Here is a 56,017-nt window from a genome sequence, read left to right as displayed (position 1 = left end):
CCCGGCCCGCGCCGCGCCCCTCACGCTCCGAAACTCCCGCCGAGCGCCGTCCGTACGCCGCTCTGGGTGCGGTCAGGTGGGAGGGCGGCGGAGGATGAGATGGGCCAATTGGGCGAGTTGCCGGTACGGGTCGACGGCACCGAGGCGCTCCTCGACCGCGAGCAGCGCCTGCCACTGGGCGGGGTCGGTGGGCGGTGCCGGGTCCAGCTCGGCCAGGTCGACCGCGACCCGCACCCCGTACCACTGCTCCAGTTCCAGCCCGGCCGTCGCGGCCTGCCCGACCAGGGTCTCGACGGTGTCCGCCCGGGCCTGGCTGCCGATCTCGTTGACGTACCGCAGGTCGCGCCCCTCGGCGCGGGCGGCGTCGTACTCGGCGAGGGCCTCCGCCGCGGCCAGCCAGTCCTGCCGGGCCGCCGGACGCCACACCGCCGAGGTCGCCGTACGGGCGGCAATCGCCAGGAAGCCGCCCGGAGCGACGCGGGCGGCAAGCTCGGCCAGCACGGGTTCACTGGCCGGCAGGTACATCAGCACGCCGAGCAGCAGCACGGCATCGAAGCGGCGGTCGTGGACCACCGGCTCGAGCCGGCCGACCGCGCCGTCCGCCAGGATCACCCGGTCGCGCACCGCGGCCGGTTCGGCGGCGAGCGCCGCGGTGAACGCCGCGCGCATCTCACCGTCGGGTTCGACGGCCAGTACCTGATGACCGGCCCGGGCCAGGCGGATCGACTGGGTACCCTGCCCGGCGCCGACGTCCAGGACCCGCTGCGGTGCGGCCGGCAGGTGCCGGTCGAGTTGCCGGCCGATCATCTCCTGCCGGACGAGATTGCGTACGTGGTCCCTGCTCTCGAGCCATTCGCTGCGCGCGGGGGCGAACGTTCCGTGCCGGTCGCCGGCCCCCGCCGAGGTCGGGATCGTCGTCACGATGCGCGACAGTACACGCCCGACGCCGGGCCGCCGCGACATCGTGGGCATCCGACACCGGACCCCCGCCACCGTCGCCGGTCCCCTTTTCCGGCCCGTACCCGTCAGGCCCGGTAGCCGGCCACCGCGCACGGACACCGCTCCAGGCGATCGGGAGGCCGCCCGCGCCGCCCGGCCCGCGGCACGCCGGGACCGGCCGGGTGGCCGCCGCCGGTACGGACGCCGACCGGCGACGGGGCCGACCCGTCCGGAGCCGGCGGCCCGTGGGAGCCGCGCCACGCGGTGCCGGCCGGGCCGTGCACCGCGGTGGAGCCAGCCCGTCGCGGCATCGGGGGGTTGGCCCCAGGGCGGGCACCGGCGCCGACTTTTACGGTGTAAAAGTGAACGAGACACGGACGACGATCGCGGCGGCAGCCCGCCGGATCCTGGAGGACGAGGGCGTCGCGGCGGTGAGCATGCGACGCATCGCCACCGAGTGCGGCGTGAGCGCGATGACGCCGTACTGGCACTTCCCGAACCGGCAGGCGCTGCTGGAGCAGGTCTGCCAGGAGGCGTTCGACGAGGTGGCGACCGACTGGCGGCAGCGCACCGCACACGACGATCCGCTGGTCGAGCTGCGCGCCGCCGCCGACCTGCTGATCGACTTCGCGCTGCACCGACCCCGGCTCTACGACTACCTGTTCACCGCGCCGCGGCCGGCTGCCCGCCGCTATCCGGACGACTTCACCGCCGGCGACTCCCCCACGCTCAACGTCCTCATCGAGGCGCTGACCAGCGGAATGCGCCGCGGTGTCCTGCGCGACGACGATCCGGTCGAGGTCGCGTTGACCCTGGCGGCGCAACTGCACGGGCTGATCGCACTGCACCACGGCGGCCGGATCGGGCTGTCCGACGACGAGTTCCGGGCACTGTGCCACCGCAACCTGGGGAGGATCCTCGATGGCATCACCGCGTGACTGGTCGAAGCCCCGAAGCGCCGCGGTGGCTCTCGCCGCGGCCGCGCTGTCGGGCGTACTCGGTTACTTCGGTACCGGACTGCATCCGGTCGCCGCGCTGACCTGGCTGGTACCGCTGCCGGTGGTGCTCGCCGCACCCCGGCTGCGGTGGCCGTGGGCGCTGGGTGCCGCCGCGACCGGCTGGATCCTCGCCCAGTCCAACCTGTGGACCTACTTCGCCCACGAGCTGGAGATGCCCCCCGGCGTGCTCGTCGCGGTGCTGGGGTTCTACCCGCTGCTCGCGGTGGCCGGTACCGCGCTGTTCCGCGCGCTGCTCGGCCGTGGCCGGCCGGTGTCCGCCGCGCTCGCCTTCCCCGCGGTGTGGGCCGCGGGCGAGTACCTGCTGTCGATCGCGCAGCCGCACGGGGCGTGGCTGAGCCTGGCCTACAGCCAGGCCGGACTGCGCCCCGTCGTCCAGCTCGCGTCGGTCACCGGGGTCTGGGGCGTCACGTTCCTGGTCGTCGGCGTACCAGCGGCGCTCGCCGCACTCGCCGCGCCGGCCGTGCCCCGGTTGCGGCTGGCAGTGGGCGCCGCGGTGGTGCTGCTGTGCGTCGGCGGGTACGCCACCTACCGGCTGGCGCCGGCGCCGGCCGGCGACCGGGTGCGGGTGGCGGTGCTGGGCGGGCCGGTCGACGGCGAGCTGGCGCCCGACTCAGCCGCCGGCCGCGCGCTGCTTTCCCGCTACACCAGGCAGATCGGCGCCGCCGCCGACGACGGCGCCCGGGTGGCGGTGCTGCCCGAGAAGGTCTTCGACACCACCGGCCGCACCTGGCCCCTGGTCGCCGATCCGCTCGCCCGGCTCGCCCGGCGGCGGCACGTCGACATCGTGGTCGGCGCCGTGGTCCGGCACGGCCGTACGGCCGGCAACGTCGCGGTCGCCTTCCCGGCCACCGGCGGGGCACCGGTCACCTACACCAAGCGCCACCTGATCCCGGGGCTGGAGACCGACGAGGTGTCGCCCGGCCACGGCCCGCTGCGACAGGTACCGGGTGACACCCGCTTCGGGCTCATCGTCTGCAAGGACCTGGACTTCCCGGAACTGGTGCGGGACAACCGCAACCACGGCAGCTCGGTACTGCTCGCGCCGGCCTGGGACATGGGCCGAGACGGGTGGCTGCACTCGCGGATGGCCGTCACCCGCGGTGTGGAGAGCGGGTCCTGGATCGTCCGGGCCGGCCGCTACGGTGACCTGACCGTCAGCGATCCCACCGGCCGGGTCGTCGCCGAGGCGAACGCCACCGCGCACCCGGACGCCGTCGTGGTCGCCGAGGTCTCCACCGCCACTGCACCCACCCTGTACGCCCGGGCCGGCAACTGGTTCGCCTGGCTGTGCGCGGCCGCGGCACTCGTCCTGCTCGCCGCCGCGTTGCGTCACCGCGCCAGGAACCGGTGGGACACCGCTCTCATGGTGGGTTCGACGCCGCGGCGGTGAAAACCTCGCGGACCGACCGGATCACCAGATCGGGGCGGTCGACGTGGATGTAGTGGCCCGAGTCCGGCACCACCGTATGGGTGGCGCCGGACTCGGCCGCCAACCGCTCCTGTGCCTCGATCACCGGGGTCGCGTACTCCGACGGTCGACCCTTGGTCGCGGTGAGCGTCACGACCGGAACCTTCGGCCAGACCGCGGTGCGGCGGCGGTGCGCGATCTCGTCGAGGCTGCCGAGGATCATCGGGAACTCGTCGACGTGCGTACGCAACTGCTGGTCGGTCGCCAGGTAGGAGCGCCCCGCGGCGATCAGCAGGGCACGGATGCGGGGCTCGTCGGTGGCGCGGTGCGCCACCTCACGGTCCAACTCCGCGGCGCCGTCGAGCATGTCGCCGCTGCGGGGGTCGGTCCGGGCCGGCACGGTGGGATCGGTGAACCTGGCCCACTCGCGCAGGGCGGCCGGGTCCGGTGGATCGAGCCACAACCGTTCCTGGGACGGATCGACCAGCACCAGCCCGGCGACCAGCTCGGGTCGCTGCCAGGCGACCAGTTGAGCCAGCAGCGCGCCCCAGCTGTGCCCGACCACCACGCACGGCGCCGGCCCCGCCGACTCCAGTACCGCGATGAGGTCGGCGAGTTGCCGCTCGAGGCTGGCGGTGGCGTGCTCGCTCGCGCCGTACCCGGCGCGGTCGTAGGCGATCACCCGGTGGTCGGGCGCGAGCGCCGCGAAGACCGCCGCCCAGGTGGTCGCCGGCGACGCGGCGCCGGCCTCGAAGACGATCGCGGGATCGCCGGCTCCCGCCTCCAACCAGCGCAGGAAGCGGCTGCCCCGGGCCAGTTCGCGGCGTTCGACCGGGACGCCGGCCAGGAGAGCGGCGAAGGCGACGAGCGCCGGGTCCGAGTCCGTCAACTGCGCCTCCTGCGTGGTGGGTGGGACAGCCGCTGCCGGGCCGGGTCGACCCAGCGCTCGCGAACCCGGCGACCCTAGCGCCGCGCAGCGGTCGTGTCGAGCACCCCGAACACCACCGGTGGCCGCGACGACCGGTGGCTCAGCGGTTGCGGTAGCGGGCGTAGATGAGTCCGCTGTCGAAGACGCGCTGCTCGACCAGGTCGAGATCCAGGCGGACACCGTCGGGGAAGAACCGCTTGCCGCCGCCGACCGCGCTGGTGGTGACGAACAGGTGGTACTCGTCCACCAGGCCGGCGGCGATCGCCTGGGCGGCGAGGTTCGGGCCGTCGACGGTGAGGTCGCGGTCGGCCTCGGCCTTGAGCCTGCGCACCGCGTCCGGGTCGAAACGTCGCTCGATCCGGGTCTTCGCACTCGACACCGACTCCAGGGTGGTGGAGTACACGACCTTCTCCGCGGCCCGCCAGTCCCGGGCGTACTGCCGGATGTGCGGCGGCAGGTCGGACGTGTCCGCCACGGTCTCCCAGTAGACCATCGTCTCGTACATCCGCCGGCCGTACAGGTACGTGCCGACGGGCCGGAACAGGTCGTTGACGAACGTGTGCACCTCCGGATCCTCGGCGCCGACGCCGAGGTCACCGTCCGCCGCCTCGGCGTAGCCGTCGAGCGAGGTGATCATCGAATAGATCAGCTTTGCCATGGCGCTCCTCCAGATCCGGGCGTGCCGGACCGTCGTCGGTCCTGCACATGGTGACGTACCCACGGCCCGCAACTCATCGCTCGCCCGACCTGCTGCGGCTGTCCACCCCACTTCGCCACCCGCCGTGGCCGCCCGGCGGTTCGGGCTCAGGCCTTGACGCGGTAGCCACCCAGGGACGGTTCGAGCAGGTCGAACGCGCGATCGGCGGACTCGGCGAGGGTCCGGCGGATCCGGTCTGCCGGCTGCCCGGCGAGGATGCGCTCGGCGCTGTCGGCGAACAGCACGCGGTGGACCGCGGCGAGCTGCGCGGCGACGATGCGCTGCTGCGGGTCGTCGACGCCGGTCTCGGCGGCGATGGCATCGCCGAGGGCCCGTTCGACCTGGTCGGCGAGCTGCCGCAGCCGAGCGGTGAGCGTCGGACTGTCGCGGACCAGCCGCGCGAAGGCGGCGGTGGGCGGACCGAGCACGACGTCGCCGGCGGCGATGCGCCGCGCGTAGTCGCGGCGGACCGCGGCGAGCAGGCTCTCGCCGGCATCCCGCGCGGACACCGCGTCGGCCAGGCTGCGTACCGACTCCTCGGCCCGGTCGAAGACGAGGTCCTCCTTGCGCGGGAAGTGGTTCGTCACGGTCATCTTCGAGACACCGGCAGCGGCGGCGACCTGGGAGATCGTGACGTTGTCGAACCCGCCGGCGACGAACAGCTCCATCGCGACCGCGGAGATGGCCCTCCTCGTCTCCTGCCGCCACCGCTCCCGGAGCCCGCCTGTCATGCCAGGTAGCCTACCAATCTCTTACTCGGACAACTTTCTATGCTTGACATAACAGATAGGTTCGACATAAGTTCTGCGGTGTGACCGAGCCGCGGCCACGTCGATCGGAGGCGTCCATGGGTGACCGATCCGCCGACCGTGCGGCGATCCTCGATCTGGCCGGGGCGATGGAGGAGGCCTGGCGGCGCGGCGACGCCGCCGGGTTCGCCGCACCGTTCACCGACGACGCCAGCTTCGTCGCGTGGAACGGCGCGCACGGGTACGGCCGGCAGGCGATCGAGGACGCGCACCGGTCACTGTTCGCCGGGCCGCTGGCCGGATCCCGGATGGAGCTGGTCGGCCAGGACACCGGCAGCCGGACGCCGGCGTCGCTGCGGTTCGTCCGCCCGGACGTGGCGATCATGGTCACCGTGGGCGCGGTGACGCTCGCCGGCCAGCACGACGCGGACCACCAGGCCGTGCAGACCTTCGTACTCACCAGCGACCACCAGCGGTGGCAGGTCGCCGCGTTCCACAACACCCGCCGGCAGCCCGAGTAATGACCCGGTAGCCGCCCACGAAACGTCGGCGTCTCGGCCCGCTCGATGACGTGGTCACGAACGCTTCCCGGATCTGCCCTCCCGCCGCGCGGCCGCGTCGAAGTACCCGGCGAACTGCCGCGGCTTCGACGGCACGGTGATGGACCGCTGGACGCGGCTGCTCAGGCTGGGGTGAGGCGCCAGTAACCAAGCGGGTCGTGGCAGAAGTCGTCGGCGTCGTGCCGATCGTCCCGGTGGTGGCGGGGCAGCAGTCGATCGAGAGCAGCAGGCACGGGGGGCCGTACCCACCGACCGCCGGCGCCGGGTGCGGCCGGCGGTGGCGCCGTGTCCGGCGGCCGGCCGGCACCGTGTCCAGCCGGTGGCCGGAGCGCGGCGTGAATTCGATGGTGGTACACGCTTTCCGGTGTGATCCTGGCGTAGACAGCGCCGGCCGACGACGGGGCGACACGGTGACCACACACGACGACGCGGGCGTACCTCCGTCGACGCGGGCGTGGGTTCGCCGGCACCTGGCGGCCGGGGAACGCATCGTCGGCACCGAGGTGCTGCACGGCGGCATCACCGCCGACATGCGAAGGCTGACCATCGGTACGCGGTCACGGCACACCCGCGACCTGGTGCTGCGCAGCGTCGTCGACCCGCGCGCCGCGGACCGTGCCGAGGACTGGCTGACCCGGGAGGCAGCCGCGCTGTCGGTACTCGCCGGGTCCGACGTGCCGGCCCCCGAGCTGGTTGCGGTCGACCCGACCGCCGCGCACTGCGCGCACCCGTCACTGCTGATGACGTGGCTGCCGGGCCGCCCGGTACTCGACGGCGAGGGGCTGGCGGAGCGCGTCGGGCTGCTGGCCCGGCAGCTCGTGGCCATCCACGCGCTGCGGCCCACCCCGCGGCCCCGCGCGTACGTGGCGCTGACGACCGCCGACACCGTCGTCGTCCCGGACGGCGCCGACCCGGCCGTCTGGGCGGCGGCGATCGAGATCATCCGCAGGCCGGCACCCCGGTGCGAAGGCCGGTTCCTGCACCGGGACTTCCAGCCCGGCAACGTGCTGTTCGACGCACCCCCGGCCGGACCGATCGACCGGGCTCCGGAGTGGCCGGACCATGCCCGCAACGAGGCGGTGCCGACCCGCACCCGGATCACCGGAGTCGTCGACTGGGCGGGCGCCTGCTGGGGCCCCACGGATCTCGACGTGGCGCACTGCTCCACCAATCTCGCGCTGCTGCACGGCCCGGAGTGGGGTCTGCGGTTCCCGGCGGCCTACCAGCAGGCCGGCGGCGAGCTCGCCGCGACCGTACGCGACCGTCGGTACTGGGCGGTGCGCGACGCGATGGCGTGCTCCGAGGGGGTGACGCTGATCGGCGCGCCGTGGCGGCAGGCGGGAAGGACCGAGCTGACGACCAGCGCCGTGCAGCAACGGCTGGACGCCTACGTCACCGCTCTGCTGAACCCGTCGGGCTGAACCGCTGCGCGGGCTGGTCCGGCCAGGCCACCCGGTATCCGGGATCGCGGTCCGTGCCGATGCGCGCGTACCGCAGCAGTTCCCGCACGATGCCGGCGCTGCCCATCGCCCAGCCGGTACGGGGTTCCAGGATGCTCGGCGTCACGCGGTGTTCGACGTTGGACCAGCGGCATCCCGCCGCGCCCCGGGTCGCCCGGTCGGCGAGATCGGCCACGAGCACGTCGGCGAAGTCGACACCGGCACCGTCGTCGGCGGAGCCGGCATCGGGAATGTCGTCGGCAGAACCGGCACCGGGAATGTCGGCGGCGGAGCCGGCACCGGGAGCGTCGGCGGCAAGCAGATCGCAGGCGAGCGCCAGCACCCCGGCGGTACCGCAGCAGTGTCCGTTGTTGTCCCAGAATCCTGGGCGCAGCCGTCGGGGCAGGCCGCAGTGGGTCACGGTGTACCAGCAGCGGTCGACCAACCGGGCAAACCGCGGCTCGCCGAATTCGCGCTGCAGCAGGCGGAAGACCTGGGCGTCGCCGGCCGGTCCCTGACACCAGCCGAAGTTGTACCGGTCGATGAGCTCGGGCCGGTCGGGTGGGTCGGAGTGCGGGACGAGGAAACCGTCCGGTCCGGCCTCGTCGCGGGACACGACGTCGTCGGCCCCGGCCAGTGCCAGCTCGAGCAGGTCGGTGCGGTCGGTGGCTCGTCCGACCGCGGCGAGCGCGGCGACCACCCCCAGCGTGCCGTGGGAGACGTGATGCTGCCGGGCGACGCGCCCCTGCCGCGTTTCCCACTGCACCCCGTGGCGGGTGGGTTCGGCGGTGGACAGGAACGGGGTGACCGCCATCAGGGCCAGCTCGGGATCGCCCACGGCGAGGGCGCCGAGAGCGATACCGGCGTTGCCGCCCAACAGATCCACCTGCGGCCCCCACCGATGGCCGTCGAAGCGGCGCCGTACCGTGTCGATCGCCCTGCGGGCCGCGGCGCCGGCCCGGGGGTCGCCGAGCTGCTCGTGGATCGCGTGCAACGCGACCGCGATCCCGGTCAGTCCGAAGTACAGCGAGCTGTTGTCCCACTCGTCGTCGACGACCGCCACCAGCCCGCGACCGGCCCGCAGGGCACGCTCGGCGTGACGTTCGTCGCCGAAGTGGCCGTACGCCTCCAGCAGGGTCAGCGCGATCCCGGCCGCACCGCTGTAGAGCATCGGGTCGTTCTCACCCTCGCTGGGCCGGTTCGGCCACACCAGCGCGGCACCGGCCGGCCGGCCCTGGTCGACCAGCCAGGACAGGGCCTCGACCGCCAACTGCTCGGCCCGGTTCTGGAGCGCACGCGACACCACACCCCCATCGTCCCAGCCCACCCGCGCCGGGCCCGCAACGCGTCGTAGGCTCGGGCATGTCGCACGCATCGGGTACAAAGGCGGCGATGAGCAGTGCTGTGTCCCTGTGGATCGAGTCCGGCGACGCGACGACCCTGGCGGTGGCACCGGCGTTGTTGGGACGCGCCGCCGCCGGCGACAGGAACCGCGCGCGGCGTCTCGGTGGTCTTGCCGCCGCGCTGACGACCCGGTACCAGCGGGGCGACGACCCCGGGTGCGACCGCTACCCCTCGCGGGTGCCGGCCGATCCGTTGGCGCCGCTGCCGCGGCGGGATCCGGCCGACCTCGCCGGGGCGGTCGCGGCGGGCCGGGCCGCGCTGGCGGCGCTGCCCGCGGCCGATCCGGACCGGCCGTGGGTGGCCACCACGCTCGCCGTCGCGCTGGCGTTGAGCTACGAGCGGTCCGGCGAGTTGCTGGAATTGGGCGAGGCGCTCGCGCTGGCCCGCGAGGCGTCCGGCGCCCGCCATCCCGCGGTGGACGCTGCCCGCGGCAGCCTGCTCGCGTGGGCCGCACACACGTACGCGTCTCCGCGGCCCGCGGGCACGCCCCGCCGTGAGCTGCGCGGCGCGGACCTGTCCGGGCACGACCTGCGCGACGCCGATCTCGGTGGCGCCGAACTGAGCGGAGCGCTGCTGGTCGAGGCGGATCTGACCGGCGCGAACCTGGCCGGTGCGCGGCTGGTCGGTGCCCGCCTCGACGGCGCCCGGCTGGTCGGCGCGGTGCTGTGCGCGGCCGATCTGACCGACGCCTGGCTGACCGGCGCGGATCTCACCGGCGCCCACCCTACCGCCACGACGCTGGACCGCGTGGTGCTCACCAAGGCGACGGTGGATGCCGATGCGCTGGCTACTGCCCGCATCCGGCGCGCGGTGGTGGCCCCGACCGCGCGACTCGAACGCCCGGTCTGCCGGCACCCGGACGCTCCCGCCACCGTTCTCGCGGTCACCGACGACCTGGTCGCCACCGGCCACGAGGACGCCACGATCCGGCTCTGGGACGCCGCCACCGGCATGCTGCTGCGCGAGTACGAGCTCGGTTGGGACTGGAGCCCGGTGCAGGGCTTCGAGTTCTGCGACGACGCCTGGGTGGAGGTGGCCGCGCTGGGCTTCTCCCCCGACGGCGCCCATCTGGCGTGCGTCGCGCGGATCGGCGGCAGCGACCACGACAGCGGTCACCTCACCGAGGTCCGGGTCTGGGATCTCGGTTCCCGCGGCCTCGAACCGGTGTGGACCGAGGAGATCCCGTCGTTCGGCACCACCTGCCTGCGGGTGCCACGCACGGTCGAGCTGTCCTTCGCACCGGGCGGTCGCTGGTTCGCGCTCGGCGCCCATCACCCGGCCGGTACCGATCGCGCCACCGATCACGATCTCTGCGTGCAGGAGGTGGCGGACGGGTACCAGCGATGGTCGCTGGGCACCGACACCGATCAGTGGCACCGGTGCATCGCCCACTCGCCGAACGGCCGGCTGATCGCGGCCGGTTGCGTCGATCCCGTTCTCGGGGAGTACCGGGTGGCGGCGCGGCACGCCGGCAGCGGTGCGCCGGTGGGTCGCTGGTCCACCGGCGGTGAGGCGCCGCTGGCCATCGCCTTCGCCGAGCCCGATCAGGTACGCGCCGTCAGCGGTGGCCGGCAGCGGTGGTCGACCTGGCAGTTCGGCCCGGACACCACCGACGACGGGGAGCTGTGGCATCGCGAAGGCACCCTCACCGCCGCCGCGTACGCACCGGGCGGCCACCGGCTCGCCGTTGCCACCGCCGATCGGCTCGCGGTGTACGGCGCCGTCAGCGGGGCCGAGTTCTGGTCGCTTCCGGTCGACGCCGTGCTCGGCCCCTGGCCCTGGTCGGTCCCCGGTCCGGCGATCACCGAGCTGCGCTTCGCCGCCGACGGTCGCCGGCTGGTCGCCGGCACCGAGCACGCCGTGCGCGTCTGCGACGCCGCGACCGGTACCGCGCAGCCGCACGCCACCCGGACGGTCGCCTTCACCCCGGACGGGTACTGGGCGATTCACCAGGACGGCTCGGTGTACCTTCACGACACCGCTGGCGCCGCGGTGCGCGACCTCGACCCGCACCGTGCGGGCAGAACCGGCTGGCGGGTCGCCGGGTTGCGCCTGCTGCGCTTCGACGAGCTCGATGGCTTCGACGAGCTCGACGGCTTCGGCGAGCTTGCCGAGGACCAACGGGGCGGCTGATGCCGCGACGTGCGTCCGCGCCTGAGGTCCAGCCGTTACCCGGACACGACGATGTCGGTCAGCTCGCTCAGGTTGCCGATGCGGTACCTCGCGGCGGAGAAGTCGTGCGTTGCGGTGAAGTCGTTGTGCACGATGGCGCAGTCGATGCCGGCCGCGACGGCCGACCGCAGGCCCCTGGCGGAGTCCTCCACCACCAAGGTCTCCTCCCTGGTCGCCCCGAGGCGCCGCAGACCGGTCAGGTACGGCTCGGGGTGCGGCTTGGCGTGCTCGTAGTCCTCGCGGGCGAGCACGAACTCCATGAACCCGGTGATCCGCCGCTTCTCGTGGATGACCTCGAAGTCCGCCCGTTTCGACGTGGTCACGATGGCCATCCGGACGTGGGTCGACAGGTCGGCGAGCGCGTCGAGCACGCCGTCGATCTCGATGGCTTCGGTGCGCAGGTACTCCTGGTAGTAGGCGTCGCGGACGACGCGTCGACGGCTGATGGTCGCCTCGTCGATGCCCGCCGCCCTGGCCTGCGCCCAGGTGGCCATGCCCTGCGTCATGTCCCGGAGGTACTGCTGCCGGTCCAGGGTGAAGCCGATCTCGGCCAGGGCGCGTTCGCCGGCCCTGTAGTACCAGAGCTCGGTGTCGACCAGCACCCCGTCGTGGTCGAAGAGTAGGTACTTCTTCATACTCTCGGCTCCTGCTGGCGTGCCGGGGAGACGTCACCGATCACGATAGTCGGGCCGTCCGCACATCCTCGACGCCCGTACGGATCCGCGTTCCGGGCACCGTGGCCCGCGGCCGGGAGACGACGTTCCCGAACCACTGCGGGCAAAGTCTTCGGTAGTGACTTCGGCGGCCGGCGCGGCTGCGGCTGGAATACTCGGCGGCCGGTGGAGCCCGCGGTCGTCGAGCAGTCGACCGGATGGATCCGGATCGATACTCGTCGATCCGACGCCGCCCAGTGCCGGCCCGAACCACAGGAGTTCTATGGCTACCGATGCGCCCGCCGCGACGCGCGGCGTCGCCGGAACCGACCCGGCAGCGGTCCTGCGCCAGGTACGTGGCCTGATCGACTCGGTGGTCGACACCCGTGACGCGTGCGCCTGTGGGACCGCCGGCGGTACGGACGTGCCCGACGCGATCGCGGACGGCCCGAGCGCGATCCTCGACCGGGTACGCCGGCTCTCCGGTGCGGCCGACCACGAGATCCTGTGCAGCGTGTCGCAGCAGAGCGCCGCGTTGCCGCTGTTGACCGCGATCGAGCGGATGGTGCGCCAGGATCCGAAGCCGACCAGGGCGAACGTGCGGCTGATGTGCACGCCGGATCTGCTGGACCACGCGTTCATCCGGTCGCTGGTCGCGGCGCAGGGCGCCGGCCGGTGTGGCGAGCTGACCATCCGGATGGTCACCCACAAGATGCCCGGCCTGCTCGTGGTGGACCGGCGGGACACGTTGATCGTCTCGGCCGCCGGCGGCGGCAGCCGCGCGCAGCTGTTCTCCTCGCCGATCCTCGCCGAGCTGCTGCAGTTGATCTTCGCCGAGCGCTGGACGGTGGCCGAACCGGCGCACACCGTGGCGTTGCTGCGCAGCGGTCGCGACGTCGTCCAGCTGCGGGAGATCCTGCTGTGCCTGGTGCAGGGGCTCAAGGACGACACCGCGGCCCGCCGCCTGGACATGTCGGTCCGCACCTACCGGCGCCACGTGGCCGGCATCCTGCGCGAGCTCAACGTCCGGTCCCGGGTACAGGCCGCGATCGCGGCGATCAACATGGGGCTGGTGCGCTCACCGGTGCCGGACCGGCAGGAGGGACCCGACAGCCGTGACAGTCACGACGGATCCGCCAGCACCACCGACGATCGACGCGGCGGGCGTGCGCGCCCTGCTTCCGCACCGGTACCCCATGTTGCTTGTCGACCGGGTCAGCGCCATCGTGCCGGGCGAGTCGATCGTCGCGCGCAAGGCGATCAGCTGGAACGAGCCGTGCTATGACGGGCTGCCCGACGGCGCGTCCGCCGCGTACCCGCGTCCGCTGCTGATGGAGTCCTGGGGCCAGGCCGGCGGGATCCTCGCCGCGCGGTACGCGGCGGGCCGCACGATGCTGTTCGTCAGCGTCGCCGAGGCCGAGTTCGGCCGACCGGTCTTCCCCGGTGACGTGATCGAACACCGGGTACGGCTGGCGCGGCACGTCGCCGACGCGCTGTTCTTCGAGGGCGAGAGCCGGTGTGACGGCGAGCTCGTCCTGACCGTGGCGAGCTCGGTGCTCGCCCTGCGAGACACCGATTCATCGACGCCGGTACCCGCCGGGCGGGCGCAGTGACGGAGGACGACGTGACAGCTGACGAGCCGCGGGTCGCCGTGGTCAGCGGTGGCTCCCGGGGGATCGGCCGGGCGGTCGTGCAGCGGCTGGCGCGGGACGGCTTCGACGTGGCCTTCTGCTACCGGTCCCGGGCGGACGAGGCGAAGCAGTTGCAGGAGCTCGCGGCCGAGTCCGGCTCGCGGGTGGTGGCCACGCAGGTCGACGTGACCGACGCGGCCGCGGTGCGGCGCTGGTGCGACGAGACCGAGGACTCGCTCGGCCCGATCGAGGCGGTGGTCACCTCGGCCGGGATCGTGCGGGACAACCCGCTGCTGCTGATGGCCGACGAGGACTGGTCCGACGTGCTGCGGGTCAACCTGGACGGGGTCTACAACGTCTGCCGCTCCGTGATCTTCGGGATGATGAAGCGCAAGCGCGGCTGCGTGGTCAACATCTCGTCCGCCGCCGGCGTCTACGGCAACCCGACCCAGTCGAACTACTCGGCCTCGAAGGCCGGGATCATCGGGTTCACCCGGTCGCTGGCCAAGGAGGTCGGCCGGTACGGGATCCGGGTGAACGCGGTGGCGCCCGGGTTCATCGAGACCGACATGACCGCCGAGCTGACCGAGCAGGTACGCAAGCGCATGCTCGGGATGATCGCGCTGAACCGGTTCGGCACCGTCGAGGAGGTCGCCGACTTGGTCGGGTACCTGGCGCAGCCGCGCGCGGCGTACATCACCGGTGCGGTGCTGCAGATCGACGGTGGCGTCACCATCTGAACTGGAGGCTCCGTGTCCCGTCCCCGGTGGTACTTCTCGCTGCGCAGCCCGTACTCCTGGCTGGCCTACCGGGATCTGCTCGACCGCCATCCGGAGGTGTTGGGCGAGGTCGAGTGGATCCCGTTCTGGGAGCCCGACGAGGACTTCACCCGGCTGCTGGCCGAGACCGACGACGAGCTGCCGTACGTGCCGATGTCGCGGGCCAAGAGCCTCTACATCCTGCAGGACGTACGGCGGCTGGCCGCCGAGCGTGCGCTGCGACCGGCGTGGCCGGTGGATCGCGCACCGCACTGGGAGGTCGCGCATCTGGCCTACCTGGTCGCCGCGGAGCGCGACGCCGGCCCTGCCTTCGTCGACGAGGCGTACCGGGCGCGCTGGGAACGCGGCGACGACCTCAGCGACCCCGGCACGGTCGCGGCGCTCGGCGACCGGATCGGGGTGGACGGGGCGCTGCTGGCCGGCGCGGTCCACGATCGACGGATCCGCCGGCGCGGGCTGGACTGTCTGCGCTCGGCCTGCGCCGACGGCGTGTTCGGTGTGCCCTACTTCGTCACCGGCCACGACCGGTACTGGGGCGTGGACCGGGTCCGCCCGTTCGTCGCGGCGCTGCACCCGTCGACGCCGGCCAAACCGGAAACGAGCCCCGAGCCGGCCACGAGGCCCGAGCAGGGCACGAGACCTGATCCGGACACCAAGCCCGAGCCGGACACCGGCGCGGCCGTCCTGGTCGCCGCCGCAGCGGGTCCGGACGCCGGGCACGCCGGCGGCTGCGGCTGACGCCGCCGGCGGGGCCGCTATGCCTTGCGGGACATGGTGATCACCAGCAGGGCCACCGCTGCCCCGAGCACGACGCACAGCGGTGAGTAGAGGACGAGGTTCCAGCGCACGAACTGCGGTACGGCGCCACGGTTGAGCAGTGGACCGGCGAAGCCGCGGACGAGCAGGACCAGCGCGACGACGCCGGCACCGATGCGGTAGAGCCAGTCCGGCGCCAGCACGGTCGGTGCGACACCGGCCGCGGTCAGGGTCAGGTAGCCGGCGGCGAGCAGCAGCACGCCGACCGCGACCGTCGCCGGCCACGGCGGTACCGCCATGTCCTCGCCGCCGCCCAGCACGTTGTCGACGAAGCCGCGTGCCGACCGGAACGGCCACGGGTTGAACGCCCAGTTGACGTGCAGCGCGCCGATCAGGGTGAGCACCGACGCCACGGTCACACCCAGCACCGTCTGCCACATGGTTGCCCTCCCGAGCCGTACCGTCATCTCTCTCCCTGTCCGGCCGGCGCCGTGTCCACCAGCCGCGCAGCCGGCCGTTGCGCCAGTACGACACTGTCCACGGTCATCGCGGTCTCGCCGCCCACCGTGGTGTCACCGGCGAAGATCATGGTGTCGCCGATCCGGCGCACCAGGCTCACCCGGTGTTCGAGCAGCTCGCCCGGCCGTACCGGGCGGGCGAACCGGATGCCGGTCGCGCTGCCCAGCATCATCACCAGCCCGCGGCGTACGTCGGTGTTCGGCCGCTCGGCGGTGGCCAGCACGGCGGCGGCCTGGTTCCACGACTCCAGCAGCAGCGCCGGTGGGTAGGCCAGGTCGTCGTCGGTCAGCGGGGTGCGGAGCCGTTGGTACCAGGGCTCGGCGAAGCTGACCGCCTTCACCGCCCGTACGTGCTGATCGGGTACCAGCTCCAGGACCCGGTCGATGAGCAGCATCCCGGCCCGGTGCGGGATCCGTGCCACGATCTGCGGAACCGACATCGTCACGGCGTGCCCCCCGGGTAGCGCAGCCGGATGCGGGCCGACTCGCCGCGCGGGGTACGGGCGGTGACCCGAACCTGCCAGTCGTCGCCGCCGCGCAGCTCGGCCTCGAACGTCAGCACGTCACCCGGGTAGGCCGGACCGGTGAACCGCGCCGACTCGACCGCCGCCAGCTGGCCGGCGCCGAGGTGGTCGCCGAACGCCGCCACGGCGCTGCGGTGCGCGCACTCGATCAGGCACACGCCGGGAAAGATGGGAAACCCCGGGTAGTGCCCCTGGAAGACGAGTTCGGCCGGATCGAGGGTCAGCTCGGTGACGGCGCGGGCGCGCGATCGCCCGTCACCGGCCGATACCGACCGTACGACGAGCTCGGCGGCCACCGCCCGGCTCGTGCCCTCGACGACGCCCGGGGTGCTCATGCCGTCGACATCTTCTCGGTCAGGATGCGGAACGCGGTGTCGAAGTTGTTGATGCGTTTGAACTCCGACTCGGCCAGCTTGAAGCCGTACTTCTTCTCCAGCCGCACCATGATCTCCAGCGCCATCAGCGAGTCCACGCCGAGGTCGTCGATGAAGTCCGCGGTGTCGGTCACGTCCTCGACGTCCACGTCGAGCGCGTCCGCGACCAGCGCGCGAACCTCTTCCCGGTCGAGCTGAGTGGTGGTAGCCATCTCGTCACCCTTCTTCGCATTCGGTCTGTCGAATCGCAGCACCAGTAGTTCCCTTGCCTGCCCGCCGTCGGTCACGCCCGGCCCTCCCGGTGTCGAAGCAGCGCGCAGCCGACCACGCCGTCGACGTCGACGGTGGTGACCAACGCGACCCGGGCCGCCGGATCCGCCGGTGGCGCCGCGAGCACCGCGGCCAGTTGCAGTGCCCCGGTCGCCGCCCCCGCGTCGCCGATCAGTTCGGTGGTACGGATGACCGCCGGCCCGTGCTCGCCGACCAGGTCGGCGAGCGCCGCCTCCTCCTGCTTGCCCGGTACCGAACCGGGTTGGCTCGGCGCGACCACGCCGATGTCGGCCGCGCGGATGCCGGCATCGGCCATCGCGCGGTGCAGGCAGGCGGCGAGCGCGGACCGCACGTCGCCGTCGTGGCAGACGCCCAGCCGGATCGCCAGCACGTCGGCCTGGCCACGCTCCGCGGTGTCCGGCGGCTCCAGCAACAGCACGGCGCAGCCCTCGCCGAGCCGGTGCGCGTCGCCGCCGGCGTAGCGGTCCAGCCGGGTGCGCCAGGGCGACGCCTCCTCGGTGGCGCCGCACAGCACCGCGCTGGCCCGCCCGGCCTGCTGCAGCCGGCGGGCGTAGCTCAGCGCCGACAGCGCCGAGGCACGGCCGCCGGCGATCGTGGTGTTCGGGCCGGTGAGCCGGTGCCAGATCGCGCACTGGCCGGCCGCGCAGTTCATCACCGTGTTCGGGAAGCGGGCCGGATCGACGAAGTACGGCCGCTCCTCGACCAGCGAGTCGCGGGTGAAGTCCATCATCGACTGCACGCTTCCGGTGGTGGTGCCGAGAACCAGGGCGGTGCCCGGGCCGAACGCGGTGCCGCGGCCGGCCCGCTCGTCGGCGAGTTGCCCGATCGCCGCGACGGCCAGCGCGGTGGTCCGGTCCATCGACCTGGTTCCCTTGCGCCCCAGCACCTCCCGCGCCGAGAAGCCGGGTACCACCACGCCGGGCAGGTCTGGTTCGCTCGCGCCGGCGGCGACCGCGCGCCCGGCCCGGATCCCCTCGACGAACGCGGTCCGGCCCACGCCGTACGGGGAGACCGCCGACCATGCGGACACCACCGGCATCGTCCGGGCGCTCACGACGCCGCCTCCGCCGACACCGGTACCGCCCGGCCGCGTTCCGCGCCGCCGGCGTCGATGCGGGTCAGCGTCACGTTGCCCTCCGCGGCGCAGCCGACCACCAGGCACGGGCCGGTGCCGGTCCGGAGCGCGTCGGCGACCGCGCGCACCGCGTCGAGGCAGCCGGCGCGGGTGGGCAAGCGGAGCACGGGGTCGTAGCCCAGCGCGGCGAGGCAGTCTGCCACCGCGTCGGCGACCGGCGAGGCCTCGGCGACGAGTCGTACCGGCAGCGGCTCCGCCGGGCCGGGTATCGACGCGGCGATGATTCGCCCGGCCCGCGCGGTGCCTCCGGTGAGCTCCGGCGACAGGTAGCAGCCGCGCACCGTGCATCGCCCGTACCAGCGGCCGCCCCGGTCGGCGACCGCGCCGGCCCGCTCGAAGTACAGCGCCACCGAGCCGTCCGCGGACCGCCGCGCCGCGGGCTCGGCCGGCGGCAGCGGCTCCTCGGTCGCGCCCGCGAGCAGCACGTCCGCCCGGCCGCGCGCCACCGCGCGCAGCCCGCACTGCATCGCCTCCAGGCCGGCCACCGTCGGGCTGTGCAGGGCGAGGCTGAAGCCCCGCGCGGCGTGTTCCATCGCGACCCGGCCGGCGACGAGGTTGACCGAGAAGTACGCGGCCGACGCCGGGCTGAGCAGGTCCGCGCCGTGTTCCAGCACGGTACGGTCGAACTCGTCCTGGATGCGGGCGGTGGCGTTGTTGCAGCCGATCGCGACGGCGCGCCGCTCCTCGGGCACGGTCGCCATGGTGGTGCCCGCGTCGGCCAGCGCGCGTTTCGCCGCGGCCAGCACGTACTGCCCGGACCGCGGCAGGTACTTGTAGCTGCGCCGGCCCAGCTCGACCCGGTGGTCGAACCAGGACTCGTCGGCGGCCTCCGCCGGCGGCAGCACCGCACCGATACCGGAGACCACGAGGTCGTTGTCGCGCAGTGGATCCATCACTCGCCCCCCGCCACGATCAGGGACATGTTGTTGCCGCCGAACGCGTACGCGTTGACCATGCCGGTGCGGCCGGGCAGCGGGGTGCGGTCGGCCGGCAGCAACACCGGGCAGTCCGGGTCCGGTTCGGCCACCGGAACGTTGGGCGGCAGCCAGCCCTGCTGGCAGAACAGCACCGCCGCGGCCACGGCCAGCGCCGCGGACGCGCCGCCGGTGTGCCCGATGAGCGCCTTCAGGCTGTACAGGGGGATCTTCGCCAGCCGGTCACCGAACACGGTGGCCATGGCGACGCTCTCGGTCGCGTCGTTGCGTTCGGTGCCGGTGCCGTGCGGGACGAGGAAGTCGATGTCGTCGGGCGTCGCGCCGGCGTCGTCGAGGGCGGCGCGCATCGCCCGGGCGATCTGGGTACCGGTCGGGTCGGGTGCGGTGGCGTGGTGGCCGTCGCAGCTCCAGCCGGAGCCGAGCAGCCGGGCCAGCACCGGCGCGCCCCGCCGGTGGGCGTGCTCGGCCGACTCCAGTACCAGGCAGCCGGCGCCCTCGGCGAGGATCGAGCCGGCGCGGTGCCGATCGAACGGCCGGATCCCGTTCGGGTCGAGCGCGCCCAGCCGGTTGAAGCAGGCCAGCGCGACCCGCGAGTACGTCTCCATGCCCCCGGCGACGACCACGTCGGTCTCGCCGGCGGCGATCATGTCGGCGCCGATCGCCAGCGCGTACCCGCTGCCCGAGCAGGCGTTGCTCAGGCTCACCGCCCCACCGTCGGCGCCGAGGTCGGCGGCGATCGCGGACGCGGCCGAGAACACCGGCACCCACCGCGACCGCTGCGGGTACCCGTCGGTACGCCACCGCTCGACCACGTGCACGTCGGCGACCGAGCTGCCGATCAGGACCGACACGCGGGTGTCCGGGTCCGGTACCAGGCGGGCCGACCGGGTCGCCTGCCGGGCGCTGTCGAGCGCCAGCAGGTTCGCCCGGCCGACCGGGAGGCCGAGGGCCTCGTCCGGTCCGGGCGGCAGCTGCTCGTCCGGGAGCCGGTAGAACAGCGGTACCGGCACGCGCGCGCCCGGATCCGCGATCGGCTCCGGGGGCGCGTACCGCACCTCGGCCATGCCCCGGGAGAGGGCGTCGACACCGATGCCCAGTCGGCTCGCCGCACCCAGGCCGGTGATCACCACGTCGACCATCGCATCCTCCTCACCGCCGGGTTTTCGGTCGGCGACCAACGATCCGCTCAGCGAGACCCGGGTCCGGCCAGCGCGCGGTGGACCCGGTCGTCGAAGTCGACCAGGCTCCAGTCCCGGCGGTTCCGGATCCGGGCGTACCCGTGGGTGATGGTGCCGGTGGCCATCCGGCGCAACGCACCGTCCCGCAGCACGTAGCAGTCCATCGTGGAGCGGTAGGTGAAGTCCTTGAACACCTCGTCGACCGTGTAGACGGTGTAGAGGTCCTCCTCCATCAGTGCCTCGCCGAGGATCCTGATCGCCGAGTGCGGTACCACCGGGATCCACTGCCGGTCGGTGAGCATGTCCCGGATCGAGATGCCGCGGTCGGCCAGGAACAGGTCGACGACCTCCTCCAGCTGCCGCAGGTACCCGGACAGCTGCAGCCGCTCGCTGAAGTGGCAGTAGAAGTAGGGGATCCGCCACTTCCAGCCGAACGCGTTGCGGTCCGCCAGCAGCGGCGCGAGAACCGGGTCGTCGGTGCCGCCGCGACCGTCGGCCAGCCGCGTCCCGCCGGGCGGCGGTACCGCGACGTCGACCGGTTCGCCGGCACCGAGGCTGTCGGCCACGTGGCCGGCCAGACCGCCCGGCACCGGCGGCGCGTCGGTGGCGTCGTCCGCCCGGCGCAGCCGTACCGCCACCTTGGAGCTCGCCGCCCTGATGGTGGCGCCGTCCCGCTGCTCGACCTCGATGCCGACCCGGAACCGCAGCGCACCACCACCGTCGCCGTCCACCGGCCGTACCGTGACCCGGGCGGGGTCGTCGGCGTGCAGCGCGGTCAGCACCCGGGTGTCCAGCTCGACCAGGTCCAGGCCGACCCCGTACTCCTCGTAGAGATCGCGGGCGGAGACGCCGGCGCTGCGGAAGTGCGCGAGCACCGCCTCCTCCACCAGGTAGTTGACGTGCTTGAAACCGATCCAGGTACAGATGTTCGTGCCCTCGTAGCGGGGCGTCAGCAGCACCGTGCTGTCGGTCTCGCGGACCGCCTTGCCGGCGATGTCGGTCGGGCTCGAGGTCATCGGCCGTGCTCCAGTCGGTGAGGTGAGGTGGTCGGGTCGCCGCCCCGGGCCGATGCGCACAGCAACCCGATCTGGGTCGCCAGCCGGTCCGGAGCCTCCAACATCGGAAAGTGGCCGCAGCCGTCGATCAGGTGCAGCGTGCCGGCGGGAAGCCCCGCGGCGAGCGCGGCGCAGCCGTCCGGCGGCGCCGCGAAGTCCCGGCCGCCGCCGACGACCAGGCACGGCACCGTGCACCGGTCGAGCGGCAGCAGCGGCATCCGCAGGAACGTCTCGAAGAACCGGACCCAGGCGTACGGCCCGATCCGGTCGCGCAGGTAGCGGGCCATGTCGGCCCGCGTCTCGGCGGTGGTGCGGTGGCCGGCCCGGACGCGGATGCCCTCGGCGAGGATCTGGTGGAAGTTGTCCAGGTAGTACGAGAGCACCGACCAGTCGAAGTCCGCCGGCCGGGGCCGGAAGAACGGCGCCACCAGCACCAGCCCGCCGATCCGGTACCGGGTGAACGGGTCGGCGCCCGCGGCCAGCCGCTGCCCGATCAGGTCCAGCAGCACGATCGCGGACAGCGAGTGCGCGACGACGACGCAGCCGTCCCCCGGTACGGCGTCGAGCGCGTCGGCGATCCAGCCGGTGAGGTCCCGGCGGTGGCTCCAGTCCGCGACCCCCTCGCCGCGCCAGGGCAGCCGTGCCGTCCACACCTGCTCGTCCGGGCCGAACTCGGGCAGCAGCGGCTCCCAGACCGCGTCGCTGTCGGCGAGGCCGTGCAGCAGCAGGATCGGTCGCCCGGACCGGTCGGTCGCGCCGCGCCGGCACACCACGCGTACCGGCGCGTCGTCGGCGGCCGGTGGCGCCGGCCTGGTGACGGGCGAGGTCATCCGGCCGCCGCCACGGTGTGCCCCGCCGGAGCGGTGCGGGCCGGCACCGCTCCGGCGGGTCGCAGTTCGAGTACCGCGGTGCCGGCGCCGTGCCGCGATCCCGCGACGGCACGCACGGTACCGGCGTCGGCCCGGACGGCCGCCACGACGCACTGGAGTACGCCGGTGGCGGCCGCGCTGTCGGGGATCCGCGTCACCGCACCGGTGAGCGGCTCGTCGGCCAGCCCGTCCGGCAGGCACCAGCTGGTCTCGGGCGGCTCCGGCCCCAGCTCGCGCAGGCACCCGGCCAGGTCGGCGGCACGGACGTACCGGCCGAGTTCGGCGCGCGCCGCGATCCCGCGCGCGGCGGCCGGCCCGGCCGCTTCGACCACCACGGCAGCGGCACCATCGAAGTGCGGCCCCGGCCCGAGCAGGCGGCGTACCACCTCGTTGTCGGTCTCGACGCCGACGACCACGGCGAGCTCGGCGCGACCGGCGGCGATCAGGCGGGTGGCCCAGCGCACCGCGTCCAGGCCGGACGGCGCCCCGTTGCAGACGGTCAGGTTCGGCCCGCGCAGGCCGAAGCGGATCGCCACCGACGAGGCGATGACGTTGCTGGAGGCGTTGGGCAGATCCATCGGGCTGGTTCCGGAGACGCCCTCGGCACCGATGGTGTCGGCGACCCGGCAGACCGTGTCCAGGTTGCCGAGGTTGGACGACACCACGACCGCGACCGACTCCGGGTCCACCGTCGGCCCGTCCTCGGTGAGTACCAGCGCGTCGGCCAGGGCGTCTCGCGCGGCGCACAGGGCCAACTGGGTCGCGCGGTCCTTGTACCGCAGGCCGCGCCGGCCGAGCCGGGCCGCCGGATCCACCGCAGGCGCGGTCGGTTGCCAGCCACCGGTGCGCAGGTCGGCCGGATCGTCGACCCCGGGTACGGCCAGGCCGACGCCGGTGATCGCCATGCCGGGCCGGGTCTGCGGCGCGGCGCTCATGGCCGCCGCTCCAGGATCGCGACGGCGTTGACCCCGCCGAACCCGAACGCGTTGACCTGAGCCACCGACATCGCGACCGGGCGTTGCGCCGCGCCGCCCGCGAACCGGAACGACAGTGCCGGCTCCGCCGGGTCGTCCAGCCCCGGTGTCGGCGGAACCAGACCGGAGCGCAGCGACTCGGTCGCCACCACGACGCCGAGCAGTCCGGACGCGCCGGAGGTGTGCCCGGTCATCGACTTGATCGCGGTCATCACCGGGGAGCCGACGTGCTCCCCGAAGGCGGCCGTCATGGCGGCGGACTCCGCGTCGTCGTTGAGCACGGTACCGGTGCCGTGCAACAGAACCAGGTCGACGTCGGCGGCCTTGAGACCGGCGGCCCGGTGCGCCTGCGTGATGGCGGCGGCGATTCCGCGCGGATCCGGTGCGGTGACGTGGGTGGCGTCGCAGTTGAGCCCGACCGCCCGCAGCCGGACGAGTGGCGCCGGTTCGTCGCCGTCCCGATCGCGGCGCAGCACGACCGCGGCGGCGCCGTCACCCATCAGTACGCCGCGGCGGTTGCGGTCGAACGGCCGCACCCGGTCCGGTGGCTCCTGGTTGAACCGGTCCAGCAACCCGAACATGCTCTCGGTCAGCACGTCGACGCCGGCCACGACGACGGTGTCCGCCTCGTCCGCGTCGATCAGGTCGGCGCCCAACGCGAGCGTGTGCAGCGACGCCGAGCAGGCGTTGGCGACCGTGTGCACGTCGGTCGCGCCGAACCGTTCCCGCAGCGCGGTACCGAAGTGCAGCCGGGTGGCATCGACCCCGAGGCCGTCCCGCCACCACAGTTCGACCGACCGGAGCTCGCGCAGCCCGGTACCGACCAGGACCGGCACCGCGGCGAGGTCGTCGCCGATGCCCGCCTGGCGTACCGCTTCCGCGATCGCCGTCTCCAGCAGGTGGGTGGCACGGTAGGGCAGATCGGTACCCGGGGCGCGGTCGGCGACCTCGTAGGCCGAGCGCGCCCGGTACCGGCTCGGGTCGAAGCCGACGAGCGGACGCAGCCCGCTGCGGCCGGCGCACAGCGCGTCGAAGGTCTCCGCGACGGTGCCACCGACGCTGCACACCGCGCCCATACCGGCGATCCGGGCGCTCATCGGACGCTCCCGAACACGACCACGGCGTTGTTGCCGCCGAACGCCAGCCCGTTGTTCTGCACCACCCGCAGCTCCGCGTCGATCGCCTCGTTCGGTACGCAGTCGAGGTCGCACTCCGGGTCGGTACGCACATGGTTGATGGTGGGCGGGATGAAGCCGTCCGCGATGGCGAGCGAGCAGCCGACGGCGGCCAGCGCGGACGCAGCGCCCATGGTGTGCCCGATCATCGACTTGATCGACACGGTCCGGGGCGGCGCCTCGCCGAACACCTGGTGGATGGCCCGGCTCTCGGTGACGTCGTTGGCCCGGGTACCGGTGCCGTGCGCCGAGATGAAGTCCACCTCGGCCGGTTCGATGCCGGCGTCGGCCAGCGCCAGCCGCATGCACCGCGCCACGCTGTCCAGGTTGGGCGCGACCTGGTGGTCGGCGTCGCAGTTGAGCCCGTACCCGAGGACCTCCGCGTAGATCCGGGCACCGCGGGAGCGGGCGGAGGCCAGCGACTCCAACAGCAGGATCCCGGCACCCTCACCGGTCAGGATGCCCTGCCGCTCGGCGTCGAACGGCTGGCAGCGCGCCGGCGCGATCGTACCCAGCCGGTAGAACCCGGCGAACGTCTTGCGGCACAACGCGTCCGCTCCGCCGCACAGCGCGAAGTCGACCTCGCCGCTGCGGATCGCGTCGCAGCCGTAGCCGATGGCGTAGTTGCCGGCGGCGCAGGCGGTGGCCAGCGTGACGGTCTCCGCGTCGACCAGCCCGAGCTCGTGCGCGATCGCCGTCGACAACCGGCTCGCCGGTATCCGCCGGGCGATCGTCGCGGTACCGGACGTGCCGCCGCCGGCGACCGTCAGCTCGGTGAGCCGGTCCAGGTCGCGGGACTCGCCGTCGGTGGTACCGACCGAGACCAGGAACCGTCGCCGGGTGTCCTCGTCGCGCAGGCCGGCGTCGACGACCGCCATCCGGGCACCGGCGGCGGCGAACTCGGTGGCCCGGCCGAGTTTACCGCCCCGGAACCTGGTCAGCCACGCCGCCGGGTCGAAACCGGTCACCTCGCAGCCCACCGAATGCGCGAACCCGGTGGTGTCGAAGGCGGAGATCGGTCTGGCTCCGCTGCGGCCCGCCCGCAGGCTGGCGCCGAACCGGTGGGCGCCGATGCCGACGCTCGACACCGCGCCCAGGCCGGTGACGACGACCCGACGGTCCGCGTTCCTGGTCGTCGCCATCGTCGCCACCTCGGTTCGTCGCTCGTCGGCCGGTCAGCAGGTCGGACGACCGGTCACCCGTTCGCGGCCTCGGTCAGTACCGCGTGGATGCCCTCGAGGTTGACCATCCGGGACAGCTCGGCCTGGTCGATGACGACCTTGAACCGCTTCTCCAGCGAGGCGAGGATCTCGATGGCGCGCAACGAGTCCGCGCCGTGGTCCTCCTTGAACAGGCTGGTCTCGGTGACCTCGTCGGGTTCGATCTCCAGGATGTCGCAGACCAGGTCCTTGATCGCGGTACGCGTTTCGGCATCCATCGTGAGTGTCGGCACGGCCAACGACCTCTCTGGTCTCCTGGCGGCGGCGCGTTCGCCCGCTCGCCAACGGATGAGGGATGGCTGACGGTAGGCAGCCCACGACACCGACCACAACGGTGCTGGCAACATGCTGCCGGCCGGGTGACCGCACGGTGACCGGCGCTCACGCTCCGGCGTCGAGGTGCGGAACCCGCGGTCACTTACTGCCAGCATCCGGGCCGCTACCCCTCGCGCCGGTACAGTCCGGCCGGGTACGGGCGTACCGCTGTCGACATTCCCCGGGAGCAGTTGATGACCTCGCCGCAGCTCACCCAGAACAAGTGGGACTTCTCGTCGTTCGCGCAGAGCGTCCGCTCCCTCGGGTTGGACGAACCGAGCATCGCGGACTCGCCGGTGGGGCCGACGATCGTGTCCCGGCAGGAGATCACGAACTTCGCCGCGGTCAACTTCCTCAACCTGCACAACCGCCCGGACGTGATGCAGGCCTTCTGCACCGGCGCCCAGCGGTACGGCCTGGCCATCGGCGGCTCGCGGTTCACCGCCGGGCAGGGCCTCACGTACGCCCACCAGGAGATGGAACGCGGGATCGCCGCGCTGGCCGGCCGGCAACGCGCGGTCAGCTTCGCCAGCGGACTGCTCGCGAACATCGGGTTCTGCCACGCGATGACGCACAGCCTCTCGGTGACCAAGGGCGTCGAGATCGACAACACCGACGTCGTGTTCGTCCTCGATCGCGACAGCCACTGGAGCCTGTGGAAGGGCCTGGAACACCTCACCTACGGCGACCGGCTGTTCTCGTTCAAGCACAACAACTGCGCCGACCTCGACCGGGTCCTGAGCGACCTGTCCGGCAAGCGCGTCGTCGTCGTGTTCGAGAGCGTGTACTCGGTGGACGGCTCGGTCGCGCCGATGAACCAGCTCATCGACGTCTGCGAACGGCACGGCGCGATGAGCTACGTCGACGACGCCAACGGCTGGCTGGTGTACGGCCCGTCGCACCGGCCGTTCGCCTTCGAGTACACCGGACTGAAGCGCGCGACGTTCGTCATGGTGTCGATGAAGAAGGCGGTCGGCCTCGAAGGCGGCGCCATCGTCGGCTCCGACGACGACATCCTGATGCTCGAGACCCACTCCGGCACCGCCGCGTTCACCGCCGCCATGCTTCCCCCGGCCGCCGCAGCCACCAGCTACATCATGAAGTTGCTGACCGTCGACGAGCCCGAGATCGTGGACACCTACCTGAGCAAGGTGGTCGACTTCCGCAAGAAGCTGATCGACGCCGGTCTGCCGATCAACGACACGCCGACCTTCTTCACCTCGATCCAGGTCGGCGACGAGCGGACCTCCATGGCGCTGCGCCGGGCCTGCTTCGCCCGCGGCTACCAGGTACCGTCGTTCAGCTACCCGGTGACCCGGCGCAACCAGGCGGTGCTGCGGCTCATCCTGAACAACGGGCACACCGACGAACACATCGACGGCCTGATCGAGACCCTCACCGATCTGCGCCGCGTCTACCCGTTCGGCACCGACCCGACCACCCCCGCCCCGGCCGTCGGCACCCGCCCGCGGTAGCCGCCCCCTTCCGCTCCGGCCGCGCCCGCCAGCCACCGCGGGCGTGATGCCAGCCGGCAACCCCCACTCCGTCAGCGGCAGGGTCGCGCCGGCATCGTGCGTACACGCGTCGAGCGCCCAGGCTCCAAGTCGGCTGTATTGTGTCAGGTGTATTGCAATGCGCCGTCGAGGGGAAGCGCGCATGCCGAAACAGGTGGACCAGCACGAGCGCCGGGACCGGATCGCCCGAGCGCTGTGGCGCGTCGTCGATCGGGACGGAATCCTGCAGCTGTCGCTGCGAGACGTCGCCGCCGAGGCCGGCATCTCGCTCGGACAGCTGCAGCACTACTTCCCCTCGCGGGCGGAACTGCTGAACTTCGCCGTGGACCTGGTCTCCGAGCAGACCGCCGGTCGGGTCACCCGGCGGCTGCACGAGCTCGGCGACGCCCCACATCCCCGCGACGTGCTGCGGGCCCTGCTGGTCGAGATGCTGCCGTTGGGGCCGGACGCCCGGACCGCGAGCCGGGTACAGGCGGCGTACGTGCTGACCGCGCTGCACGACGACGATGCCCGCAGCAGGGCGCGCGACGGCCTGCGGCACGGTCGTACCCAGGTCGCGAAGCTGGTCCGGCGAGCCATCGCCGACGGCCACATCACCGCCGACCGCGACCCGACCGTGGAGACGAACCTGCTGCTTGCCCTCACCGGCTTCACCCCGCTCCTCGAGATGGGCGTCCTCCGGCCCCGCGACGCCCTGACGGCGATCGACCAGTACCTGGACAGGCTGTTCGCCCCGTCACCGACACCCGGATGATCCGCCGGTCCGAGGGGCATTCGTCGAGCGGCGGCTCGGGTCGGCTGGAGAGTTCGGGACGAACCGCCGCGCGGTACGCGTGGGAAGCGGCAGTTTCACGCCGAGTGGCCGGCGACGAGCTGCCCGGAAACCCGCCGCGCGGCCCGCGGCAAACTCGTTTGCGTGGTGTGCCGGGGGCGTGGGCAGACTGGGCGCATGACAGGTCTGACCGCCGAGCTCGTGGTTGATGGTCGCGTACCGCAGGACCCGGCGCTCGCCCCGAACGGGCGGCTGCTGTGCTACGTTCTCGCGCCCGGCAGCCGGGCCGGTGACCACCTCGACACCGAGCTCTGGCTCACCGACCTCGACGGCGAGGTCAGGTGGCGTCGGGCGACCGCCGACACGGCGACGGAGTCCCGGCCGCGCTGGTCGGCGGACTCGGGCACGCTGTACTTCCTGTCCGATCGGGCCGAGCGCGGCGTTCCGCAGGTGCACCGGCTCACCCTCGCCGGCGGCGCCGTGACCGCGGTGACCGACTGGCCCACCGGCATCGTCGATCACCTGCCGCTGGGCGATCCCGAGCTGGTCGCGCTGCTGGCCGAGGACGAGCCCACCGAACAGGACGTCCGCCGTGCCCGGGACCGCGACGACGCGATCGTGGTCGGCGCGCGGGAGCCGCGAAGCCGGTTGCGGCTGCTGGACCTGGGTACCGGCCAGCTCACCACGCCGCCGGTGTTCGTCGACCGGCACGTCGTGGAGCTGCGGCAGCGACCCGACGGCGGCCCGCTCGCCGTACTCACTCAGGCGAGCGCCGACCTCGACTACGGTCCCCGCACCGGGCGGGTGTACCTGTTCGACCCCGCCACCGGCGCCGCGGAGGACCTCGGACCGGTCGAGGCCGACGCGCAGTCGCTCGCCTGGTGGCCGGACGAGGACGGTTGGCACCTCGGGTACCTCGCCCTCACCCCACCGCTGCTGGCGGCCGGTACCGCCGTGTTCGACCTGGCCGTGGGCGGTGGCGCGCGGCGCAACCGGACCGCCGGTCTGCCGATGTGCCCCACCGAGCTGGTGCAGACCGAGGCCGCCCCGCTGGTGGTGTTCGCCGACGGGCTGAACACCACCCTGGCCCGGCTCGACCGCGACGGTCCGACGCCGCTGTCGCAACACCCTGGGCACCTCGACTCGCTCACCGCCACCCCCGCGGGGACGACGGTCGCGGCGCTGACCGGCGCCCGGTACCGGCCGACGAACGTGTACGTCGGCTCGCCCGCCGGGCCGCTGCGCCAGGTCACCGACACCCGGCCGGAACTGGACGGTGTCGCGTTCGGTACCCAGCGGCCGCTCGCCTACCGCGCCGCCGACGGCCTGGACCTGGACGGTCTGCTGGTGCTGCCGGTCGGCCGGAGCGCCGCGGACGGACCGTTCCCGCTCGTCACCATCGTGCACGGCGGCCCGTACGGCCGGTACGCCGACAGCCTCCAGCTGTTCTGGCATCCGAGCGCGCAGTGGCTCGCCGACGCCGGGTACGCGGTGTTCCTGCCCAACCCGCGCGGCGGCCAGGGCCGCGGGCACGAGTTCGCGGCCCGGGTGGCGGGGCGGGTCGGCGGGGAGGAGTGGACCGACATCCTGGCCGGCATCGACCGGCTCGTCGCCGAGGGCATCGCCGATCCCGACCGGCTGGGCATCGCGGGCGGGAGCCACGGCGGCTTCATGGCCGCCTGGGCGGTCGGCCAGACCGAACGGTTCCGGGCCGCGCTGGTCAGCGCCGGCGTCACCGACTGGGGCATGCTCGCCGCGACCGGGGAGAACGGCCAGTTCGAGGCCGCGCTCGGCGGCAGTACCGGCTGGTCCGGCACCGGGCCGCACCCGCACGACGCGGTCAGCCCCATCTCCTTCGCCGGCCGCATCCGTACCCCGGTGCTCATCCTGCACGGCGCCGAGGACACCAACGTCCCGCTCGGGCAGGCCGTGTACCTGCACCGGGCGCTGCGGCACTTCGGCGTCGAGCACGAGTTCGTGGTCTACCCCCGGGAGGGCCACTCGATCGAGGAACGCAACCACCAGCTCGACTTCCTGCGCCGCACCCGCGCCTGGTTCGACCGCTGGCTCCAGGGCTGACCGGTCGGGCCCGGCACTCGTCGCCGCACGAGGCGATGCCTGGTCCGTGACTCCTCGACGCCGGCGCACGCCGCGGTCCAGCCAGCCGACCGGGCCGGCGAGGCACCACCGGCGTCCGCGCGTGATCGGGCGGGCCGTTGGTAGGTTGCGGCCGTGACGGATGCGACGCTGGCGATCGACCTGGGTACGTCGAACACCGTCGCCGCGCTGCGTCGGCCGGACGGACGGATCGAGCAGCTGTTGTTCGACGGTTCCCCGGTGCTGCCGTCGGCGGTGTTCGCGCAGGACGCCGGGACGCTGCTGGTCGGGCGGGACGCCCTGCACGCGGCCGGTGCCGCGCCGGAACGGTTGGAGCCGAACCCGAAGCTCCGCATCGACGACGGCAGCGTCCTGCTCGGCGCCGAGGTGGACGTGCCGGAGCTGTTCGCCGCGGTACTGCGCCGGGCCGCGGAGGACGCCGACCGGTCCACCCCCGGCGACGTCGGTACGGTCGTCCTCACCCATCCCGCCGCCTGGGGCACCCGGCGCCGGCAGGTGCTCGTGCACGCGGCGCAACGGGCCGGGCTGCCGGAGCCGCACCTGCTCGCCGAGCCGATCGCCGCCGCGCACCGGCACCGGCCGGACAGCGCCGCCGGCTCCGGCGTACCGCTGATCGTGTACGACCTGGGTGGAGGGACGCACGACGTGTCCGTCGTCCACGCCGATCGGGTCCTCGCCTCCGACGGGCTGCCGGACACCGGCGGACTCGACATCGACGCCGCCATCCTGGCCCACCTGGACGCCACCTACCGGCACCGGGACCCCGATGCCTGGACGCGCCTGCGTCAGCCGGCCAGCGCCGCCGACCAGCGGCACCAGCGCCAACTGCTCGATCAGGTACGCACCGCCAAGGAACTGCTGTCCCGATCCGCGCAGACCTTCGTGCACGTTCCGTTGTTGGACCTCGACGCGCCGCTCGGCCGCGAACAGCTCGACGCGATCGCGCAACCACTCATCGACCGTACGGTTCGCGCCACCCGGGCGGCCCTGGCCACCGCGGGGCTCGAGGTGCCCCCGCGCGCCGCGCTGTACCTGACCGGGGGCGCCAGCCGGATGCCGCTCGTCGCCAGTACCCTGCACCGGGCGCTGCGCATCCCGCCGATCGTCACCGAACAGCCGGAGTTCGCCGTTGCCCACGGCGCGCTCCTCGCGGTCCACGCCGGTGCCCCGCATCGCCGGCCGGCCGGCCGCCCAGCCACCGCGCGGCCGACGCCGGTCCCGGGCGAAGCGTCGGACCGGCCCACAGGCGCGCCCGCCCCGCAAGCCACGGCCGCTCCCGACTCGCCCTTCCACCCGCCGCCGCGGACCGACGGGCAGGACGACGGCCAGGACACCCGCCGCGACGATGCCGAGGGGCTCTCGGTACCGGTCGGCGTGCTGGTACTGGCCGGTGGGCTGTTTCTCACCTTCATGTTGGTCTACGCAGCCGACCTTGCCTGGTGGGCGACGATCCTGTGCTGCCTGTTCAACCTGCTCAGCGCCGGCATCGTCTGGATCGCCGCATGGGCCCTGATGCTGCGGTTCGGGCGCGACGAGGCCAGGTCGATGCGCCCGGCCGCCGTCGTCGCCGTCGGGTACTACGTCGTCACGACGATCGCCCTGCTGGTACGGGCCAGCTGAGAGGGCACGAGCCGGGCGCCGAGGCGTTTTGACAGGCGTCGGCGGCTATGCGGGGAAGGCTCTCCAGTGCCCTTCGGAGACGACCTCGACCGTGCCGTCGGCGACCGTGATGGCGGTCTGGTCGTCGATCGCGTACGCGGGTCCGCCGAGGTCGGCGGCCCACCGTTCCGCGTCGGCCATCGTGTTGTCCGGCAGCTGTTCGTGGTCCAGGTGCGGGTAGATCGAGAAGTCGACGACCCCGAGCGTGCGGTCGTCCGGCGCGGCGGCCCAGTTGACGAAGTCGCTCCCGATTCGCGGTGCCATCACCATGCTGCCGGCGCTGAGCCCGACCCAGACCGTCTCCGGTAGCGACGCGATGAGCCCGGACAGCCCGGACTCCCGCATCCAGTGGTACAGGAACGTCGCCTCGCCACCGTCGACCAGCAACGCGTCGGCCTCGCGGACCCAGGGCACCCACCGCTGCGCTCCGATACTGGGCAGCGCGGTGAGTTCCAGGACGCCCAGGGACGCCCAGCCCAGGCCGGTCATCGGGTGCCACGGGGGCTCGCCGACGACGAAGTTGCGCACCGAGACGGGCCCGAGCATCGGTTGACCCCACTGCGCCGTGGGGACGCAGAGCGCACGGGACGCGGCGATCGGCTTGCCCAGCAGATCGACCAGCGCATCCCGGATGCTCTCGTTGGTGACGCCGCCGGAGGTGAGAAGCAGCTTCACGACGCCTCCCGAGTCGGGTGCGACGGATTCGGGTCGCGCGAACACCGCGGACGTGTCATCGCCTGGCTCCTTGTCTCGCGTGTGGCGCCTCGATCGGCGCCGTTCACCTGTTCCACGAACGCAACGGTCCGGATCCGACCACCCGGCCGGAGATTCGACGGATCTCCGCCTGCCCGCACCGTCGCGGCACCGGGGGAGAAGAAGATCAGGACGGTCACGCGTTCCTCGCGCTCGGTCAGGACCTGCATGAGGCCGAATCGAGCCGCAGGCAGCCGTCCTGTCGGTGCCCGGACCTAGCATGCCGAGCATGACGCGATATGTGGACGAAGACCTGCACGGAGCGGAATTCCGCGAGTGCGATCTGACCGGGGCACGCCTGATCGGCGTCGTCATGCAGGATGCCGTCATCGACGGGCTGGTCACCAACCTCGTCGTGAACGGTGTCGAGGTCACCGAGTACGTCGAGGCCGAGCTCGACCGGCGCCATCCGGTGCGGGTGCTGATCCGCTCCGAGGAGCCTGCCGACCTGCGCGAGGCAGCGCGTCGGCTCCACGCCGGCTGGACCGCCACGATCGAGCGGATCCGCCGCACCCCGGGCATCGAGCGCCGCAGCGTGAACGACGAGTGGTCGGCGGTGCAGACGATGCGTCACCTGGTCTTCGTCCACGACTCGTGGTTCCGCCGCTGCTGCCTGGGCTCGACGGAGCTGTTCACGCCGATGGGCATCGGTCCCACCGTCGACCCCTACCGCGAAGCGCACGGGATCGACCTCTCGCTCGATCCCAGCCTCGACGAGATCGTCGGCGTGCGTGCGGCGCAGACCGCGGAGCTGCAGGCCTGGCTCGACCAGGTCAGCGCCGCGCAACTCGCGGCGCCGGCACCGGTGCCCGACGACGACGTCTGGCCGCCGTACGCCCGGGGCCGCTCGGTGCGGCAGTGCCTCGGCACCGTGCTCAACGAGACCTTCGAGCACCACGGCTTCTGCGTCCGCGACCTCGACCTGATCGAGGCGCAGGACGCCGGGTAGAGCCGGTCACGGGCCCGGGGCCGCTCGTGCTGGCGACGGGTCCGCTCGCCTCGTCGGCGTCGGGTGCGTTCCGCACGGTCGACACTCGGCCGGGAACGACGCGGGCACTCGGCCGGGAATGGCACGGCCCCGCCCAGCGGCACGAGCCCGCGTGCGTGAGCTTCGACCTGAGCGTACGAACCGGCCCAGTGACAGGAATCCTGGCGGGTTGGGTCCGGTGGCTGGCGTGTGAGGTCCTCCCTCGCGCGCTCCGCCTGGCTCTACGGTTCGGTTGCGGGCCTGGATTTCCCGGCCCGCAGTCGACCGGATCCAGCAAGTGAGGAACGCATGCCCGCGAGAATGAAGAACCCGGCCTTCGTGCTGCCCGATGGCATGAAGGGCATCGGCAGCATCTTCAAGGCCGTCAACCAGGGCGGCCTGTCGCCCGAACTGCAGGAGATCGTCGGGCTGCGAGCCAGCCAGATCAACGGGTGCAGCGCCTGCGTGCACGCCCACACCCAGAACCTGATCAAGGCCGGTACCAGCAGTGAGCGGATCGCGGGAGTCGCGGCGTGGCGGGAGGCGCCGTGGTTCTCCGACGCGGAACGGAGCGCGCTGCAGTTGGCCGAGTCGATGACGCGGCTGGCCGACCGGTCGTCCGAGGCGGTCAGCGACGAACTGTGGGGCCGGGCCGCCGACCACTTCGACGAGAAGCAGCTGGCGGCGCTGATCCTGGTCATCTCGGTGACCAACCTGTTCAACCGCCTCAACGCCACCATCCAGGAGCCGGCCGGGGCCGCCTGGGGCTGACCGGGTTCCCTAGCAGCGTTGAAGGACACGACTTTGAGCACTCTCGACATGACGGCGATGTACGCCATGCACGACGCGCTGCGCCGGGACATGACGCATCTGGCCCGGTTCGCCGGCCAGGCCGGTGACGAGCCCCGACGGGTTCTCGCCACGGCCGTGGGCTGGGACCTGTTCAAGACCTCCCTGCACATCCATCACACGGCCGAGGACGACGCGTTGTGGCCGGCGATGCGGCAGCGGCTGGTCGACCGACCGGACGAGTTGGCGCTGTTGGATGCGATGGAGGCCGAGCACGCCGCGATCGATCCGATCCTGCAGGACATCGAGGCGGCGCTGGGCGAGCCGGAGGCGCCGGTGGGTGACCTGCTCGACGCGTTGGTCACCGCCCTCAACGGTCACCTCGAACACGAGGAAGGCGCGGCGCTGCCGGTGATCGGGGCCTTCCTGACGCCCGAGCAGTGGGGGCACTTCGGTCAGGTGCATGCGCAGCGGATCGGGCCGAACGCGCCGCGGCTGCTGCCGTGGCTGTTGGACGGGGCCGACGAGCGGGTACGCGCCACGATGCTCTCGCCGCTGCCCGAGCCGGCGTACCAGGCGTACCTGACGCAGTGGCAGCCGGCGTACGAGGCGCTGGAGTTGTGGCGCCGCGCGTGAGTCGCCGGGTGACCGCCGCCGGCACCGGATCGGGACGGCGGCGGTCACCGCTGGTGCCAGGGCGCGATCAGGCTGCTCGGAGCGCGCTGGGCGAACGGCCGTGCCATCGGTGGACCGCGCGACGCAGGGTGCGTACGTCGCTGTAGCCGACGCGGGCGGCGATCGCGGCGACCGGCAGCGGGCTGTCGCGTAGCAGCGTGGTGGCCACGTCACGGCGGGCTGCCTCCACCTCCTCGCGCCAGGTGGTGTGGTGCTCGGCGAGCCGGCGTTGCAGGGTACGGGTGCTGATGCGCATCCGGCGCGCCACCGCATCGAGAGAGACCTCGCGGCCGTCGAAGCTGCGCCGCAACACGGTACGGAAGCCGGCGTGCCAGGATCGGACCGGCCGCGACGCGGTGAGCAGCATCTCGGCGTGCCTGCCCAACACCTCGCCCAGTCCCGGCCGGAACTGGGGGATCTCGAGCCGACCGTCGTCGCTGCGCAGCGTCAGCGAGTTGTACTCGGCGTCGAACTCGATGCGGTTCGTGCCCAGAGCACGGGCAAGGTTGCCGTGCCGGCGCGGCGCGCGTTGGGTGAAGCTGACCTGCGCCGGGGTCAGCATCCGGCCGGTCGCGTCGCGGGAGCGGGACAGGTACAGCAGCATGGCGAACTGTTCGATCACGGCCGCGACGTCCGGGTCACCGGGGACGCTGTTGGCGCGTTGCAACCTCAGCAGCCCGTCGGCTTCGATGAGTTCGAGTCGTTCGACGGAGGGGTCGGCCAGGTTGCCGATGTGTGCGGTGGCCAGCCGGATGGAGTCGGCGAGGTCGTGGCCGGCCGTGTAGAGGTAGTCCCAGACGCCGAACGCGCCCAGTGGCAGCGTGCCGGCGGGAAACAAGTCGATGAAGGTGTCGTCCGGCAGCAGGGTGAACTCGCGCCACAGCTGGATCGCGCTGGAGGTCGACGGGCGGGCGAGTTCGTCTGCCAGCACGTCGTCGGCCAACTCCGGCAGCCGGGCCCGGACGCCCTCTCCGAGCCCAGCGCGACGCAGCGCCCCCAGCAGCAGCCCGGCCTGCCGGCTCGGGACCGTTCCGTCGATCACGGCGGAATCGTAGCCCGACGGATGGCGGGATCCGGTCGAACGAAAGGACGACTCGGGTGGTGCGAGCAGGGGCTCCGACACGCCGCTCGCCGCGATCTCGGCGACCGGTCTCGACGCGGGAATCGGCGCAACCACACCGGATCGTGGCGATCTGCCCGACCAGCGTGTCCACTGTGGATGGCCATGGCCGTCGAGGCGAGGACAAGTGGGGCACCGGTCGTCGGGGCGGGCAAGCGTCGCACGGACACCCCGATCGACACGTACTCCCCCGCCCGTTGCCAGCCATCGACCCGTAGCTGCTCTTTCGCTGGCGACGGACAAGGTGAGGGATCGGGCAGCCGTCGCCTCAGCGAAGGCGTTCAGCGGGAGGGCGCTGTTCGGTCACTCGATGCCTTCGACGATGCGGAAGTCGCGTTCGACGCCGTCGGACAGCGCGACCAGCGCCTCCTGGTAGGCCTCGCTCTCTTGTGCCGCGACGGCCTGTTCGAAGCTGTCGAACTCGACCACGACCGCGCGCTCGGCGATCCCGGCGTCGCGCGCGACGACCCGGCCGCCACGGACGAGGGTCCGCCCGCCCGCAGCCCGGACGGCCGGACCGGCCAGGCTGTTGTAGGCGGCCAACTTCTCAGGGTCCGAAATGGTGCGGTACACGCTGACCCAGTAGCCCTTTGCCACAGAAACCTCCAGTGTCGGTCGGAACATATCCGACGTCGCGTTCACGATGCAGGTCGGCCGTGCCCCGGGCGCCGTCGGACTCCCCGCACACCCATCGTCGCGAACGGATCTCCAGGTCCGACCGGGCCGCGCGCCGCCTCTTGCCGGATTGCCGGACAATATGACAACCTACTGCGAACAGCGAACGTGGAGGGCATGGTCGTGCATCGATTCGCGGACAGCACCGACGTGCCTCGCCGGAGGGGCTGCTGACATGGCGAGCCCGATCTCCGGCCTGGGCGCGAACATCCAGCGCCGGAGCACCACCGAGCAGGCCACCGAGGCCATCCGGCAGGCCATCCTGTCCGGCCGGCTGCCGCCGGGCACCCCGCTGCGTGAAGCCGCCCTCGCCGGCGAGCTCGGTGTCTCCCGCAGCACCCTGCGCGAGGCCGCGCGGACGCTGGAAGGCGAGAGCCTGGTCCACTACCAGATGAACCGCGGCATCATCGTCGCGGACATCACCGGGCCCGACGTCGCCGACATCTATGCTGCCCGCGCCGCCGTGGAACTGGTCGCGGTCGACGCCCTCACCGAGCACCGCGATCCGGCGATCTACCAGAAGCTCTCCGACCTGGTCGACCGGATAGAACGCGCCTTCGAGCGGGACGACACCACCGATGCGCTCGAGGGTGACCGGCTCTTCCACGCCACCCTGGTCGCGGCCACCGGCAGCCCCCGGCTGCGCCGCTTCCACCGCCAGCTCCAGCAGGAACAGCGCCTCGCCCTGGCGTTGGCCGAACGCTCCCGCCGCGAGCTCGGCCGTACCACGGACGACCACCGCCAGCTCCTCGACGCGCTGCACGACGGCCCCGACCACGCCAGGGCCGAGCTCACCGCGCACCTGCACGCCGGCGCCGCCGAACTGCGACGGCTACTCGACCTGCTCGCGAACCGGAACGAAGGAGAGACAGCCGATGGCTGACCACGGCACCGACAGCGGCTGGGATCTGGTCGTCACACCCTGGCACCTCGACGAGTACCTCCCCGCGTTCCCGATCCCCGACACCGCCGCCCAGGCGCCCCGCCCGGCCCTTCCTGCCGGCTCCGTCGCCGCCCGGATGAGCCGGTTGCACCGGGCCGCCCTCGACACGGTGGCGTCGGCCGCCAGGCCGCTGGTGCTCTCCGGCGACTGCCCCACCACCCGCGCCGCGGTCGCCGCCCTGCAGCGCCGCCATCGCGACCTGGCCGTGCTGTGGCTGGACGCGCACGGCGACTTCAACACCCCCGCCATCTCGACCAGCGGGTACCTCGGCGGCATGGCACTGTCCATGCTGACCGGCCGAACACCCGACCTGTTCGACGACCCGCTCGACCTGCGACCCGTCCCGGACACCAACGTCGTGCTCGCCGGCGCCCGCGACCTCGACCCCGCCGAGCGTGACGCCCTCACCGGCAGCCACGTCCACCGGGTGCCCGCCGATCCCGCCGCAGTGGTCTCCGCGCTCGACGAGCTGGGCCCCGTCCCCGTCTACCTCCACCTCGACATCGACGTCATCGACGGCGCCGAACTGCCCGGCGCGCGCTTTCCCTCCGGGCCCGGGCCCTCCCTCGCCCAGATCGCGGACTGCCTGGCCGCCGCCTGCGCCACCGCCGACGTCACCGCCGCCTACCTCGCCTGCGCCTGGCTCCCCGAACACGTCGACGACCACGCCACCCGCCGGACCATCACCCGCCTCACCACGGCGCTCGGCGCCAGCCTGACCTGAACCCGTACCCGGCTCCGGACACCGCAAGGCACTCGACGCGGCGGCCGGCCGGCACCGGTTCCGGGAGTCCGGAACCCTGCCGTCCGGACCCGTCCCGGGCCACAGCCGGCTGCCCGTCGGGCCGGTACGGCCCGGTGCCGACGGGCACCCGCGGGCGTCGCCGCGCAGGGCACCGCCTCCTGGGCGACTCGTGCCTGACTCGGCGGGGCTGCCCGAATGGGCGGTCATCCCCGAAGATGGGTGCACACGGCGTGCGGGGAAGGTGACGCGGGATGGATGGTGGTACCACGCTGGTCGGCCGCGCCGCGGAACTCACCGCGCTCGACGCCGCCGTACGGTCGGGGCAGGGCGGCGGCACCGTGCTCGTCGAGCTGGCCGGCGACCCCGGCATGGGCAAGACCCGGCTGCTGACCGCGCTGTACGAGCGGGCCCGCGACGGCGGCCTGCACGCCGTGCACGCCGCGGGCGCCCGGATGACCACCGGCGTGCCGTACGCGGCGTTGACCCCGCTGCTGCGCACCCTCCGGATCGGCGTCGACGGCAACGGTGGCGGCACCGACCTGACCCGCTGGGAGCTGTACCGGGCGGTGCGCGCCGCGTTCGACCGCCCGACGCTGGTGTGCCTGGACGACGCGCACTGGGCCGACTCGGCATCGCTGGACCTGCTCGGTCGGCTGCTGCTGGACCCGCCCGAGATCGGTCTGGTCGCGGCGGTGGCGCATCGCCATCGGCAGGACCCGCCGGAGCTGGCCGAGGCGCTCGGGCGCAGTGCACCGACCGTCGAGCGTCAGCTGCTGTCGCTGCGCCCGCTGTCGGTCGACGACGTCGGTCGCCTGGTCGGCCTTCCGGCCGGGCCGCGACTCACCGAGACCCACGCCGCGTCCGGCGGCAATCCGTTGTACGCCTTGGCACTGCGCACCGGCGTCGATGGTGGCGAGCCCGCCGCGGGGCCGGCGGTCGGCGCCCTGCGCGCCGAGATCGGCGGCCTGGAAGCCGACCAGACCACGGTACTGGGGGTCGCGGCGGTCGCCGGCGACGGCAGCCCGCCGAGCCTGGTACTCGCCTGCAGCCTCGACGAGGCGGGCGGCGGCAGCAGCGACCGGTACGAGGCTGCGCTGGACCGGTTGCAGCACCGCGATCTGCTCCGACTCGACGGCGACGGCCGCCTCTGGTTCCGGCATCCGGTGCTGCAGAGCCTCGCCTACCGGCAGCTGCCCGGTTCGGTGCGCCGCCGGCTGCACCGCCGGCTCGCCGCCGAACTCGGCCGCCGCGGCAGCACCGCGCCGGTACGGGCGCTGCACGTGGTGCGCTCCGCCCAGCCCGGGGACGTACCGGCGGCGCGGCTGCTGCTCGACTGCGCGCACCAGATCGGTCCGCGCGCACCCGGCGTCGCGGTGGAGTACCTGACGGCGGCCCGGTCGCTGCTCGGCCCGGCCGAACCGGACCTGGTCGCCACCATCGAGGTCGAGACTGCACGCCAGTTGATCGCCACCGGCGACCTGGGCGGTGCCGCGGAGATCCTGCGCGCGCCGGCGCCGGGCACCGAACCGGCCCGGCACGCGCTCGTGCGCGCCCGACTGTCCCGGCTGCTCGGCCGGTACGCGGAGGCGGTCGCCACGCTGCGGGCCGAGCTGGCGGACGCGACCGACCCGCGCCAGGTGGTGCTGCTCGCGCTGGAGGGCGCGATGTGCGCGGCGTTCGGCGGTTCGGCGGCGGTGACCGAGTTCGTGGCGCTCGCGCAACGGGCGGTCGGCGAGGTCAGCGACCCGGCGTACCGGGCGGCGGTGCAGGTGGCGCGGGCGTTCCTGACCTCGATGACGGGCGGCCCGGTACCCACCGATCTGGCCGCGGCGGCCGAGGCCCTGGACGCGTTGAGCGACGGGCACCTGGTGCAGTTGCTCGACCCGTTCGGGATGCTCGGCTGGACCGAACTGGAGCTGGAGCGCGACGCGGCGGCGCTGCGCCACTTCGACCGGGCCATCGCGATCGCCGATCGGGCCGGGCACGCCGATCTGCTGCCGTACCTGCTGGTCGGCCGCTCGTACGCGAGCAGCCGGCTCGGCGCGTTCGACACCGCGCTGGATGCCGCCCGCGACGCCGTCGACGCGGCCCGCCGGCTGGGCGGCGCCAGCGTCGTCCTGGCGGTGGCGTTCCAGGCTTCGGCGCGGGTGCACGTGTCCGGCCCGGCCGAGGCTGCCACGGTGGTGCGCGACTCCGGCGGCCGACCGCTGGGTACCGAGCGGGACTGGTTCGCCGAGATCGCCGCCCGGGTCGGGGCCCGCATCGCCGTCGCGGCCGGGGACACCGGTGTCGACGCCGGCACGCTGCTGCGCGCCTGCGGTGGCGAGACGATGGCCTGGGTCGAGGTGTGCAACCGGCCGTACTGGTGCACCGTGCTCAGCGAGATGTTCCTCGCCCGCGGCGACCGGGACCGCGCGCGGCACTGGGTCGTCGAGGCCGCCCGCCATGCGGCGCCGCTGGGGTTGCGCGGCGCCGACGCGCACGTGGCGACGGCGCGCGCCCGGGTACTGGCCGAGGTCGACCTGAACGCGGCCCTCGACGCCGCCGAGGACGCCGTCGCCGGCTTCGGTGCGCTCGGCTGGGCCCCGGACGAGCTGTACGCGCGGCTGCTCACCGCCACGCTGTCCGCCCGAGCGGGCCGCTGGTCGGCGGTCACCGACCAGCTGGCGCGCGCCCACCGGCTCGCCACGTCGATGCCGGCACCGTGGCTGCGGCGGCTGGTCGCCGGCACGCAACGCCAGTTGCAGTCGGCCGCCGGCCGGCAACCGGCGCCGGGCGCCCGCGGCGAGTTGACCCGGCGGGAGCGGCAGATCGCCGAGCTGGTCGCGGCCGGCGCCACGAACGCCGACATCGCCGCCGCGCTGCACGTGACCGTCAAGACCGTGGAGGCGCACCTGTCCCGGACCTACCGGAAGCTCGGGGTACGGTCGCGCGCGATGCTGGTCGACGCCCTCCACAGCGCGCCCCGAACCTGACCGCTGCCCGCGCACACCCGCTCGCGGCGCGCACCGCCCCGGCCGCCGCACCGGCGATGCGGTGCGGCGGCGGGGCACGACGATCAGCCGTACGTGCGGCAACCGCGGTCGGTGTCGCAGCAGCCGAACGTGTTCCAACCCTCGGTGTTGAGCATGACGCCGCCGAACAGCGTCGTCAGCTCCGGGTTCCCGGCGGGGTTCGTCTCGGCTGGCACCTCGGGGTCCTTCCAGGACCGCAGAACGTCCTCGGTGTCCATCGGTTCTCTCCCTTCGTCCGTCGCTTCGTCCGGTGGTACGGCCGGCTCAGCAGGCGCTGAGGCAGCTCCAGTGCACGCCGGTCTGGTCGGGGCAGCAGCCCCAGGTCAGCGCACCCTCGGTCGCGATCTGCTGGCCGCCCGCGGGGTCCGCCAACTCCACCCGCCCGGCGGGGTGGTCCAGGATGCTGGGCAGGTCCGGGTCCTTCCAGGACCGGACGATGTCCTCGGTCATGAGCTCTCCGTTCGCTGTCGGCTGGGGTACGGGAAGAATCGGATCGGTGCGGCGCCGGTCAGCAGAAGTCGGTCGGGCACAGCCCGCAGGTCGACTCGTTGGTGAACCCGCCGCAGCAGCCCAGGGTCGACGCGTGCTCGGAGCTCGGCGCCAGCCCTCCGTGCCCGGTCAGTGCCAACTCGCCCGCCGGGTTGTCCGGGCGGGTCACGGCGTCGGTGTCCTTCCAGCCGCGGATCGTGTCGTGCTGACTCATCACGGTCCCCTCTCAGCAGCAGCCCACGGTGGCACTGACCATGCAGGTGCCCCTGCCGACGGTGGCGTTGCACGAGGCCGGGCACACGCTGCCCCAGCTGTCGGCGATCATCCCGCCGGCCTCGGTCGCGAGGTCGATCTCGCCGGCAGGGCTGGCCGCGGCGGGCGTCGAGTCCGGGTCCTTCCAGGACCGGATCAGTTCGCTCATCGGATGCTCCTTTCGGTGTCACGAGACGGCACGGCGCCGTCCCGGGTCTCGGAATCGGCCGTACCGAACAGCTGCCGGTACCGGCCATGGGCGGCCACCAGCTCGTCGTGGCCGCCGCGCTGCACGACCCGCCCCCGGTCCAGGACCAGGATCTGGTCGGCACCGCGGATCGCCGACAGCCGGTGCGAGATGACCACCCGGGTCACCGCCAACCGCGCCAGCGCGGCGTCGACCTCGCGCTCGGTCTGCGGATCCAGGTGGCTGGTGGCCTCGTCCAGCACCAGCAGCCGGGGCCGGTGCACCAGCGCACGGGCGAGCGCGATGCGTTGCCGCTGGCCGGCCGACAGCGCGGTGCCCCCCTCACCGACGAGGGTGTCGTAGCCCATCGGCAGCGCCAGCACGTCGTCGTGCAGGCCGGCGGCTCGGGCAGCGCCGATCACCTCGGCGTCGGTGGCGTCCGGCCGGCTCAGTACCAGGTTGTCCCGGATACTGCCGTTGAACAGGGTCAGTTCCTGCAGCACCGCGCCGCAGTGCGACCGCAGGTCGGGCACGTCCAGCTCGGCCACCGCGACCCCGTCGTGGCGTACCTCGCCTTCGGTGGGCCGCAGCAGGCCCAGCAGCAGCAGTCCCAGCGTGCTCTTGCCCGAGCCGGTACGGCCGACCACCCCGAGCTTGCCGCCGGGCGGCAGGTCGAACCCGACGTCGGTGAGGATCGGCGGCTGGCTGTCGTGGTAGCGGAAACCCAACCCCCGCACCGTGATCCGGGTCGGCTCGTCGGCCGGCAACCGGACCGTACCGCTCTGCTCGGCCGGCGTGTCGAGCACGTCGAACAGCCGCTCCACCTGGGCCCGCACCGCGTGGTACAGCTGGCCGACACCGGCGAAGGTCTCCAGCGGCGACAGGATCGACAGCGCGACGGCGTTGGCGGCGAGCATCGCGCCCAGGCTCAACCGGCCCGACAGGACCATGCCGGCACCGAACCACAGCAGCGCCAGCGGGCCCAGCGTGCCGACCGCCCGCTGCGCGGCGCCGAGTACCGCCGTGCCGCGGCCACGGCGTACCATCGCCCGCTGGTACCGGTCGAACAGTCGCCGCCAGTGCGCGACGGCCCGCTCCTCCACCCCGTTGGCCTTCAGCGGGATCACCGCCTCCAGCGTCTCCACCAGGTAGCTCTGCTCCTCCGAGCGGGCGGTCAGCTCCCGCTGCGCCAGCACCCGCAGCCGCCGGTAGGTCGCGGCCAGTACCAGCGCCTGCGCGACGGCCAGCGGCACCAGCGGCAGCAGGTACAGCGGGGACAGCAGCACGACCGCGATCAGGTAGCCGATCAGCAGGAACCCGTCGACGATCATCGTCAACAGCTGCTGGCTCAACGTCTCCCGGGTGGTGGACACGCTCGACAGGCGCATCAGCAGGTCGCCGCGGCCGCGGTCCAGGAAGAACCCGATCGGCAGCCGGAACAGGTGCTTGACGAACCCGTGCGTCAGCTCCCGGTCGCCCAGCGCGCGCAGGGTCAGCAACGCCAGTCCGCGGGCCAGCGTCAACGCGCCGTACGCGACGCCCACCGCGACGATGCCGGCGCCGACGGCGGGCAGCAGATCCGTTCGGTGCGCCGGTACCAGGGTGTCCACCACCAGCTTGGTCAGCAGCGGGATGCCCAGCCCCAGCGCCTGCAGTCCCGCGGCGAACAGCACGGTCAGCGCGATCAGCCGCCGCCCACCCGGTACCGAGGCGAACTGGTGCAGGTAGCGCACCATCGGCGCGTCCCGCCACCGGGTTCGCCGCCGCTCCAACCGATCGGTGGGAGACAGCCGCAGCAGCACCCCGCCGTACTGGTCGTCGAACTCGGCGCGGGACAGCCGCTGCCGCCCGACCCCCGGATCCACCAGCGACACCCTCCGGTCGTCGGCGCGGACCACGACGACGAAGTGGTGCCGGGCCAGGTAGGCGATCGCCAGGCCGGTCAGCGGCCCGGCCGGCAGCCGGTCGGAGCGCTCCACGCCGACCGCCAGCCCCGCCTGCTCCGCGGCCGCGGCGATCGCCGACACCGACACGCCGTCCCGGCCGGTACCCAGCAGCGCCCGGCACTCCGGTACCGAGGTGTCCCGCCCGTACCGGCTGAGCACCATCGCCAGGCACGCGGCGCCGCACTCGGTGCGGGTCAGCTGGAACCGCAGCGGTACCCGGGTCACGGCCGTACCGCCAGCAACAGCACCGGCGCGATCCGGTCCGGCGCCGCGAGGCGCAGCAGCCCGTGACCGATGCCGGACAGCCCGGTCATCAACCCGGGGGTCGGTACCGACGACGGGGTGCCACAGCGCGGGCCGACCCGGTCCAGATGGGCCAGTACGGCCGCGGCGAGGCTTTCCCGGTGCCCGGCCGCGGACGTCACGCCGGCGCGGGCGGCGACGCTGAACAGCTCCAGGTTGCCCAGGTCACCGTGGCAGATGCTGTGGTTGCCGAAGTGGCCGAACACGGCCGTGGAGCGCACCGCGCGGGCCAGGTCGGTGTCCGTGTCGATGTCCCGCTCGGCGGGCGGCAACGCCGCCCGCGCCAGGCCGATGCCGGGTGCGCCGTGGCACCACGCGTGCATGTGCGCCACCTCGACCGGTTCGCTGCGCCGGGCCCACGGGCGGTCCGGCAACTGCCGCAGGTCCGGCCAGTTGTCCAGCTCCGGGCGAAACAGCGTCCGCTCGTAGGCGAGCGCCGCCCGGCCGGCGGCACGCGCGGCGGCGTCGCCGGTGCGCGCCGCGTACCGCAGCAGGGCCCAGCCGATCCCCGCCGCCCCGTGCGAGAACCCGACCAGCGGGGCGCCGGAGTCCATGGTGTACCAACCGATGCCGCCGTCGACCGGCACCGAGGTGTCGATCAGCCGGGCCGCGCAGGCCGCGGCGAGCCGGGCCGCCACCGTCCCGCCGACACCGGCGTCCAGCAGCGATTCGGCCAGCGCCAGGCAACCGGCCGCGCCGCCGATGATGTCGAGCGTCTCGTCCCGCTCGACCAGCCCGGTGACCCAGTCGAGGATGCCGGGCACCGGCGCGGCCAGCTCGGCATCGTCCAGCAGCCGCGCCGCCGAGGCCAGCGCGTAGGCCACACCGGTCGGCCCCGAGTACGGGCCGAGCACGCCGCGCACGTCGCCGTCGCGATCGAGCAGCGGCCGGACGTGCTCGACCTGGGCCGGCAACGGGCGCAACGCCGCCCGGGCCAGCTCGGCGTACCGCTGCCGGCCGGTGAGGTGGGCCAGCCCGGCCAGGAAGACCGCGACCCCGGGATAGCCGTTGTACAGGTCGGCGCGCAGCTGGGTGACCGTCCACTGGGTGTCCTGGACCAGGTCCATGCCGAGCCAGCCGACCCGGTCCCCACGCCGGTACGCCGAGTCGGCCAGCCGGTCGCCGATCGCCCGGGCGTGCGCCAGCGCGCGCTCCTGCACGCTCGCCGCCGGGTCGACCGCGGTGCGGGCCGACCGGGACGGCGTACCGTGACCGGTCTCCGCGCGGGTCGCCAGCGTCGCCTCGATGACCCACTCCTGCTCGGCGAGATCCGCCTCGCCCAACCGGTCGAGCACCCGCCGGGCACGGGCCAGCCCGGACTCCGGGAGCACCTCGGCGATCCGGCCGCCGTCGACGCGGTACAGATCGGTCGATCCGGCCCGGGTACGAAACAGCGGTACGTCGCCGTGCCACAGGTCGGTCAGCTCCGCGCCGACCAGCCGCAGCCGCGCCGGATCCGACACCGACGCCGCCCACAGCAGCCCGAACACCCGCTCCCGGTCCAGCGCGTCCCGGCCGACGTCGGGATGGCTGGACTCGGTGAGGATCAGCATGTAGTTGCGGGTGGCCCGCACGATGCACCGGGTCTCGTCGGCCGCGCACCGCTCGATCAGCCCGGCCAGCTGGTCCCGGTGCGCGGCCAGCGCCCGGTACCCGGCGCGGAAGCCGGCCAGCAGCTCCGCCGCGAACTCCCGGACATCCAGGTCCCGACCGGCCAGGGTGGGCCGGTTCTGGCTGCCCGGGAACTCGCGGTAGTCGCGCACCAGCCGCATCTCGTCGGTACCGGCGGCGTCGAAGGTCACCGACTTGAACGGCAGCACGCCGCCCTTGTCGCCGCCCATCCCGCCGACGTCGAGCACCCCACCGTCCGGCCCGTACAGCACGGCCGGCAGCAGGCCGGTACGGCTGACCGAGTCGCGCAGCGCGGCCATCGCCGGATCCCCGTCGGTGAACGCCGCGCCGGTGGTGACCGGCAGGTCGCCGTGGAACACCGACTCCAGGTCGACCACGACCGGGTCGGCCCCGCAGGCGATCACGTTCTCGTAGTGGAAATCCACCGCGGCCAGCACGTACAGCAGCGCGAGCAGCGCGCCCTGCCGCCGGAAGTACCCGCGGGCCTCGCCGGGGTCGGCGCACTCGGCGACCGGGACGAACTCCGTCCAGCCGTACCCGTCCGCCGACAGCACCCGCACCCGGCGCAGCGCGGCGTCCGGCAGCCGCTGCGAGTACCAGGCCAGGATGTCGTTGACGTGCTGGTGCAGCGCCAACGGCCGCGGCTTGTACACCAGCCGGGCGCCGGAGGCGAACCGCAGTACGGCGACCGACCGGCCCCGCTCGTGCGAGTCGCCGCCGCCCATCGCCACCTCGACCAGGGTCCCCGGCTCGCCGTCGAGCAACCGCTCGACCAGCGCCGCGCGGTCGTGCGCGAACCGGCCCAGGAACTCCGCGTACGCCTCGACCGCCTGGTCGGCGAGCGTGACCAGGGTCCGGCCCAGCACCGCGTACTCGTCGAGCAGCGCGGCGAGTTCGGCCGGGTCCGCGAGCAGCTCGGCGAACGACCAGAACCGGGCGGCGGCGTCCGGCCCCGACAGCCGGTCGGCGAGCCGCATCACGTTGAGTTCCAGGACCAGGATCCGGCTCGCGGCGTCCACCAGCTGCCGGCCTAGCACGGCCCGGAACGTCGCCAGCAACGCCGCGCCGTCCACGTCCGGCGCCCCGGTGTACTCGACCCGCCCGGCGAGCCGATCGGCGGCGTCGGCGACGAACGGCGCCACGATGGCGGCGAACGCGTCACGCCAGTCGTCGGTGCGGTCCACGCCGTGGTACGCCATCGCGCCGACGACGCGCTCGACCCGGGCCGCCCAGGCCGGCTTGCCGGCCCGCGCGGCCAACTCGTCGGCCGGTTCGGCGAGCAGGTCGAGCAGGCGCTGCTCGTCGATCCCGTACCCGGCCAGTACCGGGGCGACGGCGTCGTCGGTGACCTCCGGGTACGCCGTACGCCACCGGCTCAGCCGGCGCGCGGCCCGGTCACCGTCCGGGCTGCCCGGTACCGCCGGGGACGGCGCACCGGGCGCGGCGATCCGTTCGGCCAGCGTCAGCGCGCGGGCCCACCAGGCTCCGGTCAACGCCGGCCGCTCGCCGCGTTCCCACGGCAGTCCCAGTACCGGCAGGGGATGCTTGTCGACGGGCACGATGACTCCTCACGTGCGACGAACGGGATGCCGCGAACACGGCGGAAGGTGTTGCCGGGCAACCGAAAGATGGTGCGGCCCGGGTCGGGCGAGCGGGTGGCCGGCGGGCGGGGCCCGCCGGCCGGTCGACTCAGCTGCAGGTGACCCCGCAGGTCACGCCGCTGAGGCAGCAGTCGTCGCTGAGCCAGTTCCAGTCGGTACGCGGGGTGGCGATCATGCCGCCGTGCGCCGAGTCGAGTTCGATCCGGCCGGCCGGGTTCGACCCCCCCGGGGCGTCGAGATCCTTCCAGCCACGAATGGTCTGCTCGTGATCCATGTCCTGCTCCCAACCGCCGGCGCGGGCCGCCGACGGGATCACATCCTCGCCACGACGCGACCCACCCACCATCCGGGTGAACCCGCTAATCGGCCCTACAACCGCGCGGCGGCAGGCGGACAACCCGGGACGGATACGGGCGATACGGTCCACCCGCGAACGGCACCCGGCAGCTGTCGATGCCCGCGCCGCCGGTCTTCGCGTCGTCGCCCGCACGACCCGGTCTGGACGCGACGCGGGGACGGACGAGGATCAGCCGACCCGCTGGGCGAGGGAGACGATGATGCCCTCGGGCCCACGCACGTAGGCCATCCGCCAGGCCTGCTCGTACTGGCCGACGCCTCCGACGAGGTGGTACCCGTCTGCGACGACCTGGTCGATGGCGGCATCGAGGTCGTCGACCTCGAAGGCCACGTTGCGAAGCCCGAGCGTGGTGGCCATCGCGTCCGGGACGCCCGGTTCGTGATCCGGCCGGACAAAGCTCGAAAGCTCCACCGTGGTCCCGCCGCCGGGCGCGCTCAGCATGACGATCTGGGTGCGCGAACCGGGGATGCCGATGACGGTGTCGAGAAACTCCCCCTCGACGGTCATCGGTGCCCCGTGCGACTCCAGGCCGAGGCGGACGAAGAACTCCGTCGCCCGGGCCAGATCAGCGACGGTGATTCCGACATGGTCGAAGGCACGGATGCGCGGCCCGGCAGGCGTTCCGCGGTCAGGCTCGGACCGGTCGGCGTTCAGGTCGTTCATCGTGCTCTCCTCATCCGGTGGCTCACCCTCGGCCGAGCCGTCCGGCAGGCGGCACGGCGTTCCGCGGGTACTGCCACGCATCGCTGGGGCGTTCTCTGGTCGAGCGCCGCGGGTGGCCCGCCTAGAGCCAGCCTTGCTCGTTCGCGATGATCACCGCGTCCGTCCGGTTCCGCGCACCGAGCTTGTCCGTCGCCGAGGCCAGGTAGTTGCGGACCGTCCCGTAGGACAGGAACAGTGCGTTCGCGATGTCACGGGGGTTCGCGCCGCTGGCATGGAGTCGCAGAACCTCGGTCTCCCGCGCGGTCAGGGGGCTCGGCCGGGTTTCGATCGCGGCGATCGCGGCATCCGGATCGACGACACGTCCCCCGGAGGCGACCGTACGGATGGCGGTGATCAGCTCCCGTGCCGAGGTGTCCTTGGCGAGAAACCCGGCGACGTGGGCGTCCAGGGCGGCCCGGAGGTTGGCGGGCCGGGCGTGCGCGGTCAGGATGAGTACCCGGCAGGCCGGCAGTGCGATGGCGAGGTGACCCGCGGCGGTCAGCCCGTCCGTGCCGGGAAGGTCGATGTCGAGGAGCGCGACGTCCGGCACCTGCTTGAGGGCCGCGGGAACGATCTCTGCGCCGGTGCCGACATCGGCGACGACGGTCAGTCCGTCCTCGAGGTCGAGGACGGCGACGAGGGTGTCGCGCAGGATGGCCGAGTCCTCGGCGACCAGGACGCGGATCATGCTCGCTCCCCCTTCCCAGCCGGCACGCTGGCGGCAACCTCGAATCGGCCCCCTTCGAGCCTGGTGCGCACCGATCCTCCCAGACGAGCGGCACGCGCGGCGATGTTGGCAAGCCCCCTCCCCTGCGTCACCTCACCCCCGCGTGCCGCGCCGTCGTTGGCCACCAGAAGGGACAGCTGCCCGTCCCGGCAGGCGAGCTCGATCCGGCACTCGCGCGCCGTGCTGTGCCGCAGGACGTTCGTCACGGCCTCGCGCAGGATCGACGCGATCTCCGATTCGACCGCGGCTTCGGCGGAGAGGTCCGCGCGGACGATCGTGGTCACCACGTCGGCGGTGGTGAGCACGTCCTCGGCGGTCGCCAGCTCCTCGTCCAGTGCCAGGTTCAACGTGCCGTCCACGAGAGCGGACGCGTCGGAGCTCACCGTACGGGCGACGTGCAGCATGTGGACGATTTCGCGCCGCGCCCGCCCTTCGTCCCGGTCGAGGAGGGTGTGGGCGAGGTCGCTCTTGAGCGCGATGGTCGACAGCCCGAGGCCCAGGGTGTCGTGGGCGTCCTGGGCGATCCGAAGTCGCTCCTGGGTGACGGCGGCCTCGGCCAGTTCTCGTCGGGCGAGATCCAGTTCGGCGGCGGTCCGGTGAAACCGGGACAGCCCGTACACCAACAGGCCTCCTGCCGCCAGCGTCGTGACGGCGTAGCAGGACCACCGGATCTGCAACGGCAGCCCGACGAGGTCGGAGGGACCGACCGCGGTGAGGATCGGGATGCAGATCGCGACGAGGCCGAACAGCACCCACCGGATGGGGCGCTCGATCAGCAGCAGGATGCTGCCGCTGAGGTATGCCACGAACACGATGCTCACCACCCCGAAGATCGGGTAGGCGACGAAGCAGAGCACAGCCTGCACTCCCAGCGTCCATGGCCACCCCGCCGGACGCTCGTCGTCGGGGCGGAACCGGGAGTGCCGCAACTGGAGCGCGACCATGACCGCCGCGACCGACACCGCGAGCACCGTGGTCGCCGGACGTGCGGTGGCACCGCCCTCCGCGGGGAAGACGAGGTTCAGCAGGTACTGGCCGGCGAACAGGAGCACGACCGCGGTGACGACCCGGCGCGCCAGGGCGGGGGTGACCCGCTCGATCCGGTCGATCGAAGCGAGGGCGGGCGAGGCAGGCAGGTCGATGACGATTCGCCGCGCCGATGCCGAAGCCGTACGGGCGGCATCTGCCGCCCGCCGCAGTGCTGTCCGGGTGGCATCCGATCTGCCGTCGAGTGCATGGCGGACCTGTGCGCGCACCTCGTTGAGGTGGTAAACGATCGCCCGGCGAACATCGGTCGCGGCAGCGAGTCGCTGCGCCGCCACCGCCGCGTCGGCGAGGGCGTCCTGAGTGGATTCCAGGCGCTCGACCAGTTCCAGCAGCCGGGTCAGGCCGAACACTCCCAGGCTGACGTTCCCGAAGACGATCAGCATCCATCCGGCCGCGTTCACGCTCGGCCGGTACGGCAGGCCCACCGTCAGCCACAGGGTGATCTCGGCGAGCGCGAGCGCGCCGAACAGCCACCGGCGCCACGGCGGGCGCACGAGCAGCAGCACCAGGGCACCCAGCAGGCCGGAGACGCCGCCGACCCAGGAGCCCTGGAAGACCGCGAACCCGAGGTACGTCACCGCGGCCTGCCCGAGCAGAAGCCACCAACGCCCCTTCCGCCAGGGCGCCCGTGCCCAGCCGCTCGCGTACCAGAACGGCAACACGAAGCACAGGGCGACGAACGGCAGGTACCGGAGGTCGGGATGGGGGTTGGCGTCGGCAAGCTTGCTGACCAGCAGGCAGCCGAGGTACGCCAGTACCAGGGTCCTCGCCGCCGCGGTGCCGTGGTGGTTGGCGCGTCGCGTGGCGGCCCGCGAGGAGCTTCCGCCGGCCCCGTCCTGCGCGATGCTCGACTGCACGGTCCAACTGTACGGCCGGCGCGAGGCCGGATCCGGTCCCGTCGGGCGGTTGTGCAAAGTGCACGGTCATCGGGTGCAGAACCCTCGGTGCACTCGTTCGCCGGGCCACTACCTCCGCCGGCCGCAGCGGCGCAGAGTGGTGCCATCGCAGGGCGACGGCCGACGGAATCGCTTCTCCGCACCGATCGCTTGTGCGACGACCGAACCACGAGGAAAGGCACAACGATGAGCAAGGTGATCTGCGGACTGTCGGTGTCCGTCGACGGCTACATCACCGGACGCGACGCGCGCCCCGGGCACGGCCTCGGCGACGGCGGGGAACTGTTCGACTGGTACGGCAGCGGGGAGGTGCCCAGCAGCGTTTTCGACGGGTTCACCCTGAGCGCGCAGAGCGCGCCGTTCTTCGACACGCTGGCGAGCCGGACCGGCGCGACCCTGGCCGGTCGGACCACCTACGACGACTCCGAACGCTTCGGCGATGTCGGCGGCCCGCATCCGACGGCGCCGCTGTTCGTGCTCAGCCACCGACCGGCACCGGCGATGGGTGGGCGCCAGACCCTGATCACGACCGGGATCGAGGACGCGGTCGAGGCCGCGAGCCGCGCCGCCGGAGACCGGGACGTGGCTCTGATGGGCGGGGTGATCGTCACCGAAGCGCTCCGGGCCGGCCTCGTCGACGAGCTGATCCTGCACCAGGTGCCCATCCTCCTCGGTGGCGGTCGACGCTTCTTCCACGAGCTGCCCGCGCACGTCACGCTGCGCGTCATCGATGTGGTCGCCGCTGCCGACGTGACCCACCTGCACTACGAGGTGCAGCGATGATCCTGGTTACCGGCGGCCTCGGCATGATCGGCGCCCACACCGCCCGCGCACTGGCCGACCTTGGCGAGCAGGTCGTCGTCACGTCCCACCGGCGCACGGATGTCCCGGCGTTCCTCGACGGGCGGGTCGTCGTCGAGACCCTCGACGTCACCGACCGCGACGCCGTACTGGAGCTGGGTCGCCGTCACCAGATCCGTGACATCGTGCACCTGGCCGGCACGATCCCGGGCGACGACCCGGTGGCGTTCTTCGGCAACGAGATGGCGGGGCTGTTCGCCGTGCTCGACGCCGCTCGCGCCTGGAAGGTACGCCGCCTCGCGGTGGCCAGCAGCCTCGGGGTGTATGCCGGTCGGCCGGAGGTGCCGTGGACCGAGGACCTCGCCCTGCCCACGGGACCGTCGCCACACCTGATCGTCGGGTTCAAGAAGGCCGCCGAGCCGGTCGTTCTGAACGGGCTGCTCGGCACCGGCATCCAACCCGTGCTGTTGCGGATCGGCAGCATCTGGGGGCCGCTGTTCGACCCGTTCTCGCCGTTCGAGGGCATCGTGACCTACCTCAGCGCGCTGCTGCGCGGCGAGCGGCCCGCGCCGCTGGATCCCCACGGCGGCGGCGACGTCTGCTACGCCCCGGACGCAGGCAGGGCGATCGCGCTGCTGACGACCGCACCCGAGCTGCGGCACGACGTCTACAACGTCTCCAGCGGGGCGACCTACCGGAACCGTGAACTCGTCGACGCGCTCCGCGGCATCGACCCGACGTGGCCGCTCGAACTGCGGACGGGTATCCGAGCGGAGCCAGAACCGATCCCCCATCTCGATGTCACCCGCCTCGGTGAGGAGACCGGATTCGCACCCGCCTACGACCTGCCCCACGCCATCGCGCACTACCTCACCTGGCGCCGCACCCATTCCCGGTGAAGGAGACACCATGCTCGATCCCGAAGTCCGCCGTGTCCTCGACAGCACATCCATCGCACACCTCGCCACCGTCCTGGCGGACGGGTCACCACACGCGGTTCCCGTCTTCGTCGGCACCGAAGGCGACCGGATCGCGATCTTCACCGGACCGGACTCGCTCAAGGCGAGGAACCTGCGCCGTGATCCGCGGGTGGCTCTGTCCATCGCCCCCGCGGACAATCCGTTCAGCCCCATAGCGATCCGCGGGCGCGTCGTCAGCTGGCTCGACGACGACCACGCGTGGCAGATCATCGACCGGATCGCGATGAAGTACACCGGGCAGCCCTACTCCCGCGAGCGGGAACGCGTGGTGGCCCTCATCGAGCCGGACAGGCAGGTCGTCGGCATCCGCTAGACGTCGTGGTTCGTCCGGTGGTCGGAGTGGGCCGAGGGCGCGACACATCCTCGCCGGCACACGGTCGTCCGAGCGCACGAACGCCGTCGTCGCCCTCGTTCCCGCCGACGATGACAGCGGCGGCTCGAACCCGGTCACAGCATGGCAATGAGCATCACCGTCATTCCGAGGCTCATCGCCCCATGACCACCGGTCTCCGCCAACGAGTACCACGGCCCGGCCGATCGCGGCCGGGTCCGAGGTGCGGTCCAGGTACGGGCCTGGTCGATGCATCGGGCGGTCCAGTGCAACGTGGCGGCCGCGAGGCCCAGCGCGGCGACGAGGCCGGTGGACAGGACTCCGGCGGGTAGCCCACCACCGGTGGCGGCAGTGGGCACCGACATCCCCGGCATGCCCGGCATCGGCGTGACACCAGCGGATCCGGTACCCATCGACAACGGCATCGCGATCACCATCCAGACCATCGCGAGCATCATCACCGCGTGCAGCGCCAGCGCCCGCCGGCCGTGACCGGCCGGCGGGCGTACCAGTTGCAGACCGAAGAACAGCGCCCCGGCACCGAACACGACGTTCTGTGGCAACGCAGGAACGTGCATGCCCCACGGCCAGAGCATCCCGACCATGCCCAGGGCCATGGCCGCGTGCCAGCAGTCGCCGACCCGGTGCACCACCGCGCGCGACGCGCCGATCCACGCCGGCACGACACAGCGCAGCAGGCAGAAGCCGGCAGTCGCGGCGAACACGACCGTCAACGTCCACACCAGCGGCGGCGACGACATCACGCCACCGCCCGCCGCCGGGCCCGCCGACCGAGGGCCACGTCGATCGCCACGAACACGGCGAGGCTGGCGCCCAGCTCCGGTACGAGCCAGCCCAGGACAACCGCGGCCACCAGCAGCGGCGCCAGCACCCGGGCCGAGACGCGGCGCCACGCACCGCGGTGCGGTCGCCTGCCCCAGCCGCGTCCCGGGCGGCGCAGCCACCACATCCGGTACCCGAGCACGACCAGGACGATCAGCACGACCGCCAACCCGGCCAGCACGATCTGGTTGGCCAACCCGAACAGCAGCCCCATGTGCGCATCCACGCCCCAGCGGGCGAGTTTCGCCGCCACCGGCCAGTCGTCGAAGCGCAGCACGGCGGTGACCCGGCCGGTCGCCGGATCGATCGCCGCCGAATCCTGCTTCTCCGGCCACGATCGCTGAACCTGGTGCACCACGTAGGCCTGCCCCGGCTCGGCAGGAAGATCGATCTGGACCGGCCCGCTGACGCCCCGGCTCGCCGCCGCCGCCAACGCCCGGTCCACGTCGACCTGCCCGCGCCGCGCCGCGGGCGGGGCCACCGCACTGGACACCGTGGGTGTCGCCCACCCCCACGCGCCGCGGAGCGCGGAGATGTTGTCACCGGCGAAGTGCGACCAGGTCAACCCGGTCGCGGACAGGAACAGGAAACCGGCGGCCGCCCACAGCCCCAGCACCCCGTGCCAGGACAGCACCCGGGATCGGCCGGCGGGCCGGACCCGCGGCAGGACCCGTCGCCGTACCGGCCCGGCGCGCCGGCGACCGCTCAACCACAGCACCAGCCCGCCGAGCACCACCACCCACAGCCAGCTGGCCGCCAGCTCGCTGTACATTCGGCCGACCGTGCCCCACTGCAGCGTGCGATGCAAGCTGTCGACCCAGGCCCGCACCGGCAGCCACTCCCCGACGGTGTTCTCCGCGCCCAGCACCCGTCCCGTGTAGGGATCGACGAACACCGTGCGGCTGGTGCCGTCGGCCAGTCCGGGCGCATCCATGATCACCCGGGTGCTGGCGGTCGCGGTCGCGGCGGGGCGGATCGCCGTGACCGTACCCTCCGGATGCGCCGCCCGCGCGGCCTCCACCTGCGCCGCCACCGACAGCCGTTGGCCACCCACCGGCACCGTCAGCTCGTGCCGGTACACGAGCCGCTCGACCTGGGGCATCGTGGTGTACGCCAGCCCGGTCAGCGCCGCGATCACCAGGAACGGCGCGACGAACACCCCGGCGTAGAAGTGGATCCGCAGCAGCAACGGCCGCACGGCACCCCAGCTGGCGGCGCCGGGCCCGGTCGGGGCGGCGGGGGTCGGATGCTCCGTGTCAGCAAGGACGCTGCCGACGGCCATGGGTGATTCCTTCCGACGCCCGGGACAACAGTGCGCGGCAACGGCGGTGGCCAGAGCGGCGACCACGCCGAGCCTGTCGTTGTCCCAGTCGTACGACATCCCTCGGCAGTTCCCGCGCGTTCCACGATCCGCCACCGGACGCGACGCGCCGACACAGCATCTGGTGTGAAGGCTCGACCATGCCGCCATATATAGTGGT

At 73.1% G+C, this 56,017-nt stretch carries 56 protein-coding genes and 1 riboswitch (1 of these 57 running past the window's edge); of the genes, 22 read left to right on the top strand and 34 right to left on the bottom strand.

Annotated elements, in window-relative coordinates; all coding sequences use genetic code 11:
- Positions 1–72: 72 nt before the first annotated feature.
- Entirely contained in the window at positions 73–921 is an 849-nt protein-coding gene (locus tag NUM_RS36265; RefSeq protein WP_207129455.1) for a class I SAM-dependent methyltransferase, read from the bottom strand.
- Between the two features lie 380 nt (positions 922–1,301).
- Between NUM_RS36265 and NUM_RS36260 the strand changes: the two genes are divergently transcribed.
- Together NUM_RS36260 and NUM_RS36255 are read left to right on the top strand one after the other, a co-directional pair.
- Entirely contained in the window at positions 1,302–1,877 is a 576-nt protein-coding gene (locus NUM_RS36260; RefSeq protein ID WP_207129454.1) for a TetR/AcrR family transcriptional regulator, read from the top strand.
- The gene (locus NUM_RS36255; RefSeq protein ID WP_207129453.1) at positions 1,861–3,348 is read left to right on the top strand and encodes a nitrilase-related carbon-nitrogen hydrolase; all 1,488 of its coding nucleotides are present in this window, start codon (positions 1,861–1,863) and stop codon (positions 3,346–3,348) included. Before NUM_RS36260 ends, NUM_RS36255 begins: the two co-directional genes overlap by 17 nt.
- Here NUM_RS36255 and NUM_RS36250 read toward each other — a convergent pair.
- The 3 genes from NUM_RS36250 to NUM_RS36240 all read right to left on the bottom strand — a co-directional run bounded on the left by NUM_RS36250 (position 3,320) and on the right by NUM_RS36240 (position 5,722).
- A complete protein-coding gene (locus NUM_RS36250; protein WP_207129452.1) occupies positions 3,320–4,255 on the bottom strand; it encodes an alpha/beta fold hydrolase in 936 nt (311 codons plus the stop codon). The genes NUM_RS36255 and NUM_RS36250 overlap by 29 nt on opposite strands.
- A gap of 139 nt (positions 4,256–4,394) precedes the next feature.
- Positions 4,395–4,952 carry a dihydrofolate reductase family protein gene (locus tag NUM_RS36245; protein WP_207129451.1) on the bottom strand — a complete coding sequence of 186 codons (558 nt, stop codon included), beginning with the start codon at positions 4,950–4,952 and terminating at the stop codon, positions 4,395–4,397.
- A 146-nt stretch (positions 4,953–5,098) separates the two neighbouring features.
- On the bottom strand, positions 5,099–5,722 hold the full coding sequence (locus NUM_RS36240) for a TetR/AcrR family transcriptional regulator (protein WP_207129450.1): 624 nt from the start codon (positions 5,720–5,722) through the stop codon (positions 5,099–5,101).
- 116 nt (positions 5,723–5,838) lie between these two features.
- Between NUM_RS36240 and NUM_RS36235 the strand changes: the two genes are divergently transcribed.
- Entirely contained in the window at positions 5,839–6,261 is a 423-nt protein-coding gene (locus NUM_RS36235; protein ID WP_207129449.1) for an SgcJ/EcaC family oxidoreductase, read from the top strand.
- A 449-nt stretch (positions 6,262–6,710) separates the two neighbouring features.
- Positions 6,711–7,721, top strand: coding sequence for a phosphotransferase family protein (locus NUM_RS36230; protein ID WP_207129448.1), 1,011 nt, complete (start codon positions 6,711–6,713; stop codon positions 7,719–7,721).
- Here NUM_RS36230 and NUM_RS36225 read toward each other — a convergent pair.
- A complete protein-coding gene (locus NUM_RS36225) occupies positions 7,693–9,042 on the bottom strand; it encodes a lanthionine synthetase LanC family protein (RefSeq protein ID WP_207129447.1) in 1,350 nt (449 codons plus the stop codon). The genes NUM_RS36230 and NUM_RS36225 overlap by 29 nt on opposite strands.
- Positions 9,043–9,131: 89 nt before the next feature.
- On the opposite strand from NUM_RS36225, the gene NUM_RS36220 reads away from it, so the two are divergent.
- Positions 9,132–11,276 carry a WD40 repeat domain-containing protein gene (locus NUM_RS36220; protein ID WP_207129446.1) on the top strand — a complete coding sequence of 715 codons (2,145 nt, stop codon included), beginning with the start codon at positions 9,132–9,134 and terminating at the stop codon, positions 11,274–11,276.
- A 35-nt stretch (positions 11,277–11,311) separates the two neighbouring features.
- Here the strand turns inward: NUM_RS36220 and NUM_RS36215 are convergent, their stop codons facing one another.
- Positions 11,312–11,950: an HAD family hydrolase gene (locus NUM_RS36215; RefSeq protein ID WP_207129445.1), complete on the bottom strand. Its 639-nt coding sequence runs from the start codon at positions 11,948–11,950 to the stop codon at positions 11,312–11,314.
- A gap of 301 nt (positions 11,951–12,251) precedes the next feature.
- On the opposite strand from NUM_RS36215, the gene NUM_RS36210 reads away from it, so the two are divergent.
- Genes NUM_RS36210 through NUM_RS36195 form a run of 4 tightly spaced genes read left to right on the top strand, consistent with a single transcriptional unit; the run spans position 12,252 to position 15,116 of the window.
- A complete protein-coding gene (locus tag NUM_RS36210) occupies positions 12,252–13,253 on the top strand; it encodes a helix-turn-helix transcriptional regulator (RefSeq protein WP_207129444.1) in 1,002 nt (333 codons plus the stop codon).
- Positions 13,165–13,581, top strand: a complete 417-nt coding sequence (locus NUM_RS36205; protein WP_207129443.1) for a 3-hydroxyacyl-ACP dehydratase FabZ family protein — start codon at positions 13,165–13,167, stop codon at positions 13,579–13,581. Before NUM_RS36210 ends, NUM_RS36205 begins: the two co-directional genes overlap by 89 nt.
- A gap of 11 nt (positions 13,582–13,592) precedes the next feature.
- Positions 13,593–14,339: a 3-oxoacyl-[acyl-carrier-protein] reductase gene (gene fabG, locus NUM_RS36200; RefSeq protein WP_207129442.1), complete on the top strand. Its 747-nt coding sequence runs from the start codon at positions 13,593–13,595 to the stop codon at positions 14,337–14,339.
- 12 nt (positions 14,340–14,351) lie between these two features.
- Positions 14,352–15,116 (top strand): 2-hydroxychromene-2-carboxylate isomerase, encoded by a 765-nt coding sequence (locus NUM_RS36195; protein ID WP_207129441.1) that lies wholly within the window; start codon positions 14,352–14,354, stop codon positions 15,114–15,116.
- A gap of 17 nt (positions 15,117–15,133) precedes the next feature.
- Here the strand turns inward: NUM_RS36195 and NUM_RS36190 are convergent, their stop codons facing one another.
- From NUM_RS36190 to NUM_RS36130, 13 genes are all read right to left on the bottom strand, one after another.
- Entirely contained in the window at positions 15,134–15,601 is a 468-nt protein-coding gene (locus tag NUM_RS36190; protein WP_207129440.1) for a DUF3995 domain-containing protein, read from the bottom strand.
- On the bottom strand, positions 15,598–16,092 hold the full coding sequence (locus tag NUM_RS36185) for a 3-hydroxyacyl-ACP dehydratase FabZ family protein (RefSeq protein ID WP_207129439.1): 495 nt from the start codon (positions 16,090–16,092) through the stop codon (positions 15,598–15,600). The genes NUM_RS36190 and NUM_RS36185 overlap by 4 nt, the downstream gene beginning before the upstream one ends.
- Positions 16,093–16,094: 2 nt before the next feature.
- On the bottom strand, positions 16,095–16,511 hold the full coding sequence (locus NUM_RS36180) for a 3-hydroxyacyl-ACP dehydratase FabZ family protein (protein WP_207129438.1): 417 nt from the start codon (positions 16,509–16,511) through the stop codon (positions 16,095–16,097).
- Positions 16,508–16,762, bottom strand: coding sequence for an acyl carrier protein (locus tag NUM_RS36175; protein WP_207129437.1), 255 nt, complete (start codon positions 16,760–16,762; stop codon positions 16,508–16,510). Before NUM_RS36175 ends, NUM_RS36180 begins: the two co-directional genes overlap by 4 nt.
- 71 nt (positions 16,763–16,833) lie before the next feature.
- Positions 16,834–17,895: a beta-ketoacyl synthase N-terminal-like domain-containing protein gene (locus NUM_RS36170; RefSeq protein ID WP_207129436.1), complete on the bottom strand. Its 1,062-nt coding sequence runs from the start codon at positions 17,893–17,895 to the stop codon at positions 16,834–16,836.
- Complete coding sequence (locus NUM_RS36165; RefSeq protein WP_207129435.1) at positions 17,892–18,869, bottom strand: beta-ketoacyl synthase N-terminal-like domain-containing protein; 978 nt, start codon at positions 18,867–18,869, stop codon at positions 17,892–17,894. Before NUM_RS36165 ends, NUM_RS36170 begins: the two co-directional genes overlap by 4 nt.
- On the bottom strand, positions 18,869–20,050 hold the full coding sequence (locus NUM_RS36160) for a beta-ketoacyl-[acyl-carrier-protein] synthase family protein (RefSeq protein WP_207129434.1): 1,182 nt from the start codon (positions 20,048–20,050) through the stop codon (positions 18,869–18,871). Before NUM_RS36160 ends, NUM_RS36165 begins: the two co-directional genes overlap by 1 nt.
- A gap of 47 nt (positions 20,051–20,097) precedes the next feature.
- Complete coding sequence (locus NUM_RS36155; protein ID WP_207129433.1) at positions 20,098–21,105, bottom strand: acyl-CoA thioesterase family protein; 1,008 nt, start codon at positions 21,103–21,105, stop codon at positions 20,098–20,100.
- Positions 21,102–21,974 (bottom strand): alpha/beta fold hydrolase, encoded by an 873-nt coding sequence (locus NUM_RS36150; protein WP_207129432.1) that lies wholly within the window; start codon positions 21,972–21,974, stop codon positions 21,102–21,104. Before NUM_RS36150 ends, NUM_RS36155 begins: the two co-directional genes overlap by 4 nt.
- Entirely contained in the window at positions 21,971–22,948 is a 978-nt protein-coding gene (locus NUM_RS36145) for a beta-ketoacyl synthase N-terminal-like domain-containing protein (RefSeq protein WP_207129431.1), read from the bottom strand. Before NUM_RS36145 ends, NUM_RS36150 begins: the two co-directional genes overlap by 4 nt.
- Positions 22,945–24,084 carry a beta-ketoacyl-[acyl-carrier-protein] synthase family protein gene (locus tag NUM_RS36140; protein WP_207129430.1) on the bottom strand — a complete coding sequence of 380 codons (1,140 nt, stop codon included), beginning with the start codon at positions 24,082–24,084 and terminating at the stop codon, positions 22,945–22,947. The genes NUM_RS36145 and NUM_RS36140 overlap by 4 nt, the downstream gene beginning before the upstream one ends.
- Positions 24,081–25,304 carry a beta-ketoacyl-[acyl-carrier-protein] synthase family protein gene (locus NUM_RS36135; RefSeq protein ID WP_207129429.1) on the bottom strand — a complete coding sequence of 408 codons (1,224 nt, stop codon included), beginning with the start codon at positions 25,302–25,304 and terminating at the stop codon, positions 24,081–24,083. Before NUM_RS36135 ends, NUM_RS36140 begins: the two co-directional genes overlap by 4 nt.
- A 53-nt stretch (positions 25,305–25,357) precedes the next feature.
- Positions 25,358–25,615, bottom strand: coding sequence for an acyl carrier protein (locus NUM_RS36130; protein WP_308440610.1), 258 nt, complete (start codon positions 25,613–25,615; stop codon positions 25,358–25,360).
- Positions 25,616–25,891: 276 nt separating this feature from the next.
- On the opposite strand from NUM_RS36130, the gene NUM_RS36125 reads away from it, so the two are divergent.
- From NUM_RS36125 to NUM_RS36110, 4 genes are all read left to right on the top strand, one after another.
- The gene (locus NUM_RS36125; protein WP_207129428.1) at positions 25,892–27,172 is read left to right on the top strand and encodes an aminotransferase class I/II-fold pyridoxal phosphate-dependent enzyme; all 1,281 of its coding nucleotides are present in this window, start codon (positions 25,892–25,894) and stop codon (positions 27,170–27,172) included.
- A 181-nt stretch (positions 27,173–27,353) separates the two neighbouring features.
- Entirely contained in the window at positions 27,354–27,965 is a 612-nt protein-coding gene (locus NUM_RS36120; RefSeq protein ID WP_207129427.1) for a TetR/AcrR family transcriptional regulator, read from the top strand.
- A 195-nt stretch (positions 27,966–28,160) separates the two neighbouring features.
- Positions 28,161–30,062, top strand: coding sequence for a S9 family peptidase (locus tag NUM_RS36115; RefSeq protein ID WP_207129426.1), 1,902 nt, complete (start codon positions 28,161–28,163; stop codon positions 30,060–30,062).
- A 153-nt stretch (positions 30,063–30,215) separates the two neighbouring features.
- On the top strand, positions 30,216–31,721 hold the full coding sequence (locus NUM_RS36110) for an Hsp70 family protein (protein WP_207129425.1): 1,506 nt from the start codon (positions 30,216–30,218) through the stop codon (positions 31,719–31,721).
- Positions 31,722–31,766: 45 nt separating this feature from the next.
- On the opposite strand, the gene NUM_RS36105 is transcribed toward NUM_RS36110, so the two are convergent.
- A complete protein-coding gene (locus tag NUM_RS36105; protein WP_207129424.1) occupies positions 31,767–32,435 on the bottom strand; it encodes a Type 1 glutamine amidotransferase-like domain-containing protein in 669 nt (222 codons plus the stop codon).
- Positions 32,436–32,742: 307 nt separating this feature from the next.
- Between NUM_RS36105 and NUM_RS36100 the strand changes: the two genes are divergently transcribed.
- The 3 genes from NUM_RS36100 to NUM_RS36090 all read left to right on the top strand — a co-directional run bounded on the left by NUM_RS36100 (position 32,743) and on the right by NUM_RS36090 (position 34,905).
- A complete protein-coding gene (locus NUM_RS36100) occupies positions 32,743–33,462 on the top strand; it encodes a DinB family protein (RefSeq protein ID WP_207129423.1) in 720 nt (239 codons plus the stop codon).
- A gap of 327 nt (positions 33,463–33,789) precedes the next feature.
- A complete protein-coding gene (locus NUM_RS36095) occupies positions 33,790–34,251 on the top strand; it encodes a carboxymuconolactone decarboxylase family protein (protein ID WP_207129422.1) in 462 nt (153 codons plus the stop codon).
- Positions 34,252–34,284: 33 nt separating this feature from the next.
- On the top strand, positions 34,285–34,905 hold the full coding sequence (locus NUM_RS36090) for a hemerythrin domain-containing protein (protein WP_225919071.1): 621 nt from the start codon (positions 34,285–34,287) through the stop codon (positions 34,903–34,905).
- Between the two features lie 67 nt (positions 34,906–34,972).
- Here NUM_RS36090 and NUM_RS36085 read toward each other — a convergent pair whose 3' ends face one another.
- Both NUM_RS36085 and NUM_RS36080 read right to left on the bottom strand, forming a co-directional pair.
- Positions 34,973–35,986, bottom strand: a complete 1,014-nt coding sequence (locus tag NUM_RS36085; RefSeq protein ID WP_207129421.1) for an AraC family transcriptional regulator — start codon at positions 35,984–35,986, stop codon at positions 34,973–34,975.
- A gap of 381 nt (positions 35,987–36,367) precedes the next feature.
- Positions 36,368–36,661, bottom strand: a complete 294-nt coding sequence (locus NUM_RS36080) for a DUF1330 domain-containing protein (RefSeq protein WP_207129420.1) — start codon at positions 36,659–36,661, stop codon at positions 36,368–36,370.
- A gap of 253 nt (positions 36,662–36,914) precedes the next feature.
- Here NUM_RS36080 and NUM_RS36075 point away from each other — a divergent pair, with 253 nt between their 5' ends.
- From NUM_RS36075 to NUM_RS36065, 3 genes are all read left to right on the top strand, one after another.
- Complete coding sequence (locus NUM_RS36075) at positions 36,915–37,622, top strand: GntR family transcriptional regulator (RefSeq protein ID WP_207129419.1); 708 nt, start codon at positions 36,915–36,917, stop codon at positions 37,620–37,622.
- On the top strand, positions 37,615–38,406 hold the full coding sequence (locus NUM_RS36070; RefSeq protein WP_207129418.1) for an arginase family protein: 792 nt from the start codon (positions 37,615–37,617) through the stop codon (positions 38,404–38,406). Before NUM_RS36075 ends, NUM_RS36070 begins: the two co-directional genes overlap by 8 nt.
- 272 nt (positions 38,407–38,678) lie before the next feature.
- On the top strand, positions 38,679–41,402 hold the full coding sequence (locus NUM_RS36065) for a helix-turn-helix transcriptional regulator (protein ID WP_207129417.1): 2,724 nt from the start codon (positions 38,679–38,681) through the stop codon (positions 41,400–41,402).
- Between the two features lie 83 nt (positions 41,403–41,485).
- Here NUM_RS36065 and NUM_RS36060 read toward each other — a convergent pair whose 3' ends face one another.
- The 10 genes from NUM_RS36060 to NUM_RS36015 all read right to left on the bottom strand — a co-directional run bounded on the left by NUM_RS36060 (position 41,486) and on the right by NUM_RS36015 (position 51,263).
- Positions 41,486–41,659, bottom strand: a complete 174-nt coding sequence (locus NUM_RS36060; RefSeq protein ID WP_207129416.1) for a hypothetical protein — start codon at positions 41,657–41,659, stop codon at positions 41,486–41,488.
- Between the two features lie 46 nt (positions 41,660–41,705).
- Complete coding sequence (locus NUM_RS36055) at positions 41,706–41,891, bottom strand: hypothetical protein (RefSeq protein WP_207129415.1); 186 nt, start codon at positions 41,889–41,891, stop codon at positions 41,706–41,708.
- A 58-nt stretch (positions 41,892–41,949) separates the two neighbouring features.
- On the bottom strand, positions 41,950–42,144 hold the full coding sequence (locus NUM_RS36050) for a hypothetical protein (protein WP_207129414.1): 195 nt from the start codon (positions 42,142–42,144) through the stop codon (positions 41,950–41,952).
- Between the two features lie 12 nt (positions 42,145–42,156).
- Positions 42,157–42,351 (bottom strand): protein-tyrosine phosphatase family protein, encoded by a 195-nt coding sequence (locus NUM_RS36045; protein ID WP_207129413.1) that lies wholly within the window; start codon positions 42,349–42,351, stop codon positions 42,157–42,159.
- A complete protein-coding gene (locus NUM_RS36040; RefSeq protein ID WP_207129412.1) occupies positions 42,348–44,540 on the bottom strand; it encodes a peptidase domain-containing ABC transporter in 2,193 nt (730 codons plus the stop codon). Before NUM_RS36040 ends, NUM_RS36045 begins: the two co-directional genes overlap by 4 nt.
- Entirely contained in the window at positions 44,537–47,809 is a 3,273-nt protein-coding gene (locus NUM_RS36035; RefSeq protein WP_207129411.1) for a type 2 lanthipeptide synthetase LanM family protein, read from the bottom strand. The genes NUM_RS36040 and NUM_RS36035 overlap by 4 nt, the downstream gene beginning before the upstream one ends.
- Before the next feature lie 130 nt (positions 47,810–47,939).
- A complete protein-coding gene (locus NUM_RS36030) occupies positions 47,940–48,125 on the bottom strand; it encodes a hypothetical protein (protein WP_207129410.1) in 186 nt (61 codons plus the stop codon).
- A gap of 252 nt (positions 48,126–48,377) precedes the next feature.
- A complete protein-coding gene (locus NUM_RS36025; protein WP_207129409.1) occupies positions 48,378–48,872 on the bottom strand; it encodes a VOC family protein in 495 nt (164 codons plus the stop codon).
- Between the two features lie 121 nt (positions 48,873–48,993).
- Positions 48,994–49,599 (bottom strand): response regulator transcription factor, encoded by a 606-nt coding sequence (locus NUM_RS36020; RefSeq protein ID WP_207129408.1) that lies wholly within the window; start codon positions 49,597–49,599, stop codon positions 48,994–48,996.
- Positions 49,596–51,263, bottom strand: a complete 1,668-nt coding sequence (locus NUM_RS36015; protein WP_207129407.1) for a sensor histidine kinase — start codon at positions 51,261–51,263, stop codon at positions 49,596–49,598. The genes NUM_RS36020 and NUM_RS36015 overlap by 4 nt, the downstream gene beginning before the upstream one ends.
- A 504-nt stretch (positions 51,264–51,767) precedes the next feature.
- Between NUM_RS36015 and NUM_RS36010 the strand changes: the two genes are divergently transcribed.
- The 3 genes from NUM_RS36010 to NUM_RS36000 are packed head-to-tail and all read left to right on the top strand — an operon-like array spanning position 51,768 to position 53,675.
- Positions 51,768–52,364 carry a dihydrofolate reductase family protein gene (locus NUM_RS36010; protein WP_207129406.1) on the top strand — a complete coding sequence of 199 codons (597 nt, stop codon included), beginning with the start codon at positions 51,768–51,770 and terminating at the stop codon, positions 52,362–52,364.
- Positions 52,361–53,281: an NAD-dependent epimerase/dehydratase family protein gene (locus NUM_RS36005; RefSeq protein ID WP_207129405.1), complete on the top strand. Its 921-nt coding sequence runs from the start codon at positions 52,361–52,363 to the stop codon at positions 53,279–53,281. Before NUM_RS36010 ends, NUM_RS36005 begins: the two co-directional genes overlap by 4 nt.
- Before the next feature lie 10 nt (positions 53,282–53,291).
- Positions 53,292–53,675: a PPOX class F420-dependent oxidoreductase gene (locus NUM_RS36000; protein WP_207129404.1), complete on the top strand. Its 384-nt coding sequence runs from the start codon at positions 53,292–53,294 to the stop codon at positions 53,673–53,675.
- A 134-nt stretch (positions 53,676–53,809) separates the two neighbouring features.
- Here the strand turns inward: NUM_RS36000 and NUM_RS35995 are convergent, their stop codons facing one another.
- Complete coding sequence (locus NUM_RS35995) at positions 53,810–54,454, bottom strand: DUF5134 domain-containing protein (protein ID WP_207129403.1); 645 nt, start codon at positions 54,452–54,454, stop codon at positions 53,810–53,812.
- Entirely contained in the window at positions 54,454–55,818 is a 1,365-nt protein-coding gene (locus NUM_RS35990) for a PepSY-associated TM helix domain-containing protein (RefSeq protein ID WP_207129402.1), read from the bottom strand. The genes NUM_RS35995 and NUM_RS35990 overlap by 1 nt, the downstream gene beginning before the upstream one ends.
- 191 nt (positions 55,819–56,009) lie before the next feature.
- Positions 56,010–56,017: riboswitch (cobalamin riboswitch) on the top strand; it runs 200 nt beyond the window's last position.

This window comes from Actinocatenispora comari, assembly GCF_017312725.1.
GTDB classification, from domain to species: Bacteria; Actinomycetota; Actinomycetes; order Mycobacteriales; family Micromonosporaceae; genus Actinocatenispora; species Actinocatenispora comari.
The sequence above is the reverse complement of the archived record's forward strand: the minus strand, read 5'-3'. Positions and strand labels throughout refer to the sequence as shown.

Coding starts and splice junctions, on each gene's coding strand:
- NUM_RS36000 (WP_207129404.1), top strand. CDS start 53,292: ATGCTCGATCCCGAAGTCCGCCGTGTCCTCGACAGCACATCCATCGCA.
- NUM_RS36135 (WP_207129429.1), bottom strand. CDS start 25,304: ATGGCGACGACCAGGAACGCGGACCGTCGGGTCGTCGTCACCGGCCTG.
- NUM_RS36055 (WP_207129415.1), bottom strand. CDS start 41,891: ATGACCGAGGACATCGTCCGGTCCTGGAAGGACCCGGACCTGCCCAGC.
- NUM_RS35995 (WP_207129403.1), bottom strand. CDS start 54,454: ATGTCGTCGCCGCCGCTGGTGTGGACGTTGACGGTCGTGTTCGCCGCG.
- NUM_RS36120 (WP_207129427.1), top strand. CDS start 27,354: ATGCCGAAACAGGTGGACCAGCACGAGCGCCGGGACCGGATCGCCCGA.
- NUM_RS36005 (WP_207129405.1), top strand. CDS start 52,361: ATGATCCTGGTTACCGGCGGCCTCGGCATGATCGGCGCCCACACCGCC.
- NUM_RS36155 (WP_207129433.1), bottom strand. CDS start 21,105: ATGACCTCGAGCCCGACCGACATCGCCGGCAAGGCGGTCCGCGAGACC.
- NUM_RS36145 (WP_207129431.1), bottom strand. CDS start 22,948: ATGAGCGCCGCGCCGCAGACCCGGCCCGGCATGGCGATCACCGGCGTC.
- NUM_RS36095 (WP_207129422.1), top strand. CDS start 33,790: ATGCCCGCGAGAATGAAGAACCCGGCCTTCGTGCTGCCCGATGGCATG.
- NUM_RS36210 (WP_207129444.1), top strand. CDS start 12,252: ATGGCTACCGATGCGCCCGCCGCGACGCGCGGCGTCGCCGGAACCGAC.
- NUM_RS36025 (WP_207129409.1), bottom strand. CDS start 48,872: ATGAACGACCTGAACGCCGACCGGTCCGAGCCTGACCGCGGAACGCCT.
- NUM_RS36065 (WP_207129417.1), top strand. CDS start 38,679: ATGGATGGTGGTACCACGCTGGTCGGCCGCGCCGCGGAACTCACCGCG.
- NUM_RS36160 (WP_207129434.1), bottom strand. CDS start 20,050: ATGGTCGACGTGGTGATCACCGGCCTGGGTGCGGCGAGCCGACTGGGC.
- NUM_RS36100 (WP_207129423.1), top strand. CDS start 32,743: ATGACGCGATATGTGGACGAAGACCTGCACGGAGCGGAATTCCGCGAG.
- NUM_RS36045 (WP_207129413.1), bottom strand. CDS start 42,351: ATGAGCGAACTGATCCGGTCCTGGAAGGACCCGGACTCGACGCCCGCC.
- NUM_RS36060 (WP_207129416.1), bottom strand. CDS start 41,659: ATGGACACCGAGGACGTTCTGCGGTCCTGGAAGGACCCCGAGGTGCCA.
- NUM_RS36010 (WP_207129406.1), top strand. CDS start 51,768: ATGAGCAAGGTGATCTGCGGACTGTCGGTGTCCGTCGACGGCTACATC.
- NUM_RS36075 (WP_207129419.1), top strand. CDS start 36,915: ATGGCGAGCCCGATCTCCGGCCTGGGCGCGAACATCCAGCGCCGGAGC.
- NUM_RS36235 (WP_207129449.1), top strand. CDS start 5,839: ATGGGTGACCGATCCGCCGACCGTGCGGCGATCCTCGATCTGGCCGGG.
- NUM_RS36115 (WP_207129426.1), top strand. CDS start 28,161: ATGACAGGTCTGACCGCCGAGCTCGTGGTTGATGGTCGCGTACCGCAG.
- NUM_RS36070 (WP_207129418.1), top strand. CDS start 37,615: ATGGCTGACCACGGCACCGACAGCGGCTGGGATCTGGTCGTCACACCC.
- NUM_RS36215 (WP_207129445.1), bottom strand. CDS start 11,950: ATGAAGAAGTACCTACTCTTCGACCACGACGGGGTGCTGGTCGACACC.
- NUM_RS36165 (WP_207129435.1), bottom strand. CDS start 18,869: ATGGATCCACTGCGCGACAACGACCTCGTGGTCTCCGGTATCGGTGCG.
- NUM_RS36240 (WP_207129450.1), bottom strand. CDS start 5,722: ATGACAGGCGGGCTCCGGGAGCGGTGGCGGCAGGAGACGAGGAGGGCC.
- NUM_RS35990 (WP_207129402.1), bottom strand. CDS start 55,818: ATGGCCGTCGGCAGCGTCCTTGCTGACACGGAGCATCCGACCCCCGCC.
- NUM_RS36125 (WP_207129428.1), top strand. CDS start 25,892: ATGACCTCGCCGCAGCTCACCCAGAACAAGTGGGACTTCTCGTCGTTC.
- NUM_RS36190 (WP_207129440.1), bottom strand. CDS start 15,601: ATGACGGTACGGCTCGGGAGGGCAACCATGTGGCAGACGGTGCTGGGT.
- NUM_RS36205 (WP_207129443.1), top strand. CDS start 13,165: ATGTTGCTTGTCGACCGGGTCAGCGCCATCGTGCCGGGCGAGTCGATC.
- NUM_RS36030 (WP_207129410.1), bottom strand. CDS start 48,125: ATGGATCACGAGCAGACCATTCGTGGCTGGAAGGATCTCGACGCCCCG.
- NUM_RS36140 (WP_207129430.1), bottom strand. CDS start 24,084: ATGAGCGCCCGGATCGCCGGTATGGGCGCGGTGTGCAGCGTCGGTGGC.
- NUM_RS36180 (WP_207129438.1), bottom strand. CDS start 16,511: ATGAGCACCCCGGGCGTCGTCGAGGGCACGAGCCGGGCGGTGGCCGCC.
- NUM_RS36220 (WP_207129446.1), top strand. CDS start 9,132: ATGAGCAGTGCTGTGTCCCTGTGGATCGAGTCCGGCGACGCGACGACC.
- NUM_RS36255 (WP_207129453.1), top strand. CDS start 1,861: ATGGCATCACCGCGTGACTGGTCGAAGCCCCGAAGCGCCGCGGTGGCT.
- NUM_RS36150 (WP_207129432.1), bottom strand. CDS start 21,974: ATGACCTCGCCCGTCACCAGGCCGGCGCCACCGGCCGCCGACGACGCG.
- NUM_RS36175 (WP_207129437.1), bottom strand. CDS start 16,762: ATGGCTACCACCACTCAGCTCGACCGGGAAGAGGTTCGCGCGCTGGTC.
- NUM_RS36245 (WP_207129451.1), bottom strand. CDS start 4,952: ATGGCAAAGCTGATCTATTCGATGATCACCTCGCTCGACGGCTACGCC.
- NUM_RS36020 (WP_207129408.1), bottom strand. CDS start 49,599: ATGATCCGCGTCCTGGTCGCCGAGGACTCGGCCATCCTGCGCGACACC.
- NUM_RS36050 (WP_207129414.1), bottom strand. CDS start 42,144: ATGAGTCAGCACGACACGATCCGCGGCTGGAAGGACACCGACGCCGTG.
- NUM_RS36185 (WP_207129439.1), bottom strand. CDS start 16,092: ATGTCGGTTCCGCAGATCGTGGCACGGATCCCGCACCGGGCCGGGATG.